Origin of the sequence: Hymenobacter sp. GOD-10R, assembly GCF_035609205.1 — a bacterium.
In the GTDB taxonomy this organism is placed as follows: domain Bacteria; phylum Bacteroidota; class Bacteroidia; order Cytophagales; family Hymenobacteraceae; genus Hymenobacter.
Genome location: NZ_CP141184.1, coordinates 1,702,501 through 1,760,171 on the forward strand (window position 1 = coordinate 1,702,501; position 57,671 = coordinate 1,760,171).

Sequence of the window (57,671 nt, forward strand, 5' to 3'; positions counted from 1 at the left end):
CTGCCAAGAAAACCTGCTAAGCGTTTACTGCTTTGTTACCCGTACCGCAAACCGACACAGGTAGTCAAGGAGAGAATCCTGAGGTGCTCGAGTGAATCACGGCCAAGGAACTCGGCAAAATGGTCCTGTAACTTCGGGAGAAGGGACGCTTCCTTGTAGCAATACAAGAAGCCGCAGTGAAAAGGCCCAAGCGACTGTTTAACAAAAACACATGACTTTGCGAACGCGCAAGCGGAAGTATAAGGTCTGACACCTGCCCGGTGCCGGAAGGTTAAGAGGGGAACTTAGTCGCAAGGCGAAGGTTTGAATCGAAGCCCCGGTAAACGGCGGCCGTAACTATAACGGTCCTAAGGTAGCGAAATTCCTTGTCGGGTAAGTTCCGACCTGCACGAATGGTGTAACGATTTGGGCGCTGTCTCAGCCGTGAGCTCGGTGAAATTGTAGTCTCGGTGAAGATGCCGAGTACCCGCCACGGGACGGAAAGACCCCGTGCACCTTTACTATAGCTTGCCATTGACGCTGGCTAACACATGTGTAGGATAGGTGGGAGACTGTGAACCGGAGGCGCCAGCTTTCGGGGAGTCAACGTTGAAATACCACCCTTGTGTTAGCCGGTGCCTAATCTGGAAACGGAAACAGTGGCTGGTGGGTAGTTTGACTGGGGTGGTCGCCTCCAAAAGAGTATCGGAGGCTTTCAAAGGTCCGCTCAGTACGCTTGGTAACCGTACGTAGAGCGCAATAGCAGAAGCGGGCTTGACTGTGAGGCCTACAAGCCGAGCAGGGTCGAAAGACGGATATAGTGATCCGGTGGTTCCGCATGGAAGGGCCATCGCTCAAAGGATAAAAGGTACGCCGGGGATAACAGGCTGATCTCCCCCAAGAGCTCATATCGACGGGGAGGTTTGGCACCTCGATGTCGGCTCGTCACGTCCTGGGGCTGGAGAAGGTCCCAAGGGTTCGGCTGTTCGCCGATTAAAGTGGCACGCGAGCTGGGTTCAGAACGTCGTGAGACAGTTCGGTCCCTATCTGTGGTGGGCGTTGGAGATTTGACAGGACCTGTCCTTAGTACGAGAGGACCGGGATGGACCAGCCGCTCGTGCACCGGTTGTGGCGCCAGCTGCAGCGCCGGGTAGCGACGCTGGGATGAGATAAGCGCTGAAAGCATCTAAGTGCGAAACTCACCTGAAGATGAGATCTCCCAATATAAGGGCCGTCAGAGACGATGACGTTGATAGGCTATAGGTGTAGAGCTAGAAATAGCACAGCCGAGTAGTACTAAGCACCCGAACGCTTCTAGACCACACCTGGTACTTTTCTTTTTTCCGGCTCGTTGCCGCATGTCAATGGTTTTAGGAGCTACTCGGAACACGAGTAGTCCCCGCCAGCAATGGTGGCTTTAGCCCGGGTGTTCACCTCTTCCCATTCCGAACAGAGTCGTTAAGCCCCGGTGCGCCTATGGTACTGCCTTCACCGGTGGGAGAGTCGGTCGCCGCCAACCTTTGCTTTTTGCCCGCGTGTGCCGCGGGTGCTTCGCTGCCTGCCCCGCGCGAAGCACCCGCGGCACATTCGTTTCTAGCCTACCCCTTACCGCTACGCTACATGTGGTAACAGAGGGCCACTTTAGGTATCTCTATCTCTGCTAGTATGTAGCTAGCATAGCTAAAGAAAAAGCTTTACTTCAATACTTATCAAAGCTGGAATAGCTTCATAGTATAAGCTTGTATCACTTAGGATAAAGTGGTGAAGGAACTTGAAAAAACATTCTCGTAGATTGTTGCTATTATTTCAAGCTTTGTTGCGTTACAAAGTTGCGTCAACAGGCCTAAGCAACGAGTATGTCCCTTACGTATCCTTGGTTTTTGTATGGGTTGCTAGCTTTAGCAATACCTATCCTCATCCACTTATTTGAGTTACGAAGACCTAAACGGGTCTTATTCAGTAATACTAGCTTTATCCAAGAAGTAAAACTGGTGACAGCTCGTCAGCAGAAGCTCAAGCATTTGCTTGTCTTGCTGGCCAGGCTTGGCTTTATTTTGTTCTTGGTTCTGATGTTTTGCCAGCCCTTTTTGCCTGCTCCTCAGAATAGCGGGAATAAGGGTACAGTGAAGGTCCTGATAGATAACTCGCCTAGCATGCAAGTGCAGGCAAGAGAAGAACAAACGGCTTTTGACCGGGCAGTTGAAGAGGCACGTGATCTTACCACTGTGTATCCTGCTTCCGCTTACTTCGACTTACTAGATAACCCGCATCATAGGATGACGGGTACAGTGTATCGCAGTGCAGTTGAACAGCTAGGTATATCAGGCCATACTACGTCTTTGCTGAAGTCGATTACGCGTTTACTTGATAAAGACAGGAAAGATCAAGCTCAAGCGTACATATTTTCTGATTTTCAAAAAAACGACTTCTCTCCACAACTCTTAACCACACTAGATACAGCACAGCAGGTATTCTTGGTGCCTGTGGCTAGCAAAGCAGTAAAAAACGTCTATGTAGATAGTGTGATGCTGGATGATGCATTTGTGCGAGCAGATGTTGACTTGCCTATTCGCATTCGTTTGCGTAATGGTGGCAGTGTTGATGCGGCCGGCTGTCAAGTGAAGGTGTTTATTGGCGAGCAACAAGCTGCAGCCTTCCGCACAACAGTAGCTGCAGGAGGCGCCACTACTACTGTGGTGCGCGCGCGCTTACGGGGCAGTGAGTTGCAGAAGTGCCGAGTAGAGGTGGACGACTTCCCAGTCACATTTGACAACACATACTATTTTACGCTACAGCCAGCCCCCAAGATCAGGATAGCTGAACTGGCTGCAAGTGGTGCAGTAGCACAGCGCCTTTACGCAAATGAACCTTTGTTCGATTATACATTGAGCAAACCGTACGGCATTGATTATCGCACGCTAGGTGCTGCTAATCTAGTATTACTGCAAGAGGTACCGCGTATTGAAGCTAGCTTACGAGAAAACCTTCGGCAAGCAGTGCAGAAAGGCGCTACTTTAGTTGTCGTGCCACCGTTGGATCTGGCAGGAAGACCATCGTATGATGCTTTCTTTCGAGATCTTGGGCTAGCATCTATACAGTGGGAATCTAACCCCACTGGCAAGCCCGTGCTGCAAGATGTAGCTGCACCAAGCTTACAGAATCCGTTCTTTCGGGATGTTTTCGCTCAGCAGAGTCGTCCAGCTGTAATGCCCAAGGCGGCTCCGGTATTACGGTGGTCCCGATCGGGCACGGATGTATTGCGGATGCGCAACGGTGAAGGATACCTAGCTGGTTTTCCGAGTGGGGAAGGAACAGTGTACTTGTTCTCAGCGCCTTTTAGCGGAGGATATTCAGACTTCACCAACCAAGCGCTATTTGTTCCGGTGATGTATCGCTTGGCTATGCAGAGCTACCACAATAATCAGCAACCAGCCTATCGGCTCAACGAACGCACTATCGCGCTTGCTGTAGACGGTAAAAAAGATGGTGCAGAGCGTGTATTCAAGCTTACAAAAGACAGTTTGACCTTTATCCCGGCTCAGCGAGAGCAAGCAGGTGAATTGAGCTTTGATGTGCCGCCTAGCATGCAAGCGCCAGGGTTCTATCAGCTTTCCCGCAATGGTCAGCCAGTGGCGACCCTAGCTTTCAACTTTGATAAGCGTGAGTCTAACTTGGCGCACTACTCTGCGCAAGAACTGCGCACACTGATTGGTCCTAATCGGCCTAATGTACGCGTGTATGATGCAAATGCTGGCGAGTCGGTCGCAGCACAATACCGGGCAGAGCGAGTAGGTACGCCCTTGTGGCGCTATTGTCTAGGTTTAGCCTTGGCGTGTCTGTTAGCTGAAGTGCTGCTACTACGCTTCGGGAGCAAGCGCCAACCAGCCTTACGGCAACCTGTAGCTGCTGCAGCTTAACTAGTGCAACAGGATAGTTGGCACAAATCATTTATCTTGCTGCCTCAGTTTTAATCGCGTGAAATCAACTAGTGCTCCTGCGCAGCCTGTGCTTAGAACCGCTTTACTATTCGGTACTGGGCTAGGTATTTTAGCTTTAATTTGGGTCGTCCTCTTGATGATGACGGGCAGCAACCCGTACGGACCGCGACGGTTGATGACGGTTCCGTTAGTTCCTATCGTCATTTTAGCGAGCCAATGGTTTGTACGCCGTTACTATCCAAGCGGGCCAGGAATCGGAAAGTCGATTTTGACAGGGTTGTTGACTGCGTTATTTGCCTCAGTTACCTCGGCAGTTACCTTGTACGGCGTTGCTCGTAGCGCCAATCCGGAATTGTTAGAACGGAATGCTGAAGAGGCTAAGCAGATTCTTCAGGGCGCACGTTCTTACTATTTAAAGCAGCCCGGAGGAGAGGAGAAATACAAGCTAGATCAGCAAAATATTGCTCGTACACCGCAGGCGTTAGCCCAAGATGAGTTCAGTAAGAAGCTGATTCTAGGATTGTTGTTTTCCATACCTGGCGGAATTTTTCTTCGGAAGTAGCCTTCATCTAATCTTTGTCTTCATCGGATTACTCGGATTCAATCATGGAAAACACTGCTACTGCTTCGGCCGCTGTCACCCCTACTTCAGTTGCCATACGCTATGGGCTTCTCACGGGGATGGTTTGGCTTATTGTTGATTTCATCTTGCGGGTAACAGAGCTCTCTTTCAAGTTTTCTGTGTACCTGAGTGCGGCAATAGTGGTTTATATCATTGGGTCAATTTTGGCGCATCGGTTCTTTAAGCAGAACAACAATGGCTTCATGACATATAAGCAGGGGCTACTGATCGTAGTCATCCTCTCCTTGATATCGGGGTTACTATCGGGCTTGTTTAACTATGTCTATGTTAATTTTATCGATCCTGATTATATCGTTAGGATGCGCACAGACATGGAGGCTTGGCTCAGTTCATTGCCAAATGTGACCGAAGCCCAAATCGACAAAAGTTTAGAAGATCTGAGCGAAGAAAAACTAAAATCTCCATTACAGATTGGGAAGGGTTTGATGAGTAGCGCCATAACAGGTTTGATTATCGGGCTACTTGTTACCGCTTTCACCAAGCATAAACGTCCTGAGTTTGAGTAAGCGTTCGTCGCAACATTTCCCCGTTGAGCTCTCGGTTGTTATTCCCCTACTCAACGAAGCCGAGTCATTACCTGAGCTGACGCGTTGGATCAATCGGGTGCTGACGCAGCATGGTCTCACCTACGAGGTAATACTGGTAGATGATGGCAGCACAGATAATTCCTGGGAGGTAATAGAGGACCTAGCCCAAACGGATACCCATTTGCGTGGCATTCGATTTAACCGGAACTACGGCAAGTCGGCGGCGCTCAATACTGCTTTCGAAGCGGCTACCGGGCGGGTTGTCTGCACCATGGATGCCGACTTGCAGGACTCGCCGGAGGAACTGCCAGAGCTATACCGCATGATTGTAGAAGACCGGTATGACCTAGTTAGCGGTTGGAAACGAAAGCGCTACGACCCATTAAGCAAAACCATTCCAACGAAGCTCTTCAACGGAGTAACGCGCTGGATATCGGGCATCAATCTGCACGACTTCAACTGTGGTCTTAAGTCGTATGACCAGCGGGTGGTGAAAGGAATAGAAGTGTACGGTGAGATGCACCGCTACATTCCGGTAATTGCCAAGTGGAATGGCTTCGGGCGCATTGGCGAAAAGGCAGTGCAACACCAAGAGCGTAAGTATGGGGTCACCAAATTTGGGCTAGAACGCTTCGTATACGGCTTCTTGGATCTGCTCTCAATTACCTTTGTGAGCCGGTTCCGCCGCCGCCCAATGCACTTCTTCGGCACTATGGGTACGGTCTCGTTCCTACTAGGCATGCTGATTACGCTGTGGCTAGTGGGGGAGAAGATCTACCTAGCTATGAACAATCTGCGCGCTCGGGATGTGACTGCGCAGCCATTGTTCTTTCTGGCGCTGGTTGCGGTTATTGTTGGTGTTCAGCTGTTTCTGGCGGGCTTCTTAGCCGAAATGACCCAACTTAACGGGCCGCGTCACAATCAGTACCTTATTCGCGACAAGCTGAATATCAGCTGACAGTTGTCATCAATCAATTTTTATTGATCTTTTGACCTAGCTATTGAAAGTAGTGGGCAATTAACGGATAACTGTTGAATGAAAAAAGTTGTCATCATTGGGCCAGCTTATCCATTGCGAGGAGGTTTAGCAACCTATAATGAACGATTAGCGCGGGCTTTCCGTGAAGCGGGTGATGAGGTGCGAATTGTTACGTTCATTCTGCAATACCCTAGCTTTTTATTTCCTGGCCAAACGCAGTTTAGTACAGAGCCTGGCCCCACTGACCTAGCTATTGACGTCAGTATCAATTCCGTGAACCCGCTGACCTGGTGGACTGTAGGAGAGAAGCTGCGTCGTGAAAAGCCTGACCTAGTGGTTTTTCGCTTTTGGCTGCCCTTTATGGGGCCAGCTTTGGGAAGCATTGCCCGCCGAATTCGGCGCAACCGGCACACGCGCATCGTTGCTATTACTGACAACGTTATTCCGCACGAAAAGCGGCCTGGCGACCGGCCTTTCACCCGCTATTTCTTGGCGGCGTGTCATGGCTTCGTGACCATGTCGCGGGCGGTACTGACGGATTTGCGTCGCTTGCGTTTCAAGCAACCAGCACGTTACCAGCCTCACCCGCTTTACGATAACTTCGGGCCGCTCAAGCCCAAAGCTGTAGCCCTGAAGGCTTTGAGACTAGATCCCGCATTTAGCTATCTACTGTTCTTTGGCTTTATTCGGGCTTATAAGGGATTAGATATTCTACTGGAAGCTTTTGCTGATGAGCGGCTTGCTAAGTTGCCGATCAAGCTCATCATTGCTGGCGAGTACTACGAAGATGCGGCGCCCTACGAAGCGCTCATCCAGAAGCATAATTTGGAAAATCGCTTAGTTCGAGCCACCGACTTTATTCCGAACGAACAAGTGGCGGACTACTTCTGCGCTGCTGATATGGTAGTGCAGCCTTACAAAAACGCGACGCAAAGCGGCGTTTCGCAGATCGCCTACCATTTCGAGCGCCCCATGCTCGTGACCGACGTTGGCGGTTTAGCGGAGCTAATCCCGGCCGGAGAAGTCGGCTATGTCACCAAGGCACAACCCAAAGCTATTGCTGACGCTTTAGTCGACTTCTACGAGAACGAACGAGAGGCAGAGTTTGCTGCCGGCGTGTGGGCCCGTAAGAAGCAGTTCTCATGGTCTGAAATGGTGGCCGCCTTAAAGGCTGTAGCAGAAGAATAAAAGCCTAGGCTCTGGCTGTGCGACGACGCTACCAGAACCTAGGCTCATTTTGTTGATTGAGTCCGTAAAGTGCTACACGCTTACGCTAGCTTGTACTGCACTAAAGACCTTACTAGCCGGTAAATCCTCCATACAGCTGGTACCTAGCTTACAGGTGCCGCGGTAGAAGCACACACACTGACGGTCGGGTTGCACGATCTGACCGCGGCCGTACAAGTCGAACTCGTAGGGGTTGAAGATGTTGTTCATCAGCACCGTCGGTTTTTGCAGGGCAATACTGATGTGCATGGCCATGGTCACCTGCGTCACGATGACGTCCATTTGGTAGAGCAGATTGATAAATTGCTCCAGCGGGAAATAACCTAGGTAGGTGGCACCCGTGGCGGCGTGCAGGCGCTGGTTGCGTTCATCTTCCGCTGCACCACCAAGCAGCACGGGCGCGTAGCCAGCTTGCTGTAGCTGGTTGATCAACAAAATCCATTTGTCGTCGGACCACAGGCGGGTTGTCCACCGGTCGCCACAGCCGGTATTCAGGCCAATGCGCGGCTTCCCAGCAGGTAGCGCATCCCAGCTGTAGCCTTTGTCTTGGTGGTTGTCGAATACGTACTCCTCGCCTCGAAACTCGTAGCCGCAGAGCTCAAATATTTCCTGCGGATATGGTTTCTGGTTCTGTAGACTCAGTTGGTCGAAAACGCCCGTCAGAAACTTGTGGTTTGCTAAGTCGTTGCCGGGCCAGGCTACGCCATATTCCGGATGCAGTCTGTAGCCAACCTTGCGCTTGGCCCGAATGGTGTCGTGCAAGGCGCAGGCTTCTTTATCCTTGTCGAGATTGAAGAGCAAGTCAAACTCACGGGTTTGCAAATGCAACGTGGAAGCTAGGTCTAGCTTCAGGATTTCGTCGGCTGACCCCGCCGGTAGGATAGCTGGCGTAAGCGTGAGCCACGTAATCTTTGCCGCCGGGTATTCTTGGCGCAAACGACGCAGCAGCGGTGTCGTACGAATGACATCACCAATGGCACCTAGCTTTATAATCAGGATACGCTCTTGTACAGGCGCATACACCGGACAGTCAGCGCACATATAGCCGTTCTCCTTATTCGGGCGGCACGGTATATCACCGCGAAAATGGCGGCAATCGGGGTGAACGAGGATGCCGTTGAGCTCAGGCATGGGCAATTCTTAGAAACAACGTTTAAGCGAGAATAGGGGAGGAGACCGACTGGTGTTTCTCTCCAACCAAGGACAAGCGAGCAGGGTGGCGTTGCCGTTACTGGCAGCGCCACTGCCTTAAATACCTAGGTAATTCAGCGGCGAAATAGCTCGTAACTCAGCTTTCACGGCTTCGCTTACATCCAGCGTTTCCACGAACTCGCGGATGGTTTCGGCCGAGATAGAGGTGCCGGTGCGCGTCAACGCTTTAAGAGCATTGTACGGATCAGGGTAGTTTTCGCGGCGCAAAATGGTCTGGATGGCTTCGGCCACTACGGGCCAGTTGGCTTCCAGGTCGCGACGTAGTGCTTCTTCGTCGAGAGCTAGCTTGTTCAAGCCACGCTGAAGCGAGGTGAGAGCAATGAGCGTGTGGCCGAGTGGCACGCCTAGGTTGCGCAATACCGTAGAGTCGGTGAGGTCGCGCTGGAGGCGAGAGATGGGGAGTTTACTAGCCAGATGCTCAAGAAGGGCATTAGCAACCCCTAGGTTACCTTCTGCGTTTTCGAAATCGATAGGGTTTACCTTGTGGGGCATGGCCGACGAGCCCACTTCACCGGCTTTAACGGTTTGCCGGAAATAGCCCATCGAGATGTACTGCCATGCATCGCGGGCTAGGTCGATGAGAATGGTGTTGAGCCGTTTTAGCCCGTCGCAAGTAGCGGCAAGGTGGTCGTAGTGCTCAATTTGGGTGGTAGGATAGCTGCGGTGCAGATGAAGCGTGTCGTTCACGAACGTATTAGCAAACGCATGCCAATCAATCTGCGGATAAGCAACGTGGTGCGCATTGAAGTTGCCCGTGGCGCCGCCAAACTTAGCCCCGAAAGGTACTTGGCCTAGCAGTTCTACCTGCGCATCGAGGCGCGCTACAAACACGGCTACTTCTTTGCCCAGGCGTGTAGGCGAGGCGGGTTGCCCGTGCGTACGGGCCAGCATAGGCACCGCTTGCCATTCCTCTGCCCGGGTGGCAAGCTGGTTGCGCACTTGGGCGTAGGCGGGCAGTAGCACTTGCAGCAATGCCCCCTTCAGGCTGAGCGGAATAGCTGTGTTGTTGACATCCTGGGAAGTAAGGCCAAAGTGAATAAATTCCAGGTACTGACCTAGGTCTAGGGCTGTGAACTGGTCACGAAGGAAATATTCCACTGCCTTCACGTCATGGTTGGTCACGCGCTCATGGGCCTTCACTGCTTCGGCTTCCGCAGCGCCAAAGTTGTGGTAAATGTTGCGCAGCGCTGGAAACAGATCCGGGCTAACACCTGCTAACTGAGGCAACGGCAATTGACAGAGCGCAATAAAGTACTCCACTTCTACCAGCACGCGGTAGCGAATCAGCGCTAGCTCCGAGAAATAAGGCGCTAACGGCGCAGTTTGGCGCTGATAACGTCCATCGAGGGGCGAAACGGCGGTGAGAGGTGTCAGGGTTGTGGGGAATGACATAGCGTAGAAAATGGCCAACGCATCAAAGGTAGCGAAAGGCGTCGCGCTTGGCGAAGCGGGTCGTAATGGTTTTCGCTACCTTTGTGCTCTGTGCGAAGTTGGGCCTGATAGTAAATTTACAGGACCCAACCGCAATTCTCTCCCCTTGCTACTACGCGTGGATTCTGCTGTTAAGAAAAAGATAGGTATAGGCTTAGGCCTTGTAGTGGTGCTACTGGGCCTGGCGTTGGCTGCATTTCTGCTCAAGCGTCAACAATTGCTGGACTATGCGCTGGCACAGGTGAAAACCAAAGTGGAGCGCAAGTACCCGGCGCAGCTTACCCTAGGGCCAGCTCGCTTCACCGACCTGAACTCGGTCCGGATTGAAGGTGTGGCGCTGGTGCCTGCTGGACGCGACACGCTGTTGCGGGCTTCTAGTATCGATGCCTCGCTGAGCGTGCGGTCATTGTTTGCGGGTCGGCCAGTGTTCAGCAACCTGCAAATTGATAACGCTCGCCTCACGGCCCGTAAGACGGCGGCCGCGGATAACTACTCTTTTCTCTACCGGAAGAAGAAAACCCAGCAAGTAGCACCACGTGATACCACGAAGGGCACCAACTACGGCCTCTTGCTGAATGAGTTGTTGGAAGCAGGCTTCGACAACATTCCGGGCGAGGCGGCCTTCAAGAACTTTCTCGTAACGTACGAAAGTCCGCGGCACCAAGCCCGGATTGTCATGCCTGGCCTCACCATTGAAGATGGCGATATTACGGGGCAACTATCGGCTACCATCGACTCGGTTTCTAACAACCTAGGTATTAGCGGGCACGTGGAAGCCGGCGATTACGAGCTAGCGGCACAAGTGTACGGCCTGAATAGCCAGCCGGTCACGTTGCCGTACTTGCAGCGCCGCCTCAACGCGCGGGTGCAGTTCGATACGTTGCGCATGAGCCTAGACGGGAAGGACTTCGACGAGGAGCAACTAACGTTGCGAGGCTCGGCTTCGGCTACTCATTTTGTGCTCAATCAGCCCAAGCTGGCAGCGCGCGACATCGTTGTACAGCACGGCGGCATCAACTTTATTACGAAGCTAGGCCAAGCATCTATGGCGCTAGAAAAAGGAACAAAGGTGCGCCTCAACCGCATTGAGTTCTACCCTACGTTCAGCATTCGCAAGCTGCCAGTACCCCAGCGGGTCATTGGGCGTAAAATAAACGGAGTCCGGAAGCGTAGTGATGCCCTCGCAGGGTTGCAAGTTTCCGCTGACATTGAATCGGCTGAGACTTCCGCGAATGACTTCTTCGCTTCCCTGCCAGAAGGCATGTTTGAAGAAGTAGAAGGCATGCAAGGTGAAGGCACGCTTACTTATAGCCTGCACACGGCGCTCGATATGAACCAGGTGGATAGCTTGAAGTTCGACTCGTCGCTACGCGGTAAGAATTTCCGCATTACCAAGTTTGGACGGGAAAACCTGAATAAGCTCAACGAAGAATTCCCGTACACCGCTTACAACGACAAAGGCGACTCCATCAAAACGTTCTTGGTGGGACCTAGCAACAAAGATTTTGTGCCGTACGATGAGGTTTCGCGCTACCTCAAGAGTGCGATTCAAACGGCTGAAGACCCGCGTTTCTTCACCCACAAAGGCTTCATGGAAAAGGCTTTTGTGAAGTCCGCTATTCAGAACCTAAAGGAGCGGCGCTTTGCCCGCGGGGGAAGTACAATCTCGATGCAGCTGGTAAAGAACGTATTCCTGACCCGGCAGAAGACTGTGGCTCGCAAAGTGGAAGAAATGCTCATGGTCTGGCTAATTGAAAACACCCGTTTGGTGAGCAAGGAGCGCATGTTTGAGGTTTACTTGAACATCATTGAGTGGGGACCGAAGATTTACGGGGTAAAGGATGCTGCCCGCTTCTACTTCGATAAGCAGCCTGCCAACCTCAACTTGTCAGAAAGCTTGTACCTAGCTAGTATCATTCCCAAGCCTAAGTTTTATCGGTATTCCTTCGATAGCTATGGCAACTTGCGGGGAAGTGCCCGCTACTTCTACCGCCTCATCGCCGACATTATGGTGGAGCGCGGCATGATTACCCAAGCCGACCGCGAAAATATGGCATTGGGCGTGGCACTGAATGGACCGGCCCGCAAGTACATCGTGACGGCCCGCGACACGACCCGAACCGCCGCGGCCGATTCTTCCCAGTTCGAGCCGCTGAACCTAATCGATTTGCTAGGTGGCAATGCTGCCCCTGATGCCGGGGTAAACAGCAACACACCCGAAACGCAGCCCGCATCCCCTCCGCCTCGACCGTAAGCCAAGGGCAGCAAGCACCTAGTTACAAGCGATATTCGATGCAATAGAAAAAGCCTCACTGATGTACTTCAGCGAGGCTTTTTCTATTTTAGTCAAATGGCTAAAATCAAACCAGCGGCGCTCCGCTGTTTGCCTAGGATTCCACTTCTTCCTTCTTCGGAAGTAGAACAGACACCAAAACCGAAACGGCTAGAATAAGCCCCACCAAACCCAGCGAAATACTCATCGGAATTTCGTAGCCGCGGGTAGCTAGGTAGTCGGTCGTGAGCAGCTTAAAACCGATAAACACCAGAATAAGGGCTAGGCCATAGTGCAGGTAATGGAACAGCTTCATCAAGCCTGCCAAAGCAAAATACATCGCCCGCAGACCGAGCAAGGCAAACACATTGGACGTGTACACGATGAACGTATCACGCGAAACGGCGAGAATAGCTGGGATAGAATCGGCGGCAAAAACTACATCGGTTGTTTCGACCATCAGCAGCACCACAAACAAAGGCGTAGCAAACAGCAACTTATCCTTGCGCACAAAAAACTTGTCGCCCTCTAGCTTGCTGGTCACAGGCATGTAGCGGCTCAGAAACTTTACGATAGGGTTATTATCCGGGTCGATTTCGGGTTCGCCCGCGCTGAGCGCCATACGCACCCCCGTGTATACCAAAAAAGCCCCGAGCACATAGAGCAAGATGTGAAACTTGGCTAGCAACGCTGCTCCCACCAAGATGAATGCCGCGCGCAAAATCAGTGCGCCAATGATTCCCCAGAAAAGGATTTTATGCTGGTACTGTTGGGGTATTTTGAAGTAGCTGAAGATGAGCAAGAAAACAAAAAGATTATCAACGCTCAGCGACTTCTCAATCAAGTAGCCGGTGAGAAATTCTAAACCAGCCTGCCTGCCCATCGTGCGATACACGAGGAAATTAAAACTCAATGACAAGGCTATCCAAAAGCAGCTCCAACCCAAGGCTTCCCGCATTCTCACTACGTGAGCTTTGCGATTGAACACAAGTAAGTCGAGCATCAGCATTCCCAGAACGAAAATGTTGAACCCGACCCAGAAGACAGGGGTGTTTTCCATACGTAGCGCGAGAAGAGACCTAGCTCTGTCTCCAATATGGAACAGAACTATAGCAGGGCTTACCGCGATTCTGGAGCCGAGGTTGCGGCGGTCACCGAAATAGCATCGGTGCTAGGATGACTGCTATCAGCAGTGGCGCGCTTGAAGCGGTGAAACCAGCTATACACCTTCATCTGCACGACGCCAAAGAAGGCTTCCTTGAAGATGCCTTTCGACATTTTAGAGGCGCCGCGGGTCCGGTCGGTAAAGATGATCGGCACTTCTTTGATGCGGAAGCCATACTTGTAGGCTAGCCATTTCATCTCAATCTGGAAGGCGTAGCCGACGAAACGAATTCGGTGCCTCAACACCGTACGTAACACGCGGGCTGTATAGCACTTGAAGCCTGCCGTTGCATCCATGATGGGCATGCCCGTGACAAAGCGCACGTACGCCGAGGCAAACCACGACATCAGCACGCGGTCCATGGGCCAGTTGACGACGTTGACACCTTGAATGTAGCGGGAGCCAATAGCTAGGTCGTAGCCGTCTACCGCGCAGGCATTGTACAGCTTCAATAAGTCATCGGGGTTGTGGGAGAAGTCAGCATCCATCTCGAACACATACTCATAGTCCCGCATCAACGCCCACCGAAAACCATGAATGTAAGCGGTGCCGAGCCCCATCTTTCCCTTCCGCTCTTCCAGAAAAAGCCGCTCTGGAAACTCTTGCATCAGGTTTCGGACAATATCGGCGGTGCCATCAGGTGAGCCATCGTCGATAACGAGCAAGTCGAAAGATTTGGGCAACGAAAAGACTTTGCGGATGATCAATTCCGCATTTTCGCGCTCGTTGTACGTCGGGATTAGAACCAGCCCACTGTTCATTGTGTCAAAGATAATAAGTGGGGGACGCTGCGAGTAATTTTTTCCGCTAGTTGCCGGGCATGGCGCACGCAGTCGGGCACTCCCACACCCGCCCGCCAGTTGGCCGTCGTGTAAATATGGTCAGCCGTAAGAGCATCGGCGGCGGCATGCGCGGCTACAATGCGGTTGTCGAACTGCGGAATGGCACGCTCCCAGTAGTAGCGAGTTTGCCAAATCGGAGCAGCGGCCTTAATGCCGTAGTAACGAACAAGCTCCGCGTGCACGGCTTGCTGCTGCTGCTCGGCCGATTGTTGGGCCTGCTCTTGATATTGACTCCCACCAACAAACGTGGTGAACAGCACTTGATCGGTAGGGCAGCGGTTCGGAAAAATCGAGCTAGTCCAGATGCTACCTGCTGCGTAAGGCTGCTCGACTTTAGGATGTAGTGCGCCAAAACCATCCAACGGGTGCGCTACATCGGCGCGGTAGTAAGTGGTGTAGATGGCCGCCATAGCTGGATAATAGACATCCGCCAAGGCACTAGCTGCTTCTGGAAATAAACGCTCAAGCAGGGGAGCTGCCGCGTAAGTAGGTAATGCTAGCACTACAGCTTCGTAAGCATGCGGTGCTGGTCCGCTGGCGAGCTGAACGTGATAAAGCCCATCGGACGAGCGCGTAAGTGCCGTGACTGTTTGCCCGCCCTGGTAATTAGTGAGCTGCGCGGCCAACGTAGCAGGCAGCTGCTGAATGCCTTTGCGAAGCGAAACAATGCGTCGGCGGCCACCAGCGCCGCCACTTTTTGCCAGGCCTCGTACCACCGAACCGTACGTGTGCTCCAACTCAGCTAGCTTCGGAAATGTTTTGTGCAGCAAGAGTTGCTCGGGGTCGCCAGCGTAGATGCCAGAGATGAATGGGTTAAGCGCATGATCTACAATTTCGGCTCCGAAGCGACGCCGGAAAAAGGCTGCCAACGTTTCATCGGGGTTAGCTGGGAGCGGGGTGCGGCTTAACTCGCGCAAAATATTAAGCTTGGCCTTTAGGCTGAAGAAACGATTAGCGAGTAACGCGGGGGGCGAGCCAGGGAGCTTTTGGTAGCGGCCCGCACGCAGTACGTAGCGGTTGGCACTTACAGCTGCTGTGTCCTCAATCTCATCAGCCAACCCTAGGTCGGTAAACAAGTCAAGTAACTCTGAGCTGAGCTGCAACGAGTTAGGACCCGTTTCAAGCAGGTAGCCATCCACTTGGACCGTGCGCAGATTTCCGCCTGGTACTGAGCCAGCCTCGAATAAATCGTAGCTAACTCCTGCTTTTTGCAGGTAATACGCCAGCGTAAGACCCGAAATGCCACCACCCAAAATAGCTACCATGATAAATAACTGCGAAAATATGATTGAGTGAGCAGAAGCAACAGCCGCATTCTGCTACGCGACAAAGGTAACTATCGCGCTAACCTCGGGCGCTTGTACTATAAGAGTAACAATCATTTTTCTGTGTAATTCACTCGCTAGGTTAATTTTTTAGTCATGTCGGCCAGCGACTATATCTTTGACCTAATGACGAACGCAAATTCTTCTGCACTGGTATCACCTCATCAGCACAGGGCAATTTTTTTAGACCGCGACGGGGTACTGAACGAGGAAATGGGGGACTATGTGTGGCGCCCCGAAGATTTTAACGTATTGCCTGGCGTACCCGAGAGCTTGGCCCGTCTGAAGGCGGCAGGCTATTATCTGATTGTCGTTACCAACCAAGCTGGTATTGCAAAAGGGCTGTATACTGCCTCTCAGATGCGCCTCTGCCACGATAAACTACAGCAGGCCTGCGGCAACCTGATTGACGCTCTTTATTTTGCCCCATCGCATCCATCTGTAAGTGAGTCGCTGTCCCGTAAGCCTGGCTCCTTGATGCTAGAAAAGGCCATTGCCCGCTTTCATCTTGACCCTAGCCAGTGCTGGATCGTAGGGGACCGGCTGCGCGACCTAGAAGCAGGTGCGCGGGTTGGAGTCAAAGGAATTCTAGTGGGTCACTCCGAAGAAAGCACGCATCAGCCTCACGCTACCAACCTAGCTGCGGCCACTAATATTATCCTGACACAAGAGAATACATACTAGCCTTCTGTCGTAAAAAGAGGGGTAGCTGGCCAATATCGAATATTGACCAGCTACCCCTCTTTTTACGGGAACTATTCTTATTACCTAGCTAGCAACGAGGTTTTCTTCGTTGATAAATAGTTTTATCTTTTTGAAGAAACCTGTTGGCGCCATATAGTCTTCCCAGATAGTACGCAATTTCTTTTGGAGTGCTCTATAATCCTCCTCGGAAATGTTGTTGTGGAAATCTGCGACAAAGTCACCGATTCTGTCAATGTCCTTCTCTTCTACCCACACGCATAAACTCTTCCAATCAATTATTTCTTCAAAAGGTAGAGTACTATCCGTGTTTAAGAAAATTGGAATTCTGCCGCAGCATAGCGTTTCAAAGAAACGAACAGAGTTATTGCCATAGCCCCGAATGCAAAGCGTATAGTCGCTTTCCATAATGTTCTCTACATATTTTTTGCGGAATTCCTCTGGGCTTTCAGCTGTAGCACCCGTATTAAGACCATCAGGACCAAAAGCAAAGTTGCTCTTAAGTCTGAAGTTATTGACAACTTTCTTCGACTTCTGCAGGCCGATAATAGCTCGCGCTCTGTAGGAATGGGCCACTTTCACGGGGAATTTCTGCATGATTCCCATATAGTTGCCAATCAGCCTCACCATGCCCAAGATTTTCTCCTTGCCCATGGTAGTATTTAGAGGAGGGGCATAGCCGCAAAAACCGACGATAGGCTTGCTACTTTTTGGACGGATTTCTAATACGCCATTACTGTATTTATCTAAAAAGTCCTCGAAGAAGTGAGGCCAAGGAAATACATTTTTTGGCTGCTTTGATTTACTAATAGCGCTATTGAAAATTATGGCGTTCTTAATTTTAATATTAAGGTCTAGGGTGTCGTGTCCAACAAAAACTAAAACCTTCTTATTGCTGCTCTCTACGTATTTAACAAACGAAGCAATATTTTTTTCGAATTCTGCTTGATTCTCAATAACATCATAAAATATCGGTAGCAAACAGGCGTCGCACTCTTCTAGGGTGGTTAGCTCTAAAAAATCTTTGCCCTCTTTTAAGAAATGATCAAACCTTCCTAAGGTTACGGAGCCGGCTTTATCTGCAAAATTTCCAATGAAAGGTATCAATAACTCAACGGGCTTTCCCTTGTCGAGAAGACTTAAATCCGTATAAAGTTTTAGTTTCATGTTTGTCTTCTATTAGAAGTTATGAGAGTTTATGCTTTGAGGGAAGTGACGCTAGCAGGAGCTATAGCAAGCATGGTTGAAGATCTCCTGACGTCATAAGAAAACATGCTGTATCGGGTTCAGGAAATAGCTCAGCGTGGCAGCACACCTTACGCATGGAGAGAGAAACACACCGAAACTGATCGTCTTCTAGAAGGAACAGTGGCCTTTGTTGTTGCCAAATCTGTATCAGCTTAGGTACAGCAGTGATTGTTGAGGAGGGCGTAATGCAGATCTTGTATTCTATTTCCCTTCTATAGAGTGGCAAAAAAACAATATAAAATCCAAATATGGACTTAATTTAGTAATAAAATAGATTTTTTCGAGAGTTTGTTATAAGAGAGTGACCTACTGAAGCTTAGGAAAGGGCTAAAAAAAGCTGATGTCATTGCGATGCTGAGTTGCTTAGCTTGCTAAGTTGCCTATCTATACTCAGACTTGGTAATGTATGCATCGGTAGGTACAGAAAGTGCAATTGCAAGTAAATGTATTTGCTACTTTAACCTGTTTATCATTTCCGATAATAGTCTAAAAATAAAAAAGCCCTCGCTAGCTAGCGGAGGCTTTTGATAAAGAAGGAGTATCGTGTATGCTATAGCTGTTTGGCAAAGTACATGGAGACCTCTTGCCTAGGACGAAGCACAATGCCAGCTCTAGTTTACTGCCGGGTGGCCGCTGGGGTAGCCGTGCTAGCTGTAATCGACGAAGAAATATGCGTAGCCGGCTTCGTGCTAGAGTACGCGGGACATTTGGTACGGCAAGAACTTAAGCCTCCGAAGCCGATCAAAACGATGAATAGGAGCTTTTTCATGTAAAAGTGCAAGAGATTGTAAAAGACGATGCTGGGTTCCTAAAACGAATGGCCAACCATATAATTGCGTAGATCGTTCCTAACACAAAGATTCTGCCTAAAATAGAAAAGCAGCTTCCCCCAACGCTAGTAGGAGAAGCCGCTACTTACACACGCACCATTGTGCGAGTATCTACATATAGTTCTATTGTTGAGCTACAGGAGTTGCTGTGCTAGCCGTAAGGTGCGCAGTGTCGGGTTGCTGGGGGCGTGCTTTGCTATAAGCTGGGCAAACGTTTTTGTTGCAGGAGCTAAGCCCCGTAACGGCTACGATAGCTACTAAGAGTATCTTTTTAAACATGAGGAGGGGTAAGGGAATGGTTGAAAATGGTTGAGCTTAAAACACAAGTATCGGGCCGACTCATGGTCGAGCCGGCCCGGCACGTGTTGCTATCCTTTAATCTTGATACCCTAGGATGCGCATCATCGATTCGCTGTCTTGCTCGTCGGCAAACACCCAATCGGTGAGGGTGCCGTCTTCGGCGCGGTCCAAGATAACGTGCTTGGGCGCTGGGATCAGGCAGTGCTTGATGCCACCGTAGCCGGAGAGGCTTTCTTGGTAGGCGCCAGTGTGGAAGAAACCAACATAAAGTTTTTGCTCATCCGTGTTCTTTCGTTCGGGCAAGAACACTTGGTAGATGTGCTTCTCGGCGTTGTAGTAGTCCTGCGAGTCGCAGGTGAGGCCGCCTAGCTGGATCTTCTTGTACGACTTCTGCCATCCGTTGATAGCCAGCATGATGAAGCGCTGGTTCAACGCCCACGTATCGGGCAGGTTCGTGATGAACGAACCATCGATCATGTACCATAGCTCCTTGTCATTCTGTAGTTTTTCGTCCAGAATCGAGTAGAGCGTCACGCCACTTTCGCCCACCGTGAAGATGCCAAACTCGGTGAAGATGTTCGGCTCTGGCACTCCTTCTTCAGCGCAGATACGCTTGATGGTGCGTAGGATCTCTTCGATCATATAGGCATAATCGTACTCCGGCTGAATGCTGGTCTGGATGGGCAGGCCGCCACCAATGTCGATAGTAGTGAGCGTTGGACACACTTTACGCAGCTCGCAGTACTTGTGCACGAAGCGGCTCAGCTCCGACCAGTAGTAGCTGGTGTCCTTGATGCCCGTGTTGATGAAGTAGTGCAGCATCGTGAGCTCGAAGCGCGGATCTTCCTTGATCTTCTGCTCATAGAGCGGAATGGCATCGGCGTAGCGCACGCCCAGGCGCGAGGTATAAAACTGGAACCTAGGTTCTTCGTCGGAGGCCAAGCGCATGCCTAAGTTGCACTTCTCCCGCACGTTTTCGTGGTAATACTCAATCTCTTCCAGGTTGTCGAGAATGGGCATGCAGTTCACGAAACCTTCGTTGATGAGCTCGGTAAGGTGGCGTTTGTAGCGCTCACGCTTGAAGCCGTTAGCGACGATATATGTTTGCTTGTTGATCTTGCCTTTGCTGTACAGCGCCCGCACGATGTTAATATCAAACCCCGACGATGTCTCGATCTGAATATCGTTTTTCAGCGCCTCTTCCAGCACAAAGCTGAAGTGCGACGACTTGGTGCAGTAGCAATACGTGTAGCTGCCTTGGTAGCCAGTTTTCTGGATGCCATCGGCAAACCACTTCTTGGCCCGCTGAATCTGGGAGCTGATTTTGGGCAAGTAGCTGAGACGCAATGGGGTGCCGTGCTTCTTGATAATATCCATCAGCGGAATATCATGGAAGCGCAGCTCGTTATTTTGTACGGTAAAGTCTTGGGTAGGAAAGTCGAACGTCTGAGAAATCAGGTCGTGATAGGTATCCATTGAAGGGAGAGTGGTCTGTTGCTTGTGGGATGAAACGCTAGAAAGCGCATGCCGAAACACCTAACAAGCCTTGGGAATTCCATCGATTACGGAAGATTAGCCAAGACGGGTAAGATGCCGAAACAAGTGTATGCTAACGTATGGATGAGTGAAACAACCTAGCCTTTGTGCGCGCTTTTGCGCACCTTTAAGGGCCGGCAAAGATAGGTAGTAGCGGACACTCCTACGGGGGTGTCCGGGACGAGAGCGGTGAGACGTGGTCCTGCTCCGACTGGTATTCGGCTGGGTCTTTGGCTGCCCGTCGTTGCCGCGCACAGTATGTTATGAAACGCATTAAGCTCATTGAAGTCCGTTCCGAGCTAGGAGCGGGCACTCGTGGGGCTAGTCTTGGAATAGACGCTCTGCGCATTGCTTGTCTGAACAAAGGTTCTGATTATTTCCGGCGCTTCAACGCCGTTGCCGTGCCCGATCTGAACCACGTGCTGTTCGACAAAAACCACTTTCCTTATGCCAAGCACATCGACTCGGTGTACACGGTGCAAAAGGGCATTGCTAATACGGTAGAACAGACCCTTCGTTTCGGCGAGTTTCCGCTGGTGCTGGCCGGCGACCACTCCAACGCCGCCGGCACTATTGCCGGCATCAAGGCCGCCTACCCGCACAAAACGCTCGGCGTGGTCTGGATCGATGCTCACGCCGACATCCACTCGCCCTACACCACGCCCTCCGGCAACATGCACGGCATGCCGTTGGCCATGGCCCTGAACGAGGATAACCGCGTGATGCAGCGCAACGAACCGGAGCCTGAAACCGAGTTCTTTTGGCGTCGCCTACAAAACCTAGGCGAGCCTGGCCCCAAGCTCACGCCCGACCACCTCGTGTACGTGATGGTACGCGACACCCAGCGCGAAGAAGACGAACTGATCGAGAGGCTAGGTATTAAAAATTATGTGCTCGATGAGTTCCGGGCGAAAGGACCTAGGTTGGTCGCCCGCGAAATCTACGAGCGGCTACGCTTCTGCGACCTGGTTTACGTGTCCTTCGATGTGGATTCACTGGATTCGCGCTTCAGCAAAGGCACCGGCACACCTGTGGAAGCCGGTCTGAACGTGCAGGAAGCTATCAGCCTATGTCACTACTTGCTGGAAAATGAACGGGTCGTGTGCTTCGAGATGGTAGAAATAAACCCAACGCTTGACTCCGAAAACACAATGGCCAAGAATGCTTTCGATATTCTGGAAGCGGCCACTGAAGCCATTCAGGAGCGGCTACGGCTGGAAGAAGCTACCTCGCGCGGACCTAGGGGGGAGGTGGCGAATGGGTGAGAAGGAGAGATGTGTAAGTTTTGGATAAGTCAGCGCTCATGCTAAGCAAGGCACAAACAATTACGATAAGCAAGCGTCTTATGCACATACCACAACCAACACCACCTCCCTCATGAAATACAATCTGTTAGGTAACACTGGCCTGAAAGTCTCAGAGCTGTGCCTAGGTACTATGACCTTCGGCGGAAAAGGCTGGGCAAAAGCCATCGGTTCGCTCGGACAAGAGCAAGTAGACGAGATAATGAAGCGCTCCATCGATGCGGGTATTAACTTCATCGACACGGCCAACGTGTATTCGGAAGGCTTATCGGAGGAACTGACTGGCCAATCCTTCCGCAACCTAGGTATCGACCGCCACGACCTCGTGCTGGCCACCAAGGTGCGTGGCAAAATGGGAGAGGGACCGAACCAAGTTGGCTTGACGCGCAAGCACATCATGGATCAGGCCGAAGCTAGCCTCAAGCGCCTGAACACCGACTACATCGACCTCTACCAGATTCACTCCTACGACCCACTCACGCCGCTGGAAGAAACCCTGCGTGCGCTAGACGACTTGGTGCGCAGCGGCAAAGTGCGCTACATCGGGGCCAGTAACCTAGCCGCGTGGCAGCTGATGAAAGCGCTGTCGTACTCGACCTACAACCACGTAGAAAAGTTTGTGTCGTTGCAAGCTTACTACACCATCGCCGGCCGCGACTTAGAACGTGAACTGGTGCCGTTGCTGCAAGATCAGAAAGTGGGCTTGATGGTGTGGAGCCCGCTGGCGGGTGGCTTCCTGAGTGGCAAATACACGCGCGAAAACCAAGGAGAAGAAGGCTCACGTCGTACCGGCTTCGACTTCCCACCCGTTGATAAGGAAAAAGCCTACGACATCATCGACGTGTTGCAGCCAATGGCCGAAGCAAAAGGTGTCACGGTCGCGCAAATAGCACTGGCCTGGCTGCTCCATCAGCCGGTAGTGACTAGCGTGATTATCGGGGCAAAGCGCATGGATCAACTTGAAGACAATCTGAAGGCCATCGATGTACAGCTTACCCCTGAGGATTTGCAAAAGCTAGATGACGTTAGCAAGTCGGCGCCGGAGTATCCGGGCTGGATGCTGGAGTTCACGCAAGGTGACCGTCAGGTGTAAGGCCCTGGTGCTAACCCACAAAAAAGGCTCCTCATGCTGAGGAGCCTTTTTTGTGTCTGCTTGGTGTGTTTAGAGTGCGTGCACGTCCGAATCACTGCTAATACCGGCGTCTGTATCATCGTAGCCGCCCGTGCCCGCGTCGGAGGCTTGTGGATCAGAGAGAACGTCTTCTGTGGTATCCTCTTCAGTTGGCGTGACCGGTGTGCTCGTAGTTTGTTCTGTTGTAGTCGCTTCTGGAGTGGTGTCCACTACCTCTTCAAGCGAGGACGGCGTGTCTACACCGTCAGGCTGACTATCCGATGCGTTTTGCGCAGATGTGTCTTTGAGGGCGGGATTAACCGGATTCTTCGGATCGGTAGGAGAGGCGAGCGACATAGGAAAAAGCATAGAAGGAAGGGGTAGGTCCTTTTACGTAGCTGAACAGCTGGTAGTTCAACCTCAGCCGTACTACCTTCCTTATTTGAGATACATTAGCCTGCCAAGCGATACGTGGTCGGGGAAAGCGAGAACTTTTCCCCTAGGTTCCCCCTAGCCTTTCTACCTTTGCAATCGAAACCGGAAGCAGCTTCTAAGTCAGCCAACTGCCCAAGCTTCGCGGTGTGGCGCTCATCTGCTGTTATCCTAGCCTCTCTTCTGTGCAACAACTCGAAAATAGCATCAAAGCAGCGCTCAGCGCCGCTATCCAGCAAGCATTCGGCGCGCAGGTGCCGGCCGAACAGCTCACCTTGCAGCCCACCCGCAAAGATTTTGCGGGCTCTTTCACCCTTGTCACGTTTCCACTGACCAAAGCGCTGGGCAAAGGCCCGGAGCAGATTGGGCAAGCCCTGGGCGAGTGGCTCGTAGCCAACGAGTCGCGTGTGAGCGGCTTCAACGTGGTGAAAGGCTTTCTGAACCTGGAAATTGCTGATAAGGAATGGGTGCGCCTCTTTACCGAGCTTAGCCAGCGCCCTAATAACGCCCCCGTGCCCACCGGCGGTCCGCAGCAAGTAGTGGTCGAATACTCTTCGCCCAATACCAACAAGCCCCTGCACCTAGGTCACCTGCGCAACAACTTTCTGGGCTACTCGGTGGCGCAGATCCTGAAAGCAACCGGCGCTACCGTCACAAAGGCAAACCTGGTGAATGACCGCGGCATCCACATCTGTAAGTCGATGCTAGCCTACCAGCAGTATGGACACAACGAAACGCCGGAGGAAGCGGGTATCAAAGGTGACCACCTGATCGGCAAGTACTACGTGCTATTTGAGAAGCACTACCGCGAGCAAGTGCGTCAACTCGAAGCAGAAGGCGTTGCCTCCGATATTGCCAAACGCCAAGCGCCCATGATGCTGGAAGCGCAAGATATGCTGCGCGCCTGGGAAGCCGCCGACGAGGACGTAGTGAGCCTATGGCGCCAAATGAACGGCTGGGTGTACGAAGGCTTCGACGAAACCTACGCTACTATTGGCGTTGATTTCGACAAGATGTACTACGAATCGGAAACCTACCTGCTAGGCAAGGAGCGGGTGGAAGAAGGCCTGCAAAAAGGCGTGTTTTTCCGCAAAGACGACGGCTCGGTGTGGGTGGATCTGAAGGAAGAAGGACTCGACGAGAAGCTGCTGCTCCGCGCCGATGGCACTAGCGTGTACATCACCCAAGACCTAGGCACAGCCGAGCTGAAGTACGAGGATTTTGGCTACGACCTGTCCGTCTACGTCATTGCCGACGAGCAGAACTACCACATGCAGGTGCTGAAGGCGGTACTCAAAAAGCTAGGTAAGCCCTACGCCGATGCCATTTATCACCTCAGCTACGGCATGGTCGATTTGCCCTCGGGCAAAATGAAGAGCCGTGAAGGGACTGTGGTTGACGCCGATGAGCTGGTACAGGAAGTAACGGATGCCGCCCGCCAGGCTACCAGCGAGCTAGGGAAGATCGAAGGCCTAACCGAACAGGAAGCGGAGAAGCTCTACCATACCCTAGGTTTGGGCGCGCTGAAATACTACTTGCTGAAAGTTGATCCCAAGAAGCGTATGCTCTTCAACCCCGAGGAATCGGTGCAGTTGCAAGGGCACACAGGACCGTTCATCCAGTATTCACATGCTCGTATTGCGGCTATTCGTCGCAAAGCGGCTGAGCTAGGTCTGAGCGAAACTCCCGACCTAGCTACCCTGACGTCGCTGCACGAAACGGAAGTGGGCATGGTACAGGAGCTAGCCCGTTACCCCAACGTAGTGGCGGAAGCGGCCACTACGATGTCGCCGGCTATTATCGCGCAGTATGCTTATGACTTGGCCAAGGCCTACAACCGCTTCTATACCGAAGTATCGGTGTTCGGCGAGACCGACGAGACTAAGCGTAATTTCCGCGTAGCGCTTTCGGCGCAAACGGGCCGCATGATCAAAGCCGCCATGCTGCTACTAGGTATTGACGTGCCCGAGCGGATGTAATAATAGACTGTCATAAAATCTCCTGTCATCCTGAGCTTGCGAAGGACCTTATCACGCGTGAACAAGTCGTTGTTGTCACAGCCGTTCTAACGTGATGAGGTCCTTCGCAAGCTCAGGATGACAGAAGACAGTAGAGCAATAGAATAAAATTCAACTAATGAAAAGCGTAGCAGTATACTGCGGTGCCAGCGTAGGCAACAACGATATCTATCGGCAGCAGGCCGATGCTATGGGCCAAGCTCTAGCCGAGCGCGGCATGACACTCGTATTTGGAGGGGGCCACGTGGGGCTAATGGGGGCTGTGGCTGACGGCGTGTTGCGCCACGGCGGCAAAGCCATTGGCGTTATTCCTGATTTTCTGGCCAATAAAGAGCTAGCCCACCTAGGTCTGACGGAACTGCACGTCGTTAAATCGATGCATGAGCGCAAGCTGATGATGGCTGACCTAGCTGAGGGCTTTGTGGCCATGCCCGGCGGCTATGGCACCTTGGAAGAGCTGTTCGAAGTGCTGACGTGGGGCCAGCTCGGCTTGCACCCGAAGCCCGTGGCCGTGCTCAACGTGAACGGCTACTACAACCACCTGCTCGCCGCCCTCGACACGATGCAGCAAGAAGGCTTGTTGCGCCAGGAGAACCGTGCCCAACTGCTCCAGGATGAAACGCCCAACGGCATCCTCGACAAAATGCTGGCGTACCGTCCGGTGACCGTCGAAAAATGGCTGTCACCACCCACTACCTAAGCAGATAACACAAACCAGGTTAGGCGGATAACTCGTACATTCAGCCTTCTGAAACATTTGGCTGCCGGTTGAGGTTAGCCCGGTATAAAACTCCCCCTCTTATGAAAGCTTCTTTCCTATTTCTGCTGGGTACGCTAGGTGCCATTAGCTTGTCCTCCAGCACCTTTGTAACGCAACCAGTTATGGCTACCACCGAGACTACGCCGCCGGCTGCCGCCAGCACTGTGTACGACTTCACCGTTAAAACCATCGATGGCAAAGACGTGAAGCTAAGCAAGTACAAAGGCAAAAAGTTGCTGATCGTGAATACGGCCTCCAAGTGCGGTTTCACGCCGCAGTATAAAGAGTTGGAAGAGCTATCAAAAAAGTACGGTGACAAGGTGACAGTACTAGGGTTTCCATCGAACAGCTTCAACCAAGAGCTAGCTTCCAACATGGAAGTGGCTTCGTTCTGCGAGAAAAACTACGGCGTGACGTTCCCGCTATTCAGCACTGTTGCTGTGAAGGGCGACGAGGCTGATCCACTATATAAGTTCTTGGCTGACAAGCAGAAGAATGGTGCTGTAGGCGATGCACCTTCCTGGAACTTCTGCAAATACCTTGTGGACGAGAAAGGCCATGTTGTGGCATTCTACCCTTCGAAAGTGAAGCCCTTGAGCGACGAGCTAGTAGCGGCCATCACGAAGTAAACCTAGGTTTTCGCAAGTCTGTTTTTGATAGAACGTCATGTCGACCAACGGGAGACATCTCGCATGCAGCGGTAACTCCACCTATTCGGATTTACTATGGCACGCAAGATGTCTCCCGTTGGTCGACATGACGTTCTGTTATTATCCATTCTGCTTTTTATGTCTACCGTAACTTCTGCTCCTAGCCCGGTAAAGGCTTGGATTTCTGCTTTCCGGCCGCGCACGTTGCCGCTGGCTCTGGCTAGCATCTTCACAGGCGGCTTTTTGGCCGCTGCCGCTGGCCGCTTCAATGGCTTGGTGCTAGGTCTTGCTGTGCTAACGACCATTCTACTCCAAATCCTGAGTAACCTCGCCAACGACTACGGCGACTCGCAAAATGGCGCTGACAGCGTGCACCGCGAAGGTCCCCAGCGTGCCGTGCAAAGTGGGGCCATCACGCCAGCCCAGATGAAGCGTGGCATGAGCCTTTTTGGGCTCATGGCGCTGCTTGCTGGTTTGGCATTGCTGTGGGTAGCGCTAGGTACGGCCGGTGCCTGGATTTTTGGTGCCTTCTTCGTGCTAGGTTTATCGGCTATTTGGGCAGCCGTCAATTACACGGCAGGCTCCAAACCCTACGGATACGCTGGATTGGGCGACGTTTCCGTGTTTATCTTCTTCGGCGTGGTAGGCGTGTGTGGTACCTATTTCCTTCAAACACGTGAACTGCCGCTAGCGGTACTGTTGCCTGCTGCAGCGTTAGGTTGCTTCGCTACGGCCGTACTGAACGTGAATAACATCCGCGACATTCGCTCCGATGAGCTAGCCGGTAAAATCACGATACCAGTGCGCCTAGGCCCGGCGCATGCACGACGCTACCATTGGCTGCTGCTGGTGCTAGGTTTTGGCTGCGCCGTGGTGTACGTGGCACTTACCTATCATTCGCCTTGGCAGTGGCTGTTTGTGCTGTCGGCGCCGCTCTTGCTACGCAATGGCTTGCAAGTGTGGCAGCGGCAAGAATCCATGCAACTCGATCCGCTGCTGAAGCAGATGGCTCTAACAACGCTGGTATTCACGGTGCTGTTTGGGTTAGGGCAGGTGATATAATGACGCGTCATATACCATACTTAATCTTTACCATCGAATGATTGATCAACTAGATCACGCTCAGAAAGCTATCAAACAGATAAAAATAACGTGCGAGCAAGCGGCTGCTCCGTTATTGCATGTTGCCCAAAAAGGAGCACAGTTGACGCATTTTTTTGATTTTGATATATCTAGCTTACGAGATTACTCTAGCGAAGACATTCGTTACTCCAAGGAGTACCAAGAAGTCTTTTCTAAACTCCTAGCAATATGGGGACCTGTTGTATATGTCTTCGAGATAGATTCCGATGTTGATCCAGCTCAAGTGTTAGCCGCTGCAAAATCGTATTCTGGTGAAAGAGCGTTACCAGCTTTCCGTAAAGGAACAAACGAAGTATCTCGGGTGCTGTACGTAGGCAAGGTGAAGCGGAATTTTTGGGGCCGCGTGATCCAACACTTGGGATTCTATAAAGTACCTGCTACACAAGGCTTACAGCTTTTTCACTGGGGGCGAGAACTGAATTTGAAGTTGAAACTAACGGTTTTTGAATTTGAACCAGACATGGTCGAATTACTACCATTATTAGAAAATGCGGTGGCGCAGGTATTGGAGCCTCTTGTTGGTAAACACAAGTAAAAACAAAAAACCCCGGCTACTCTCGTAACCGGGGCTTTTTGTTTTAGGAGATTACTCAGCGCTCGGCGCAGCTGGTGCTACACTAACGCCATCAGCCGCACCGCCTTCCGCTTGTGGCCGACGGCCATTGCGGTTGCGGCCGCCGCGCTTGCGTCGGCGCTGGCCTTCTGTTTGTTCGGTTCCTTCGGCGCGCGGCTCACGAGGAGCTTCACCTTCCGGACGCGGGGCGCGCGGTGGGCGAGGGGCACGCGGCTCCTTCGCAACAGGCACGGATCCGGCTTCGACGGGCGCTGTACCATTTTCAGGCGCAGCAGCAACGGCCGGACGCTCTTCGCGGCGCGGGCCACGACCACCGTCGCGGCGGCGCTCACCGCTGCCTTCACCACGGGGTTTGTCGCCTTCGCGCCGTGGGCCACGACCATTGCGGTCGGAGCTGCCGCCACGGCCGTCGCGGCCGCCTACTTTACCGCGCAAGCCGCTGAAGCGCTTGGGGTCAAACTCGGGGGCTGGACCTAGGCCTAGCTCCTCGGTAATGTTTTGCTTGTCGACTTCACGCTCGATCAGCTTCTCAATCTTCACCACACGGTCCTGATCTTGGTCGCTGATGAAGGTGATGGCCGTACCAGTTGTGGCGGCGCGGGCCGTGCGGCCGATACGGTGTACGTAGTCCTCAGCGGCGCGCGGAATGTCGTAGTTCACCACGTGGCTCAAGGAGTCGATATCGATGCCGCGGCTGAGCACGTCGGTGGCTACTAAGATCGGGAATTGCTTGTTTTTAAACTCGCGCATGATCTTCTCGCGCTCTTCCTGGGTGCGGTCGGAGGAGATACCCTGCGCCACGTAGCCTAGCTTATTGATGGCCCGCACGATGCCGCCCACAGCCGCTTTCTGCGACGTAAACAGCACCATGCTCTGCACGTTCTGCGTTTTGAGCAGGTGCTCCAACAAGTAGATCTTCTGGCGGTCGAAGGCCATGTAGAACTGCTGGTTGATGCCTTCCGCTGGCTTCGATACCGCCAGGCGAATTTCTTCCGGCTGGTTCAGCAGCTGCTTCGAAAACTCCTTGATTTTGTTAGGCATGGTAGCCGAAAACAATAGCGTCTGGCGCTGCTTCGGCAAGTGCCGCACAATGCTCAAGATGTCATCGGAAAAGCCCATGTCCATCATCTTGTCAGCCTCGTCGAGCACCAAGTAGTTGAGCTTGTCGAAGTTGACGTAGCCCATCTGCATGTGCGCAATCAAGCGGCCCGGCGTGGCGATAATAATATCGGCGCCGCCCGTGAGGGCACGTTTCTGCTGCTCCCAGCCTTCGCTTTTGCCACCGCCATAAATGGCAATGCTGCTCGCTTCCACGAAGTAGCCGAACCCTGTTACCTGCTCGTCAATCTGGGTAGCTAGCTCGCGCGTGGGCACCAAGATCAGCGTGCTGGTGTGGTCGTGGTTGGCATGCGAAATTTTATCGAGTAGCGGAATAAGATAAGCGGCCGTCTTGCCCGTGCCGGTTTGGGCGCAGGCAATCAAGTCTTTCCCCTCGATAATCTTTGGAATGGCCTGCTCCTGAATGGGCGTGGCCTGTAAGTAGTTCATGGCATCCACGCCGGCCAGCAGGTCGTCGTGGAGATTAAAGTCGTGAAACGTCAAGGTTCAGCGAATTACTAGTGGATAAATGGCTGACCCTGAGTTCCCGGTCAGCAAACCGCTTAATGGTAATGTAGTAAAGGTAAGTATTTTCAACGGGCACTGCCGAGTTGTCAATAACCTAGGTAGTAACAAGCAGAATACTATTTTTACTCTGTAGAGCCGCACTATTTTGCCGCTCGGCATCGAACGATCCAGCCATAGCAATTTAGGCTAAGAGCATCAGCAACGACGAGCCGCCAAGTAGTACGCCTCTACAGGAGACCAACGGAAGTAGTTGGTCCTCATCCTAAGAACGCCCAATCCCCTGGGTTTTGTTCAAGTAATGCCATTTGCCACAGAATATGTTCTTCCTGAATCGGGTACGGCACGTTGTTGCGTAGCGCCTGGTACACCGCCTCGAATAGCTGCGTGTAGTCGCCTTTCAGAGAAGGAACCTGGGTTGTCGTCTTCTCGTCGTTAGGGCCAACTACCGTCAGTGTACCCTCGCTGCCGGGCGCTTCCTGCCCGTACTCCGGGGCCACCGGCGAAACGCCCTGCTGAAGCTGCGTCTCTTGTACATCGACGCGGCCCTTCTGAAAACTGCCCGTCGTACCGTGCAGCACGAAAGCCGGCAGCGGATTGGCAATCAATAAGCCGCTGGTGACGAACACATTCAGCCCATTTGGGTATTGCAGGTGCATGGTGAAGTAGTCGTCTACCTGCGTATTAGCCCGGTAGCGCCCCGTGGTTTTGTGGCTGCGCAAAGGCTTGCCAAACAAACTAATCACCTGATCCAGCAAGTGCGGACCTAGGTCGTACACGATGCCGCTAGCAGGCACGGCTGTTTCCTTGAAAGGCTTAGGGTTTAGCGTGGTTTTGTACCGATCGTAGCGAAAATGCACTTCGATAAGCTCGCCGAGCTGCCCACTATTAATAACCTGCTGCACAGCCTGGAAGTCGCTGTCCCAGCGGCGGTTCTGGTACACAAAAACGTGCTTGCCCATCTGCCGACCTAGGTCGAACAGCGTTTGCACTTCGGTGCTCGAGGCTGCCATGGGCTTTTCGACCAACACGTGCTTGCCTGCTCGCAAGGCTTGCTGCGTTAGCTCGAAGTGCGTGTTACTGGGCGTGTTCACGATGACCAGCTCAATTTCGGGGTCGGCCAGCAGCGCTTCCACACTGTCGTAGCTGATAACGCCGGGGTAGTCTTGGGCCGCCTGCTTGTGGCGGCGCTCCACGATGGCGCAGAAGTCAAAGCCGGGGTGCGTGGCGACAAAGGGTGCATGGAAAACTTTGCCCGACATCCCGTAGGCGAGTAGGCCGGTTTTGATGGCAGTAGTCATAGACAGAAAGTGGGTGTTCGGGCGAATAGTGGAAAAAGAAACGAAAAGCTAGCTTGGCTTCCGTTAGTAGCTAGGGGCTCCTAGTTCGTTACAAAATGATGACGAATCAAGAAGGATATAAGACTCTTACGCAACATCTGCGGTTCTAAGCCTCGTAGGAACTGTTTGGGCTGCCTGATAACCAGCCCTTTTGCTTACCTAGACTTGCTTACAGAGCCCGTTGTTTTCGCTGCCCTATGGATACGATGCCCCCCGCCGCCCTGGTCCCCAATACGCCGGATACTACCACTGTCCTTATTACGCAAGCACCTGCTACGCCGGCTGTGGCCTCGCCAGAGGAAGCTAGGTCGGAGACAGCCTCACCTACCACTACGGCTAGTCCTGAGCCGGTTGATCGATTGGAGCAGATTGTGAATGGTTTAACGCAAAAAGCAACGGCCAAACAAGAGGTATACCGCAACACGCAAGCTGCATTTACATTACTCCGGCAAGTGGCACAAAAAGTTGTGAATGAGGTGAGTGGTAAGCTTAATCCGGTTGATTCCAGTGTTGTTATCGAGTATCGGCCGGTGAACGAGATGGAGTTTCATATTAAGTTCTCCGGCGACCTGCTCATGTTTGTACTACACTCCAACATCGTCACCTTTCCCGAGGAGTACGGCCCCATGACATCTGACTACGTGAAGGCAGACTTTCGGCGGCGCTTCTTTGGCCACCTAATGATTTACAACTTCATGGCCGACAGCATCAAGTACCAACGCCTACACGATACGGGCTATTTGGTGGGCCGAATGCTCATCAACATTGAAAACCACTACTTCTTGGAAGGGGTAGAACAGCTTGAGATGCCCACTCAAGACCTAGTTCACGACATTGTGACGGAAACCACGATGCGCCTCTTGGTCGAAAGTGCTATGATTGCGGCCGTCAACAACGACTTGTTGGCGCAACCTATGGAGGACATTGATAAAATTACCTTGAAGCAGAAGCTAGAAAATCAGCAGGTGTGCCACCCGACTAAAGTCGGCTTCAGCTTCGCCCGCGACCAAGCGAGCTGAAGGGAGAATGAGGGGCTCTGTACCTAGCTATTTTAAAACGAGAAAGGACTCCCGGGCATCCGGAAGTCCTTTCTCGTTTTTAGCTTAAAAACGGCAGCAGAGTGCCATTACTTGGCAGGTGCTTACCGGCGCAAGTACCCAACTTTCTCGCGCACTTTATTCAACACTTCCGAGCCATACGCTTGCGCTTTGCGGGCACCTTCTGCCAAGCGGGCATCAATCTCGGCGGGGTTGTTTATGAAGAAGTTAAACTGCTCCCGCTCGGTCTCGAAGCGGGTCATAATCAGGTCATACAACTCCTTTTTGGCGTGACCATAGCCGTAGCCACCGGCTAGGTAGCGCTGACGCATGTCTTCGGTTTGGACAGGCGTAGCTAGCAGCGAATAGAGTTTGAAGGTTGTGTCGTTGTCTGGGTTCTTGGGTTCTTCCAGCGGCGTGCTGTCCGACACGATGCTGCGGATGGTCTTCAGCAGGGCTTTCTCCTCCTGGAAGATGTCGATGATGTTGCCGTAGCTCTTGCTCATCTTCTGCCCGTCGAGGCCGGGAATGGTCATCAGCTGCTCATCCACGCGGGCTTGAGGCAGCACGAAGGTTTCACCGTAGCGGTTGTTAAATGCCGAGGCAATGTCGCGCGTGATTTCGAGGTGCTGCACTTGGTCTTTGCCCACCGGTACAATGTTGGCGTCGTAAAGCAGGATGTCAGCCGCCATGAGCACCGGGTAGGTAAACAAGCCCGCATTTACGTCCGATAGGCGGTTGCTTTTATCCTTGAAGGAGTGCGCATTGGCCAGCATCGGGTACGGCGTGAAGCAGCTCAGATACCACGTCAGCTCCGTCACCTGCGGCACGTCCGACTGCCGGTAGAACATGTTCTTCTCCGTGTCGAACCCGCAAGCTAGCCACGAGGCAGCTACCGCATAGGTATTTTGGCGCAGCGTTTCGGGGTCACGAACGGTCGTGAGCGAGTGCAGGTCGGCAATAAATAGTAGCGACTCGTTGGTGCTGCTTTTCGACAGTTCGACGGCGGGCAAAATGGCGCCAAGCAAGTTCCCTAGGTGAGGACGGCCGGTGCTTTGGATGCCAGTGAGAATGCGAGACATTTATTTTTGCTGTTAGCTAGTAGCTGTTGGCGACTACCTTTTTGGAATATTGATTTCATCTCAGGTTAGCTAATAGCCAACAGCTACTAGCTAACAGCTTGTCTATACGCTGACGTTCTTTGCCGCTTCCTGCTGCAATTCCAGCGTGTCGTCTTTGCCTAGGTACCGGTCGATGATAGCGTGAGCTAGGTACAACACAGGCGTCAGCAGAATGGCGGCGGCAAATTTATACCAGTAATTAAAGGTTGCCACACTTATTACCTGCGCCAGCGGCCAGTTTCCGAATACATAGAAGGCCACAAACAGCACCACGAAGCTGTCTACGAGTTGCGAAACCAGTGTGGAGCCCGTCGCGCGCAGCCAGATGTAGCGCCCGCCTGTGATGCGCCGTAAGCCCTGAAATACAGAAGCATCTAGCACCTGCCCAATGATGAAGGCCGTTACGGAACCTATAATGATACCTAGGCCCTGGCGAAAGATGCTCTGGTAAGCAAACTCGATGTTGAAGGGCCGCCCCTGCGGGTCCGTCTTGTTTACGTCGAGCCAGAAGGCTGCAGGTGGGAGCTTGGTAGTAGCCAGAATAACCAAGAAAGCATAGATAATAAGCCCAACCGTCAGGTAGCTCACCCGCAGTACACCGGCCCGACCAAAGTACTCGTTGATGATGTCCGTGGTGATGAACACCACCGGCCAAATAATAACCCCTGCTGTGAGGTCGCCGGGCAAGCCAAGCAGCGCCGTTACGGAGAAGATCTTAACGCCGATGATTTCGGCAAGCAGGGCATTTACCAAAAATATCCCGCTGAGCACGAGATAGAGTTGCTGTTTTTTGTGGGCGAAGGTCTTCGTTAAAGACATGAGTGCAGAAACGGGTGAGGGGAGATTCTAGGCGTTGCGTCAAAGCAAAAAGCAGGACAGGGCCTCGCTTCACCTAGCTTTGCGCATGCGTCCAGAATCTTACTCCGGCAAACTTACCGTTTTGCCTTCAGTAGCTAGCTCCACACTGTCAAATACTGCTTTGGCTTCGCGCAAGAGAGGCTCTAAGTCGCGGTAGCGCGAAGAGAAGTGTCCAATGAGCAAATGGCGCACTTCAGCTTTGCGGGCAAATAAGGCAGCCTGCCGAGCAGTGGAGTGATGCGTAGTGGCGGCCCGCTCGCGCATATCATCCAGGAAGGTAGCTTCGTGGTAGAGCAAGTCCACGCCGTGCACCAGTTCGGCATTGCTTTCCGTGTAGAGTGTATCGGAGCAGTAAGCGTAGCTGCGCGAGTGATTGGGGGCAGTGGTCACATCGGCATTACGGACCAGCACCTGGCCAGCTTCATCGTACAGATCCTCGCCATGCGTCAGCGCCGAAAGCTGGGCGGGTGTGAGGCCCGAAAGGAGGCGCTCTTTAACGAGGTGGCGACGTTTGGGCTTCTCCCTGAATAAGTAACCGCAGCAGGCAATGCGATGCCGCATGGGCAAGGTGTGCACCGTCAGATACCGGTCTTCGTACACCTGCGCGAAAGCCGTGGTATCCACTACCGTAAACTCCAGGTTGAAAGTAAGCTGCGTGTTTGACACGCGAAACTGCGTGGTTAGCACCTCGTCGAGGCCAGCGGGACCGAAGAGCTGAAGTGGCTCGGTGCGGCCGTGCAGATGCATGGTGGAAAGCAGGCCGAACAAACCGAAAAAGTGGTCGCCGTGCAGGTGCGAGATGAAGATGGAGCCGATGCGCTGATGGCGAATTTTGTATTCCATCAGTCGGCGCTGGGTGCCTTCACCGCAGTCAATCAGATACGCCTGACTGTCGACGGTAAGAATCTGCGCCGTGTGGTGGCGGTCCAGATAGGGCGTAGCCGAGGCGCTACCCAGAATTTTCAGCTCGAACTCCAAAGGTGAAGGGGTAAAGGTTAACTAGCTGATGGTTGAACGGCTAAATAGAAGAATGGTTAAAAGCTTGATTATGCGTATGTTGAATGCGAAATAAACAAGAAGCTGGCCTATTATTAGTCGGCTTCTTGTCGAGAATGCTCGCATCCATAGCTACTCAACCAGCAGCCGTTTAACCCTTCAATTATTTACTCATTGAGCACAAAAAAGCTGCTGACCGTGGGTTGTTGGCCGAATGACCCAACAACGAACAGTCAACAGCTAACAGCTCTTAAAACCTTATTCCTTGCTCGTCAGGTCACGCTCGATGGCGTGCAGAAAAATACGGTCGATGCCTTCCTCTACCGTAGGCAGAATGTGCAGTACCGATTCGAGCTTGGAAATGGTAATGAGCTTCATCACGTGGTCTTGAAGGCCGGTGAGCACCAACAAGCCGCCCGTCGAATTGCACAAACGGTTGGCGATTAGAATGGAGCTAAGACCCGAAGAGTCCGTGTACTTGACATTAGCCAGGTCCAGAATCAAATTATTAATTCCTTCGGCGTTCAACTTCACAAACTCCGATTTCAGATCAGGCGCAACCGTAGTGTCGAGCTTCTTCTCATCAATCGTGATGATGGTGTAGGTGTCCTTTTTATCAATCGAGTACTTCATGCCGGCGAAATTCGGTGGTTAAGAGAGTTGCGAAGGTAACAAAAAAAGTAATGGTGCGCAGCGGTCTGCAGACTACCTAGGTCGGAGGAGAGCGCCCCGTTCAACGTGCAGCATGACTAGCAAAACCAAAGCTAAGGGATGACCACGTACTCTGCCAATCAGCCACTTGAGGGTCAGCGGATCGGATCATCCGCATAGTAGTAATTAGGTAAGTGCCGGGTGTGGATAAACGAAACAACGCACGACCATTTTGGTTAGTACGAATTTCGATTTTTTCTACATTTTTTTCACATCTCGGCAATATACTTTTAGCAGTGAGCCTGCTACAGGCTGGCCGTCCGCTAGTACGCGCACCGTGAGCGAGGCGCCTAGCTGAAGCCTATACGGGTTTTGTTCGGGAATCAGCTCCAACGGCAAACCCGCTACTTGCTTGAACGCCTCACCGGTGGAAGGGGCCGGGCCAACCTGCACTAACGCCTTCGCGCAACGCCGATACGCCTCCAGTACAGGCTTGTCTAGCTGCGCGTTTTGCTTCCTGATTGCCAGAATATTACCTAGGTTTTCAGCGCGCAAATAGGCGTTGAAAGAGTCGGCAGCAAACGTGAGAAAAGCATTGTTGGTAGCGAGGGCCAACTGGTGAGTGCCGGGCTGCGAAAAGGTGATGGAAGCCCGGTTAGTATCATGCTGCGCAACCAACGGAAGCAGGTTGGTGGAGTCGGTAGGAGTGTACTGCACGAAGCGGGTGAGACGGCTGTTTTTGCCGCGCCACCGCATACCCGTAAAGTTGTTTCCTACCAGAATCGGCACCGATATTCGCTCGTTGAGGGACAAAAAGAAGCGTGGTGCCAGCCAGAACTCTTGGGCTATTGCCGCGGTGATACCGCTAAACAAGAAGAGCCAAGAGAACTTTAAGCCGGCACGCACGCTGTAAAAGTGACGAAAGTAGTATTAAGAAAAGATGAAGCTAGACTGGACGCAGAATCCGTATTTACCACATCAAAAATTAGTAGTTACCTCGCGCCGCTTGAGTCGCAATTTAGCTTCGTTCCAGGGCTAGCTCGTAAGCACGGTCGTAGTACTGACGTAGGTTCTTCCAGTCGAAGAGTTCCGAGGAGCTTTCCACCCGGTTGCGCTGCGCTATCCGTTCGCGGCGGCTGAGCAGTACATAATCCCAGAGCATGTTCGTCAGCTGCTCGGCCGCTTCATCGAAGGTCTTCTCCTGACGCTCCACCACAAAGATGCCTTTGTCGTCGTGGTTATCTACGTGTTGCAGCACGTAGTCGCCAAAGCCAGAGAGGTCGGAGGTGATGGCCGGTACGCCGCGGGCCACGCACTCGAGCGGGGTGTAGCCCCAGGGCTCGTAGTAGCTAGGGAAGATACCTAGGTGGCAGCCCCGCACGAATTGGCCGTATTCCATCCCGAATAGGGGTGAGGTAGGCGACACAAAATCAGGGTGATACACGATCTTCACCCGGTCGTGCTGGTGGTTGATCATGTTGGAGCGACGCAGGAAGTTCAGGATGTCGTCCTTCTGATCGTCGATCAGGTTGTGGGTGATAACGGAAGGCAGCTGCGAGGTCTTCCAGGTTTGCAGCAAGCGGCGGTAGCGGAGCTTCCAGTAGTCATCAACCATGCTGCTGAGGTCGGGCAGGCGGTGGTCGGTGCTGGAGGCGGCGGCATACACCAGCCGTTCGCCCACTTGCCGCTCGATAGCGTTGCAGGTTTCGTGTACTTCGTCGAGGATAGCGCGGCTCTGCAATACCAGCGGGTTGATGCTGGTGAACGGCCGCTTGGTGATAAAGAACATCACTACTTGCCCTTCCAGCCCGCTCTGTTGCAAACGGTAGTTCAGGCGAGCTAGGGCCTCTAGCGTTAGGTCGAAACCCTTGTTGTGGTACTCGTAGCGGCCCGAGGTGAACATGTAGATGGTCTTGTCCAGATCAAAGGAATAGCTCTGGAAGAAGTGCGCCATCACAAACTCGTGGATCTTGTCCTTGTACTGCTTGTGCAGAATCTGAAACTCGTGCAGAGCGACAAACCGCTCGATGTTCAGGCCGTTAGGCAGCACGCAGTCCGGAATTCGGTCGAGCAAGTAGATACATTCGCGCACCGTTAGCTCGCTCACCGTGGTGAACACGTGGGAGCCGTGCGCCGCCGCTCGCTCGATGCGTACAGCCGTTTCGATGTTGAAGTGTCTCGCTTGAGCCGCCCAATCGACCTGCATGAGGTGGTCGTAGAAGTTGGGGTCGTTCATGGCTAGGTAGCGGCCCAGCAGCGTGGCGTGCGTAGTAAAGACGATGTGCGCCTGCACCTGCTCCCGCCGCATATCGGGGATGGCGACGCCCGTCATCCACTCGTGAAAGTGGGCAATAACCCGTTGCGGCGGTACTACCTCATTCGTCAAGACCTGCATAAAGATCTTGACAAGGTGGCCAAAGGCTTCTACCTGGTGGAGCAGGTCATCGTTGTCGGGCGTGGGGATGCCGTGGCGCAGCCAAAGCTCGGTCTTGATTTCGCCTAGCTGCCCATAAGCCTGGAATGGGTTGATCAGCACAACGCGGGGCCGGCCCGTCACGAGCCACGTACCAATGCAGATGTCATAGCCCATTTGCCGCATCTGGCGCACTGCGCCGGCGAAAGGGTCATTGAGCAGTTGGAGCTGGTAGTCGTCGAAGGCCTCGAATTCACCCTGGGCTTGCTGCGGAAAATAAGGACCTAGCAAACAATAGCGCTCATCCCAGGCCTGCACAGTAGCGGGCACTTTGGAACGGATAACGGTGTAGATACCGCCGACCTGATTACAGACTTCCCAGGCCACTTCCACAAGTAGCGCATCAGGGGCAATGATTTCGGGGGTAGAGGCAGGTGGTTGCATACGAGAGAGTATGGGTAGGAGACGAGAGTCAGTAAGCCGTTGGACCGGCAACGTAAGAGGTTTTACGGAATTCTGCGACGTAAGCTAGCTTCAGCGTGTGCCTGTGCAACCGTTTGCGGCAAGATACAAGCTATTATGAGCTGACAACCAAGCGCTGACAACTATAACCCCCTACGGAAAAGTTATTTGTTCAGGTTGTGCAGCGGCAGTGCTAGCGAGAGTAAGCTGAAGTATGTCGTAGCATCCTTCTGCAACGCAAAACCGGCCTTGCCACCAGCCGGATAAGGCTAGCAACAAGGCCGGTTAAACGTAAAGAAGCTAGGGTTTAGCCTTCCTGCGAAATAACGAGTACGGAGTACGGCGCTAAGCCAAACGTGCCGTGCCACGGCTTGCCATCGTATTCGCCTTCTTGGGCTTCGGCGTCGAAGCTCTCGAAGTTGCCAAACTCTTGGTCATAGCCCTGCCAGTCGCTGTTGAAGCGCACGGTCCACTTGCCGGAAGCGGGCAGACCGATCGTGTAGGCTTCGCGGGTTTGATCGGCAAAGTTGGCTAGCACAATGGTGGTGTCGTTAGGGCCTCCGTCGCCATCGGCCCAGCGGGCAAAGGCAATAATTTTGTCTGCGTCATTGACGTGGAATACTTCCGTGCGCTGCCCGGTCAGACCGCGGGTGTGCCCGTCGATGTTGCGACGCAGCCGAATTAGGTCGCGGTAGAGCTGCACGAGGCCGCCCATCTGTTCGTGGCGCGACCAGTCGAGGGGCTGGTCGTCGGAGAAATGGCCGTCAGCTAGGGTCGGCTGGCCCTGGAAGATCATCGGGATGCCAGGCGCCGTGAAGACGATGGCGGCACCTAGGGTGGCGCGCTTCTTTGGATACCAGCTGGCCGCGTCGCCAGGCATGATTTCCTCCGGCACCCGCGACTTACCGTTGGCTACTTCGTCGTGCGACTCTGTATAGATGACTCGCTGGAAAGCGTCGCCGTTGTACGTCGTATTGATAATCTCAGCCACGGCCGCCATCGAGCGGTCAGTATCATTGGGCGTAACCAGCGCTTCGCGGATGATGTTCACGAAAGCAGCATCCCATTGGGTGGCAAAACCTTGGCCATCCTGATCGGTCGGACGCGTGATGTACTCGTTGCCTTGCAGGTCTTCCGCAATGGTGATTTTCCAAGGTGTCCGGGCTTGAATTTCTTCGTTCACCCAACGCATCAAGGTCCAGCCTTCGGGCAGGTCGCCGACAGGACCGTTGCTGCCGTTTACGTTGCGGATGTGCGAAATCGAGTCGCAGCGGAGGCCGTCGACGCGGTAGTCTTCGAGCCACATCAAGGCGTTGTCGCGGATGTAGTTGCGCACGGCTGGGTTGCCGTAGTCGGGGCGGTTGTGACCCCACGGGGTTTCAGCGCGCCAGTCGTTGTAGAAGTAAATGCCGCCGCCGTCGTTTTCTGCCCAGCCATCAAATTGCCAGAGGTCTAGGTCACCGGGGCCAAAGTGGTTGTACACCACATCGAGGATAATAGCAATGCCATGGCGGTGCGCTTGCTTCACCAGCTCCTTAAATGCCTTCGGGCCACCGTAAGCAGTTTCAAGGGCAAACGGATGCGAAGGATTGTAGCCCCACGACAGACTGCCAGGAAACTCCGTAGCCGGCATAATCTCAACGGCGTTAATACCTAGCCCTTGCAAGTAGGGCAGTTTCTCAATTACGTCGTAAAAAGTGCCGGGCTCGTCGGGGTTGGAGCGGTTGAAGGTGCCCACGTGCAGCTCGTAGATAACGAGTGAGTTCCAGGCGGGCATTTCGAAATGGTCGTCCTCCCAATCAAAATTGGGATCAGGCACGATGGAGTTGCCAGCCGAGTGCGTCACTTCGCGGGCATAAGGGTCATTGCGCGTGAGCTCGGTGTTATCGTTGCACAGCCAGTATTTGTACTCGGTACCGGATGGCAAATTGGGGAAATCGGCGGCCCAATAGCCATCCGCTTCGTGCATGAGACGGTTGGCTTTGTTGTTCCAGTCGTTGAACGGACCGACAACAGCAACCGCTTCGGCGTGAGGAGCCCACACCCGAAAGGTGGTGCCGTGCTGGTGAGGAATGGCGCCCATACCAGCCTGAAGCTGGGATTTGGAAGGGGCAGAAGAAGTAGAGGTAGGTGCTAGGGTTGTGGAAGCAGATGGCATGTAGAAACAAACAAAGAGCGCTGTAAACTCAACAGCTTTGTGTCTCTAACTGAATTAGCACTATTTAGGTTGTACTTGGCCAAGCTTGCGCTAGCGCAGCAGAAAGCAAGGCCGCAGCGGGAAAGAAGCAATGGAACTTGTCTGGTTGCCAAAAAATGTCGTGCTTCCTACTATGGATACTTCGTTAACTATTCAGAATAAACCGGTTACGTTGTACCACCGGCGCCATATCCGGCGCAGCCGCGGCAAAGCGTTGTCGCACCTGGTGCCGGCGGCTGTTTTGCTAATCAGTGCGCTAGGTGCTGTTGCGAGCCCCGAGCCGCTGTCGTTGGTAGTGTGGATTGAGTTTATCATCGGTGCCGCTTACCTTGTGCTAATGGTGCGTGAGCTGCGTCACTTGCAGCATCAGCACTTGCATCACGAGCAGGTAGCGTGGTTGGAAATAGCCGCTGCGGGCATTTTGGCGCTGGAAGGCTACCACATCTGGCACCGCCATCACGCGGCAGCGGAAGCCTCCGGTGAGCATCGGGTTCATATACTGCCGTGGTTGTACGGGGTTATTGCTGTATGGTACTTGCTGTTGGCTTTCGGTGTCGTGCGCATACTGGAGCGGCGACATCTACACCTGCACAACGAGGGTTTTAGTGGTCGGCTCACGCTCTTTGGTGCGCCCTTCAGCTACCGCTGGAGTGAAGTAGCGGGCGTTGAATCAACTAACGAAGCCGACGTTATTATTCACCGCTCCGACGGGCAAACGAACCACCTCTCTTTTGCCGAACTGCACGAGGGCTCGGCCCACCGCGACCGGCTCGTTGCCTACGCAGCTGATAAAGTTGGGGTAGCAGGGGAGCTAGCTTCTTAGCACTGAATAGTTACTCCTCCGCAGTTACAGCTTCCGTCCACACTGTTTTGCCGCAGCGGGTGCAAGCACTCCGGTTTTCCTTGGCCAGATTGCCACAGCTTCGGCAGGCGAAGGTGCCTGGCACTTTGCGTTGCTCCCGCACAAAATCTTGGTCCCAATCGGGTAGTATGCTCAGGCCTGGTTGGGGTTTGGGGTGCTTAAGAACGGTGAAAGATCCGTTAGCCTCCATGTACACCCTTTTCACGGTGCCTAGGTTGTCGATAGCCGATGAGCGTAGCTGCGCAAACAGGCGCTCCTGTGGCAATACCACCTCCTTCATCGTCTCTAGTTGTAGGCAACCATCTTCTACCAGAATGCCAATGTCACCTTGCGTGACTTCCTCAAATTTTTCACTCCGAAAACTCCACAGAGCAGACAGGCGTTGAATACTGATCACGACAATGGCCATGATGATTGGTGGCAGTAGCCCGCGGTCGGGAACTTGCATCGGAACACCGATAGCCGCCGCCAACGACGACATGGCGGCCAACTCATTGCGGCTCAGCTGCGAAGCCATGCGCTTGCCCATCAGTCGCATCGACACGACCAGCAGCACGAAGATGAACACAATGCGAATTACTACTTCGAACAGAAAGCTCCAAGGGGCCTCGCCCAGAAAAATACGCAGGAAATCGAACGGATGAATGTCTTCGGGTTTCATCGAAGGCTGTATTAATATAGTACAATAAGTAGAGATAGGTAGCGCAGTGCTACTTCACGGCATACGTCCAATTTTGCTGCCCGCAAGTGGGGCAAGCAGTGCGCGCCTGATCTGGGGGCACAACGGTAGCACAGTTGGTGCAAGCGCGTAAGTCATCGGCGTGCTCATCTTGGCGGTGAATAGACTCATCGCGGGAAGGCAACACGCTCAAGCCCGGTTTTGGTTGGGCGTTCGGGTAGATGCTGAAGTCGCCGTTTCCCTCCACGTACATCCGCTTGACGGCACCTAGCTGCAAGATTTCTTTCGCCCGGATCTGAGCATAAAGCTGGGCGTGCGAAATGGCCGTCTTGCGCATTTCGTCGAGCTGCAGAATGCCATCTTTCACCAGCATCGACACGTCGCCTTGCGTGGTGGTTTCCACTCTCCGGTCTTTGAAAGCAAAGTAGTTCAGCCCGCGTTGAAGCAGCAGCACGCATATCAGAATCAACACGCCCGGCAAAATGCCTCGATCGGGAGCCTGCATGGGCAGCGACACGATAGCACCTAGGGTAATAAACACCGCCATTTCGGTGATGGTAAGCTGCGCGCTCATGCGTTTGCCCAGCAACCGAATCACGACTAGCAAAATCAAGTAAACGACAATCGTACGCAGAAACACTTCGAGCATAAACTCACCCGGCACATTGCCCAGCAAAATTCGCTTCCAGTCTCCGAAGTGAATTTCTTCCTTTTTCATCGCAACCCTTTTAAGCCTGATCGTGGTAGTATCAGGGCTTTGAACGGCACTCTACCCCGGCAGAGTTACGGGGAGAGATGAAAAAATATTTATATAAGTCGAGCTTACTTAGTGCGTTAGACCAGAACGGTAACGTTCAAAAAAGGGCTATTAGCGCTGGTCTGGGGAATAAATAGTTGAAATTTGTTGTTGCTAATAGAAAGGCATCATCTAGGTAATAGTGCCTGCTTTTTGCACAACTTTTTTGCGCTTTCATTTTCTATTCTGCTTACATGCCCCGACCGAAACCTGTTCGCTACGGCCTTTACCCTTGGACGCCCGAATACGGCTTGCGTTATATCCACCCCGCCAATCGGCGCTCCTTTGAGTGGCTAGAGCCGCTGGGTAAAGTCTTCGAAAAAATTGATGAAACCGACGAATGGATTCTGCTCCGCTACGACGAGCAGCAGTTCAAAGTCAGCCCCGAGCTCTTTACTGAACTACACCAGAAGCCACCTTTCAGCTTTGGCGACTCGGTGGAGGAAAGCAACCCTGAATCTGGACGCCCCGCGCACCACGGCTTGATTTCCGATGTGTTCTGGGATGAAGGCGCCGACCGAGCTAGGTTCCAGCTCGTGGAAAAGAAGCGCAAACTAAAGCGCATTTTTGAAGCGGAAGACCTACGCTTCGCGTGAGTGACTGAGTGACTGAGTGACTGAGTGACTGAGTGACTGAGTGACTGAGTGACTGAGTGACTGAGTGACGTGTAGCCGGGCAAGGTACGAGAACAATCACTCAGCCACTCAGTGCGAAGCCACTCAGTTACTTCATAAGCGCAATGCCTACCACCACGGCCGCCGCGCCAAGCCCGAGCAGACCTAGGTAGAGCGGGAGCACAAATTTCCACCAGGCATCGAAACGTACGCCGCACGCTGCCACGATGGCCATGAGCGCGCCGTTAGTGGGCGTGATGAGCTCACACAAGCCTGCCCCGTATTGGTACGCAAGCACCGTTACCTGGCGCGGTAAGCCAATGAGGTCGGAGAGGGGCGTGAGGATGGGCATGGTGAGCACTGCCTGCCCGCTCACACTCGGCACGGGCAAGTGCACCGCCGTGTGCAACCCGATCATGCCGAGCGCCGACAGCGCCACCGGAAGTTGGGCCAGCGGCGCGGAGAGCCCATTGACAATGGTATCGACGATATGGCCCTGCTCCAGCACGATAAAAATAGCGCGGGCAAAGCCAATTAGTAGGGCGGAAAAAGCTAGGTCGCGGAAGCCGGCAATGAAGGCCTCGGCCGTGCCATTCAGCCCTAGCCCTCCTAACAGACCGGCTGCTACGCCCAGCACGAAGAAGAGCGCGCCCATTTGCTCGAAGCCCCATTCGAGCTTCAAGATACCGTAGGTGAACCCGCCAAACGTAGCCAGCAGCAACAGCAGGATCAAGCCGTGCCGCCCGACGCTGGCTGGCGAATCGTTGGGAAGTTCCTCAAAAACAGGCGCTACTTGGTAGCGTTTGGCGTAGCGCATGGTTCCCCCAATCCAGAGGAGTAAAGCCAACGCCAGCACCACCAGCCGGAAGCCGCCACCCGATAGCAGCGGCAGTTGGGCTAGCTTCTGCGCGATGCCCACTTGGAACGGGTTGATGGGGCTGAATGCGGCGCCCACGGCCGCAGAACCTAGGCTCACGGCCGCCGCCGTGAGGGTCGGATAACCAAGCCGCCGCATGAGTACCAGCAAGATGGGTACCAGCGGAATGATTTCTTCCTGCATATTCTCTAGGGCACCCATGGTGGCAAATAGCAGGGAAATGAGCGGAATAACTAATGCCTCGCGGCCCCGAAAACGCGCCACAAGCCAATCGACGCCGCGGCGCAGAGCACCGGTTTGATCCACGACGGTGAAGGCGCCACCGGTTAGAAAAACGAAGAAGATAACGTCGGCCGCACCGGCCATGCCCTGCGGAACGGCTACCAACGCGCCGAGCAAGCTCACGGGTGTGGCCGGTACGTGGTGATAAGACCCCGGGGCCACCACTTCGCGCTGGGTAGCAGGGTCGGTGTGGCGGACAAACTGCCCGGCGGGTAGCACGTAGCTCAGCAGCATAGCTAGCACGATAAACCCAACGAGTAGCACAAGCGGGTGCGGAAAGCGCATTGTTTTCATGCTAGCGAAAGTAGCGGAAACCACTGCATCACGCACCCTAGGGGTATAATTACGGAACCGAACAGTCGTACCTTTCGGTTTTCGATGCGTCTATGAATCTCGTCGATTTCAAACAGCTGCCCATGGGCCAACAGGCCAAGCTCCTGCATCAGCACGGCCACTTTCTGGCTGAGCGTGCTGAAGACAGCTGCCGCCTGCGCCTGTATGCGCTCGGCGACTTCTACGCCGAGGAGTGGCGTCTCTACGATGAGGAGCGTATCCTGTTCATTCACCTCTTCCAGCATTCGACCGGGCTGACAGCGTACCTGGAAAAGATTCGGCTGCCCGAGGTCTAACCAGAGTTCCGGTTGCCAGTTCGAAACCTAGGTGTCGATTAGTAAGCATATTTCAGGAGCTAATAGGCTTCGTATTCAGCTAGCTAGCAGGGAAGAAACTGGCATTGAATAAGCAAACGCACGAGCATTTGCTTACTTTCAATCCCTATGAAACGAGTTCTACCGCTGCTATTTGCCGTTCTCAAATTCATCTCCGGCTTCGTGCTGGCCAGCCGCGCCTACGAGCTGCAACGCGACGAATACCTCTACCTCGATGAAGGCCGGCACCTCGCCTGGGGCTACCTGGAAGTGCCGCCCCTGATTGCCGCTCAAGCCTGGGTGACCCAAGCACTCGGCGGCGACTATTTCTGGGTAAAGTTCTGGCCGTTTCTGTGGGGTGCCCTCACGGTGTATGTGGTGGGCCGGATGGCGCAAAAGCTAGGTGGTGGTTGGTTTGCCGTGACCCTGACTTGCCTGTGCTACTGCGCTTCGGGGTATGCGCGGCTCAATTTCCTGTTTCAGCCCAATTCGTTCGAGGTTTTTGGCTTCACGATCTGCTGCTACTGGCTGCTCTCGTACATTCAGGAAGAGCGGCCAAAATACCTGTATTTCATTGGTTTGGGGCTAGGCCTAAGCTTGCTCAATAAGTACACAACGTTCTTTTTCATTGCGGCGCTAGTAGCCGGGCTTCTACTCTCGCCTCAACGGAGTCTGTTAACTAATAAGCATTTCTGGTTTGCCGCTGGGCTCACGCTGCTGCTGTTCGCCCCTAGCTTGGCGTGGCAGCTGGCGCATGGCATACCGTTCTTGCACCACATGAGCGAACTACACGACACGCAGCTCGTCAATGTGTCGGCGGCCGACTTTTGGAAAGATCAGCTGGTGATGTGCTTCCCGGCGGTGTGGGTATGGGTGCCGGGCTTGCTGGCTTTGTTTGCGTACGCGCCCTTTCGACCGTACCGGAGCCTAGGTTGGGTGTACGCCGGTGGGCTGCTGCTGCTGACGGTGCTGCACGGCAAAAGCTACTATAGCCTAGGCTACTATCCGGTGCTGTTTGCCTTTGGAGCGGTGTGGTGGGAGCGGCTTTTGCAAAGCTTCCGATACGGCGCCTTCGTCCGGCCCGTGTTGGTGCTGGTGCCCTTGCTGATGATTTTGCCTATTGTGCCGTTCCTCTTCACCTTGTATCCGCCGGCTTACATGCAGGTCATTAGCGCCAAGTACGAAAGCCTAGGCCTCACGCGCTGGGAAGACGGCAAAGTTCACCCACTGCCGCAGGACTACGCTGACATGATTGGTTGGCAGGAACTGGCCGACAAAACCTACCAAGCATATCAGGCGCTGCCCGATTCTACGCGCGCTTTCACGCTAATCAAGTGTGATAATTACGGTCAGGCCAGCGCCATCAACTACTACAATCGACACCGGGTACTACCCATTGCCAACAGCTTCAATGGTAGCTACTTGTTCTGGTTTCCGGCCCGGCCAACGAAGCCGTACCGGCACCTGCTGCTGATTGGGGAAGGCAACCCGGCCGGTTTGGTCCCGCATTTTCGGGAGCTGCGCAAAGTTGGAGAAATCACCAATCCTTATGCCCGCGAAAAAGGCACGACTATTTTGCTCGGCAATGATCCTGATGCCGCCCTGATCGAGCGGGCGTACCGCGAGCACAAAGAGGCGCTGGCGGTGTGGGAAAAAGAAAAATAGGCTAGGTTAGTCCGGCCGCTCTACATCCAAGATTTGCTCTTTCTGCTTCATAATCTGCAAATCGTAGCGGGTGAGGTCGAAGGATTCGCGGTCGTAGTTTTCAGGCTTGTTCAGGTCGGCTATTTCGGAGCTGCTGCTGGTCTGGTACGTGTTGGCTTGCAGCTGCACGCTGTTGCCATCTACGGCTACCACCTTGAGCAGTGAATAATTGCCTTCCTGCGTCCGGACGTGGTACAGGTCGCCGGTGTGGGGGCGGTTGAGGTAAGCTAGACTTTCTTTGTGGGCAAGGCCGCTTGCCGTGAAAGTATTGAGGATCACGAGTGCCAGCAACAGCAAGCCGACATGGTGCCAGGAGGCGGTCGTAGCTCGTTGTAGGAACGCTAGGCCGGTAGTTAGAAGGTGCAAGACGGGGCGAGGGTGCTCCAACGTGCGTCGACAATAGAAGCACGTTGTCTCTTCGTGCGCCGCCGGTAACCAAGCCGACCAGTCTACCCACGCACGTTGCCCAAGCACCTGCACTTGGTCAGCGCCAGTGCGACATGCATGGCAGAGAGTAGTCGCCGGGGACTCCTGGGCTGAGTGAGAAGAACTGCGGCCGTGAATAATCATGAGGGGAAAAGAGCAGCTAAATGGATTGTGCTGGCTAAAATAACATTTTCACTTGTACTGTAAGCACTTCGTTATACTATTTCTTGAAATTATTACTGTGGGAATTGTGGTGATAATTGTGCGCACGAGCTTCTCACGCTATGTTTGATAGCAATAGCGCTGGGGCATAGGGCTCGCTGAGCAACTACCTAGGTCGCACGCTCAGCAGTGTATTCAGTAATAAGAACGATCAATTATAGTGGCGTAAAATGACGACACCAATTAGACTATTAGCACTTTTGGGGCTGATTATCATAGGACTACGCGGGAATGCGCAGCAAAAAACGCCCGCTGATTTTGGTTATCAACACATCGTCATCAAGTACGGGAAGGATACGGTAGACGTGCTGGTGCTGTCGAAGAAAGGGGAGGAGCGGAAGAAGAAGCCTCTATTCCTTTTTGTACAAGGTTCTCGTCCTATTCCCTTGATTAAATACAAGGGAGAAGCAACGTACGGCGTATTCCCCTTCAAACCAGATGCCTATCTGTCCGATTTTCACCTTGCCATCATTAGCAAGCCCGGTATCCCACTGGTTGCTTCGGTGCAAGAACTACAGCCGGGTTTTATGTGGCTTGACCCAAAAACCAAAACTTTTCCTGCGGCTTATTGCCAGCGCAACTACCTAGGGTATTACGTAGCGCGCAACACGGCCGTGCTGAAATACCTAGCGCAACAAAGCTGGGTAGAGTCGAAAAGCATAACTATTGCGGGGCACTCGGAAGGAAGTACGGTTGTGGCCCGGATGGCCGCCAAGCCCGGGCCCGTCGCACACGTGATTTATCTCAGTGGCAATCCCTTAGGTCGCATGATGACCATCGTGGCGCAGCAACGCACACCAGCAGATACCACCAATGACGCTACCGAAGCAGAGTTTCGCGATTGGGCAAGCGTGATAGCAACTCCCGACCAAAACGACTGTTCCACCGGCGACTCGCACAAAACCACTTACTCGTTTTCGGGTCAACCGCTAGAATATTTCCGCAAAGCGAGCATTCCGGTGTTTGTTGGGTACGGCACCCGCGACGCAGCAGCGCTCTTCAATGACTATCTCCGCTTGGAAATGATTCGGGCGCAGAAAACCAACATCACCTTTCGCGCATACCCAGGTTTGGAGCACAATTTCTTTGGCTTCAAGAACGACGCCATCAACTACGACAACTTCAACTGGGACCGGGTGGCGCAGGAGTTCTTTGCCTGGATTAAGCAGGCTAAGCAATAGCACCTAGCCTGCTTAATCCAGTCTCTAGCCGCTATTTAGCGCCTACTTTGTCCAGTACGGCTACCACGTCTTTCGTCGATACCTTCTGGCCGCTATCAGCAGCCTGGTAAATGGCTTTCAGCAGCTGCACGTCGCGCAAACCCATTTCGCCGGGCACGCGCGTAGGCTTGTTATTGAGCACGCAATCAGCGAAATCGTCCATTTGCAGGGCCTGCTGACTGATGTCGCGGCTAGGCATGTTGGGCAGTGGACCTTTGCTCGTTTCGCTGTGCAAGCCATTGTAGGCATAAGCTGGCTGTAGTTCGAGCCAGCCGTTGGCGGCTTCCATGCGCAGGCGGCCTACGTTTTCCACGTAGCTGGTGCGGCAGTCGGCCACTGAGCCGTCGGCAAACTGGAACTGCCAGTTAATGGCTTCTTCGACCTCGTTGAACTGCTGCGGACGCTGCTTCGGTGGGTACTTCGCCGTGACGGATACCGGCACTTGGCCTTTCGTATAAATTACGCCCTGCACGCAGTAGATACCCATATCCATGAGCGGTCCGCCACCCGAAAGCTTCTTCTGAATGCGCCACGGCCGATTATTACCCATCGTGAAGCCATTCTCCGCAATCAGCTTCTTCACCGGACCATACTGCTGGTTTTGCCCGATGCGCATGGCCGCTAGGTTATAAGGGTCGAAATGCAAACGGTAGCCAATGCTGAGCTTTTTGCCCGCTTTTTTGCACGCGTCGATCATGCGGCGGCAGTCCTCCACCGACGTGGCCATGGGTTTTTCACAGATAACGTGCTTGCCCGCCCGCGCGGCCCGCTCTACGTACTCGGCGTGCAAGGCATTGGGCAGCACCACGTACACAATGTCGATATCGGGGTTATCCTTGATGGAGTCGAAGTTCTCGTAGGTATAAATGTTTTTGTCGGGAATGTTGTACTGTTGCTTCCACTTCGTCGCCTTGTCCGGCGTGCCCGTCACGATGCCAGCTAGGTGGCAGAGCTTGGTTTGCTGCAAGGCCGGCGCCAACTGTCCGGAACTGTAGCCCCCTAGGCCCACCAACGCTACCCCTAGCTTTCGCCCCGACTGCAAAGCAGCTAGGCTCGCCAGGCCGTACTCGGCTTCAGGCGTAGCAACAAACGCATTGGCCAAACTTGGTAGACCAACCAAGCCAACCCCCACACCAAGGGAGAGACGGCGAAGAAAGTCGCGGCGGGAAGAAGCAGCGGATTCGGGAGTAAGTGCGGGTGTTTTCATAACCAATAAGCTAGCGTACAGCAGCATGTACCGCAGAAGCCCAGCTAGGGTTATGCTAGGAGCAGCCCTTACGCCGCCTGCCGTTGCTCCAACGCTTGCAGGAGCGAAGTAATCTGATTGGAATACGTTTCAATCTGGTCGAGGCCCGCGCGCGACTGCTCAAGCTGACCGCTCTTGTAGCGCCGCACGAGGTCTTGGCCCGTATCGAGCATCCGCTGAAGTACCCGTTCGATTTCGCGCACTTCCGGGTAGCTGCTGTATTTGGGCTTCACAATCGTGTTAAGCCATTCGCCCAGCGGGTTCTTTTGCAGCGAAAACAACGTGTCATCTACCTCACGCACGCCATATAGAATGGAGCGTAACCGGGACTTAAATAGCACCTGCTTGATCCGCGCTTGTTGGAAATCCAGGTTCGTTAAGTCCATGTGAGCAGAAAAGTTGCACGAAGGTAGGAGAGAGGCAGCAGAATCCTACGCATTAGGGGCGCCAGCGCGGTTTTCCAAGAATTTGCGGGCTTCAACCAAGCTAGTTACATCGAAGGCAAAAACCGTGATGCCGGCTTTTTGCTCTGCTTCCTTGAACAACTGATAGGTGAAGTTGAGGTAGCGCTGGTGCAGCTGTCCGTCGCCGTTCTGGTCGAGCATGATGCTCATTTCGTTTCCAATAAAAGGCTCTCCCGTTTCATAAACGTTGTTGAGCAGATCAACAAAACCTTGCTCTATTACTTCAGGCAAAGCTTCTGCTACCGGTTGGCCGATCAGGTCGCGGTGCGGGAATAGCTTTTGGTATTCTGGGTTTACAAACTCAAAGCGGTGCTCGGGACCCCGCAAAATGCAGATCATAGCGGGCGTTTGCACAAACAGGTTGTAGAACGTAGAGCGCTGCTGTTCCGCCAGTTGATAGGCTCGATAAGCTTGATCGGACAAGGCAGCTTGCTCCTCGTTGGAGGTCAGCAGCTCCTGCACCATTTGCTTTTGCTCGTGGATGTCGGTGCCACCACCAACCCACAGAGTAGGTTGGCCGTCGGCACCTAGGCGCGGTACGGCCCGCACCAAAATCCATCGGTACTGGCCATCGTGGCGGCGCAGGCGGTATTCTACTTGGTACTCGGTAGCGCTTTGCGAGGCTTCTTGCCAAGCGGCTTCTACGGTGGGCCGGTCATCGGGGTGCAAGTCGTCGAGCCAACCCCAGCCAACGGATTCCGCCAGTGTGCGGCCGGTGAAGTCGAGCCAGCGCTGGTTGAAGAAATCGGCTTCACCGCTGGGTTGCAACGTGGCAACAAGCACAGGCAACGATTGGAGAATAAAAGCGGTGCGCGCCTGCGCCTCATCCAACTCACGCTGTAGTAATTGGCGCTGCTGTTCGGCTAGGTACTGCGCCGTCACGTCTTGAGTCCGTTGCAGAATGTGCAGCAGCTGACCTTGCTCATCGAGCAAAGGATAGTGCGTGGCTTGCCAGTAGCGCTGCTCGAAGCCACCACCTTGCTCGGCGGGCCGCTCCAAATCGTAGCGGATCAGCGGCATGGTGTGCGGCTCAAGATGGCGCCGCACATGCTCGTGCGAGTCGGCAATGATGGCGCCTTCGTTTTGGTTGGTGGCGGGATACGCTTCAAAGAAGGGTTTGCCCACTACTTCCTCCCGGTTTTTCAACGAAACAGCCACGTGGCTGTCTGTATTGTCGACGATGGTGGCGTCTGCGTCGGGGGCAATAAGTAAAAAGTTTTCGGGCAAAGCCCGGAAGAGTTTCTGATAATCAACCATGGTTACGGAATAGGACCCGTATACGGGAAAAGGCGCGCAGCAAGCTAAGTAGTCCGACGGCGGCGGAAATGAACGACTAGGAAGGTGTGAATCTAATGAATTCAGGGAGTAGTAAAGCACCCGTTGCTTGTCGAGCTCGACTATATCTCATTGGGCTGGGGTTCGTAAGCAGCAACATCTGCTTATCAGGAGGCTGGGACAACGCCGATTGATGTGTCCCTGGCCTAGCTTCCCCTTTCTACATTCCTCTACCGCATGAATACGATTCCCCGCGACGAAAGCTTCGATAGTACCCTCGATGTAGTGCGTGAAGGCTTCCCTTTTATCTACAAGCGCACCAAGCGCTACCAATCCGACATCTTCCAGATTCGGCTAATGGGTCTGCCCGCCATCTGCCTGCACGGGCAGGAAGCCGCCGCGGTTTTTTACGACAATGAGCGCTTTATGCGCACGGGTGCTATTCCGAGGCGCATCCAAACGACGCTGATGGGGCTGCACGGTATTCAGACCTTAGATGGGGAGAAGCACCAGCAGCGGAAAGCGCTGTTTATGTCGGTGATGACGCCTGGCAGCTTGCACAAGCTCATGGAGTACATGGCCGCCGATTGGCGCTACTCTATTAAGCAATGGACCAGGCAGGAGCAGGTTGTCTTGTTCCCGGAAGTGCAAGAGCTGCTGTGTCGCGCCGCCTGCACCTGGGCCGGCGTGCCGCTGGCAGAAGAGGAAGTAACGCGCCGCACGCGCGACTTCCGCCGCATGGTGGATGCATTCGGGGGCGTTGGGCCGCGGCACTGGCGCGGCAAGCGGGCTAGGTCGCGGGCCGAAAAGTGGATAGAAGGCATCATCAAGCAGATTCGGAAAGAAAAGCTGCAAGTGCCTGAAGAGTCGGCGGCTTACCGCATGGCGTGGTACCGCGAACCAGATGGCAAGCTGATGGACTCGCGCATGGCAGCCATTGAGCTGATTAACATCGTTCGGCCCATCACGGCTATTGGCTGGTATATCACTTTCGCCGCTCTCGCCCTGCACGAGCACCCCGAAGCCCGTGCCCGTTTGCGCACCGGCGACGAAGAGTACCTAGAGTGGTTTATGCACGAGGTGCGCCGCTACTATCCGTTTGCGCCTTTCCTAGGTAACGTAGTTCGCAAAGACTTTGAGTGGCACGGCTACAAATTCCCAAAGGGCCGCTTGGTGTTGCTGGATGTGTACGGCACCAACCGCGACCCACGGCAGTGGCACCAGCCTGAGTCGTTTCGCCCCGAACGGTTCAGGTCGTGGAATGGCAGCGCCTATAACTTCATTCCGCAAGGTGGCGGCGACTACTTCGGTGGCCACCGTTGCGCCGGCGAGTGGCTGACCATCGAAACGGTGAAGCTAGCCATTACCTACCTCACCCGCGGCATGACCTACGATGTGCCCGCGCAAGACCTCTGCTTCCCGCTCGACCGGATGCCCACGCTGCCCAAGAGCAGCTTCATCATCGAAAATGTGCGCAGCACGAATAAAGTCGGGGCGGCACCTAGCTTGCTCGGCTGCCCCTTTCATCGGCAAATGGCGTAAGCTAGCGGAGTAGCGCCAGGTCAAAAAGGTTAGTGCTACTGGCATTCCGCAAAAACAACCGGAGGCGTTTTGGCAATGACGGTGCTGCGGCCCGGTGCGGTGTAGCGGTGCAGGTAGAAGTAGCACGTAATTGGGCGCTTGAGTCGCGGATTGCCCCAAATGGCGGCCATTGGGTAGCGGAGTGTGAGCGTGTCATTGCGGCTGGTGACCAGCGTTTCACCGGCTTTCTGGCCCGCTAGTCCCATCGAAAACGTCATGCGCGGATCAGTACCCTGAAACTTGATAGACACGGAAAAACCATGCTCCGACTGCTCCTGCTCGGTAATGTGGTAGGCGAGCCTAGCTGTAATCATTGATTCCGGCGACGGCACCGAGCAGGGCGGTTGATTAAGCGCCAGCAGCTTGATGGTGTTACCGTTAGCAGGCGCCGTTTGGGCTAGGGAGGCGTGGTAGCGTTGCACAAAGCTCACGAAGACAAAGCCAAGTAGGAGCGGGCAGGCGAAGTGTAAAGCTGGTTTCATGCGGAAAAAATAGTCGTTTCGGCGCAGCTTTTCCTAGACGGGCGTTCGGCTGCTATATTGAGGAGGTAAACCATGATTCGCCTCCTATGACGAAGCCTCCTGAATCTACCGGTCTGAAGAAAGCGCTGAAGCCGATCCACCTGTGGGCCATCGCCGTGGGTCTGGTGATTTCGGGCGAGTACTTCGGCTGGAACTATGGTTGGGAAGTTGCCGGGCCCGTCGGTTTTCTCGTCGCCACGCTCCTGATTACGGTGTTGTACGTGGCGTTCATCTTCAGCTTCACTGAGCTAACTACCGCCATTCCGCACGCGGGTGGGCCGTTTGCTTATTCGTATCGGGCCTTTGGGCCAATCGGCGGCTTCGTGGCCGGTTATGCCACGCTAGTGGAGTTCCTGTTTGCGCCGCCGGCTATTGCGTTTGCCCTAGGTAGCTACGTGCATTTTCTGTACCCTAGCTTGCCGGTGCTATACACGGCGTTAGGGTGCTACTTGCTATTTACCCTGATCAATCTGCTGGGCATTAAAGAGTCGGCAAATTTCTCTCTAGTGGTCACGTTGTTGGCAGTGGCTGAGCTGCTGCTGTATATGGGCTTAGTGGCGCCAAGTTTCAAGACCAGTACTTTCCTCGCTAATCCCATTCCGCTGAGTGCCGCTGGTGTGTTTGCCGCCCTGCCGTTTGCCATCTGGTTTTACCTAGCCATCGAGGGCGTGGCGATGGTAGCGGAAGAAGTAGAGCATCCGCGCCGCACCATCCCGAAAGGTTACGGCTACGGTATGTTCACGCTAGTGGTGCTAGCGCTCGGCGTCATGGTGCTCACCGGTGGCGTTGCTGATTGGCGTAAGCTGAGCCACATGGATTATCCGTTGCCGGAAGCGCTCGGCATCGTGCTGGGCAAAGGCAGCAGCTGGACGAAGTTTTTCGCTAGCATTGGCTTGTTTGGGCTGGTGGCTTCCTTTCACGGCACCATCATCGGCTACTCGCGACAGATCTTTGCGTTAGCTCGCAGCGGTTACCTCCCTAGCTCCCTAGCTCGGCTCAACGGCCGCCAAACGCCACATTGGGCCTTGGTGGCCGGTGGGGTAGTTGGCTGCTTAGCCTTGCTCACCGGCACCACCAATCAAGTTATCATTCTCTCCGTATTTGGGGCGGTGGTGATGTACATCATGAGCCTGCTGAGCCTGTTTGTGCTGCGCCGCAAGGAGCCGGGGCTAGCGCGACCGTACACGGCGCCGTTGTACCCGTTCTTTCCGCTTGTCGCCTTGGCCTTGTCGCTGCTGAGTCTTGGCGCAATGGTCTATTACAACCTGCTGCTGAGCGTTATCTTCTTCGTGGGCTTAGGATTGATGCTGGGCGTGTACGTGCTGTTGAAGCCTGCGCTGGTGGGGGACCTCACCCCCTAGCCCCCTCTCCAAAAGAGAGGGGGAACTAACCTTAGATCTAATTCTTGACCTTAGCTGCTAGACTAGGATACAATTAAAGTTAGTTTCCCTCTGTTTTGAAGAGAGGGCTAGGGGGTGAGGTCCCACGTAAGCTCACTAAAAACGAAACGGTTATGTCGTACCACTACACCATCCGCCAGCACACCTACGTCTTCGAGGACCTAAAAACACTCCTAGCGCGGGCCACGCCGCTGCGCTCCGGCGACGTGCTGGCCGGAGTAGCGGCAGAAACCTACGAGGAGCGCGTAGCCGCCCAACTCGCCCTAGCCGACGTGCCGCTACGCACCTTTCTCCAAGAAGCCCTCGTGCCCTACGAGCAAGACGAAGTCACCCGCCTCATCCTCGATTCGCACAATGCCGTAGCTTTTGCGCCTATCAGCCACTTCACCGTAGGGCAGCTGCGCGATTGGCTTCTCTCGGAAGCCGCCGATACGCCGACGCTGCAAAACCTAGCTCCCGGCCTCACACCCGAAATGGTAGCGGCCGTGTCCAAGCTCATGCGCAACCAGGAGTTGATTGCCGTGGCGCGCAAGTGCGAAGTCGTCACGCAATTTCGCAACACCCTAGGTCTGCGCGGACACTTGGCTACGCGCCTGCAACCCAACCACCCTACCGATGATGCCCGCGGCATTGCTGCCAGTCTCGTCGACGGCCTTCTCTACGGCAGCGGCGACGCGGTTATCGGCATCAATCCGGCCACCGATAACCCGCAAGTCGTGAGCAACTTACTGCACATGCTGGATGCCGTACGCGAGCAGTACGCCATTCCGACCCAGTCGTGCGTGCTGTGCCACGTCACGACGGCCTTGCAGCTGATCGAGCAGAAGGCGCCGGTCGATCTGACGTTCCAATCCATCGGCGGCACCGAGGCCACGAATGCCAGCTTCGGTGTGAACCTAGGTCTGTTGCAGGAAGCCTGGGAAGCCACGCTGAGCCTGAATCGCGGCACCTTGGGCCAACACGTCATGTACTTCGAAACGGGGCAGGGCAGCGCCCTTTCGGCCAACGCCCACCACGGCCTCGACCAGCAAACCTGCGAAGCCCGCGCCTACGCCGTAGCCCGACGGTTTCAGCCGTTGCTGGTCAACTCCGTTGTCGGCTTCATCGGTCCCGAATACCTCTACGACGGCAAGCAAATTACGCGGGCTGCTTTGGAAGACCACTTCTGCGGCAAGCTCCTAGGTCTGCCGATGGGCATGGACATCTGCTACACCAACCACGCCGAAGCCGACCAAGACGACATGGATAACTTGCTCACCCTGCTAGGGGTGGCCGGCTGCAACTACATCATGGGCGTGCCCGGCGCCGACGACATTATGCTGAATTATCAGTCCACGTCCTTCCACGATGCGCTGTACGTGCGTCAGGTGCTAGGTCTGCGCCCCGCGCCAGAGTTCGAGGCGTGGCTGTTGCAGCAGGGGATTTTTGATGAGCGGGGAAAATTGTTGCCAGCGCAGGCTGGGCACCGGTTATTAGAGGTAGGACGGTGAAACCTCTGTGAAACATCCTGTTTCGAGATGCTTCATGTAATTGCGATAGTTACGTGAGTATAAGTGTTGGTGATAATTTCAAGGAATTACGAATACAGAATCTGACTTTGTGAACAGCCAAGATAAAGGTGCTCTTTTTGAAGAGTATATAGAAAAGGTTTATAGGCTTCTTTTAGATTTGGAAACAAGTAAAGATGACGAGCCTATTATAATTTCTCGTAATGTGAAATTATTGAGGCATGGTTATACGGATGAGATTGATATATACTATGAGTTTACCAAAGCCAAGATTAGACATAGGGTTGCAATTGAGTGCAAGAATTATTCATCGCCAGTTGAAATCAGCAAAATAAGAGATTTTCATGGTAAAATTTATAGATCGCAAAAGATTACTGGGGTTTTCATCTCTAGCAATGGATTTCAATCTGGAGCAAAAAGCTATGCTATAGAGCATGGTATTATTTTGATGGTGACTAGCGATTTGCCAAACTTATTTAATCTTATTGGAAAACGTTTAGA

The 57,671-nt window shown here is 53.6% G+C and carries 49 protein-coding genes, 2 rRNA genes and 1 pseudogene (2 of these 52 only partly in view); 27 read left to right on the top strand and 25 right to left on the bottom strand.

The window, feature by feature from the left end:
* The 8 genes and pseudogenes from SD425_RS06985 to SD425_RS07015 all read left to right on the top strand — a co-directional run.
* Window positions 1–1,299: ribosomal RNA gene (locus SD425_RS06985) — 23S ribosomal RNA — on the top strand; it begins 1,609 nt to the left of the window's first position.
* A gap of 87 nt (window positions 1,300–1,386) precedes the next feature.
* A 5S ribosomal RNA gene (gene rrf / locus SD425_RS06990) occupies window positions 1,387–1,498 on the top strand.
* A 337-nt stretch (window positions 1,499–1,835) separates the two neighbouring features.
* Window positions 1,836–2,012, top strand: a pseudogene (locus tag SD425_RS29990) (BatA domain-containing protein); the annotation flags it as partial.
* A gap of 120 nt (window positions 2,013–2,132) precedes the next feature.
* Window positions 2,133–3,896 (top strand): hypothetical protein, encoded by a 1,764-nt coding sequence (locus SD425_RS06995; protein WP_324676819.1) that lies wholly within the window; start codon window positions 2,133–2,135, stop codon window positions 3,894–3,896.
* A gap of 58 nt (window positions 3,897–3,954) precedes the next feature.
* Complete coding sequence (locus SD425_RS07000) at window positions 3,955–4,479, top strand: DUF4199 domain-containing protein (protein ID WP_324676821.1); 525 nt, start codon at window positions 3,955–3,957, stop codon at window positions 4,477–4,479.
* A gap of 44 nt (window positions 4,480–4,523) precedes the next feature.
* Complete coding sequence (locus SD425_RS07005; protein WP_324676823.1) at window positions 4,524–5,066, top strand: DUF4199 domain-containing protein; 543 nt, start codon at window positions 4,524–4,526, stop codon at window positions 5,064–5,066.
* Window positions 5,059–6,045, top strand: coding sequence for a glycosyltransferase family 2 protein (locus tag SD425_RS07010; RefSeq protein ID WP_324676825.1), 987 nt, complete (start codon window positions 5,059–5,061; stop codon window positions 6,043–6,045). The genes SD425_RS07005 and SD425_RS07010 overlap by 8 nt, the downstream gene beginning before the upstream one ends.
* A gap of 78 nt (window positions 6,046–6,123) precedes the next feature.
* On the top strand, window positions 6,124–7,254 hold the full coding sequence (locus SD425_RS07015) for a glycosyltransferase (RefSeq protein ID WP_324676827.1): 1,131 nt from the start codon (window positions 6,124–6,126) through the stop codon (window positions 7,252–7,254).
* A 72-nt stretch (window positions 7,255–7,326) separates the two neighbouring features.
* Here the strand turns inward: SD425_RS07015 and SD425_RS07020 are convergent, their stop codons facing one another.
* A complete protein-coding gene (locus SD425_RS07020) occupies window positions 7,327–8,424 on the bottom strand; it encodes a glycosyltransferase family 9 protein (protein ID WP_324676829.1) in 1,098 nt (365 codons plus the stop codon).
* Window positions 8,425–8,541: 117 nt separating this feature from the next.
* On the bottom strand, window positions 8,542–9,897 hold the full coding sequence (purB, locus tag SD425_RS07025; protein WP_324676831.1) for an adenylosuccinate lyase: 1,356 nt from the start codon (window positions 9,895–9,897) through the stop codon (window positions 8,542–8,544).
* A 157-nt stretch (window positions 9,898–10,054) separates the two neighbouring features.
* On the opposite strand from purB, the gene SD425_RS07030 reads away from it, so the two are divergent.
* Window positions 10,055–12,190 (top strand): biosynthetic peptidoglycan transglycosylase, encoded by a 2,136-nt coding sequence (locus SD425_RS07030; protein ID WP_324676833.1) that lies wholly within the window; start codon window positions 10,055–10,057, stop codon window positions 12,188–12,190.
* A gap of 133 nt (window positions 12,191–12,323) precedes the next feature.
* On the opposite strand, the gene SD425_RS07035 is transcribed toward SD425_RS07030, so the two are convergent.
* From SD425_RS07035 to hemG, 3 genes are read right to left on the bottom strand one after another with little or no spacing between them, the layout of a single operon-like run.
* The gene (locus SD425_RS07035; protein ID WP_324676835.1) at window positions 12,324–13,268 is read right to left on the bottom strand and encodes a TerC family protein; all 945 of its coding nucleotides are present in this window, start codon (window positions 13,266–13,268) and stop codon (window positions 12,324–12,326) included.
* 59 nt (window positions 13,269–13,327) lie between these two features.
* Window positions 13,328–14,134 (bottom strand): polyprenol monophosphomannose synthase, encoded by an 807-nt coding sequence (locus tag SD425_RS07040; protein ID WP_324676837.1) that lies wholly within the window; start codon window positions 14,132–14,134, stop codon window positions 13,328–13,330.
* A complete protein-coding gene (gene hemG / locus SD425_RS07045) occupies window positions 14,131–15,480 on the bottom strand; it encodes a protoporphyrinogen oxidase (RefSeq protein ID WP_324676839.1) in 1,350 nt (449 codons plus the stop codon). The genes SD425_RS07040 and hemG overlap by 4 nt, the downstream gene beginning before the upstream one ends.
* Before the next feature lie 156 nt (window positions 15,481–15,636).
* Between hemG and SD425_RS07050 the strand changes: the two genes are divergently transcribed.
* Window positions 15,637–16,224, top strand: a complete 588-nt coding sequence (locus SD425_RS07050; protein ID WP_324676843.1) for an HAD family hydrolase — start codon at window positions 15,637–15,639, stop codon at window positions 16,222–16,224.
* 84 nt (window positions 16,225–16,308) lie between these two features.
* Here SD425_RS07050 and SD425_RS07055 read toward each other — a convergent pair whose 3' ends face one another.
* A complete protein-coding gene (locus tag SD425_RS07055; RefSeq protein ID WP_324676845.1) occupies window positions 16,309–17,409 on the bottom strand; it encodes an exostosin domain-containing protein in 1,101 nt (366 codons plus the stop codon).
* Window positions 17,410–18,695: 1,286 nt separating this feature from the next.
* The gene (locus SD425_RS07060; RefSeq protein WP_324676847.1) at window positions 18,696–20,096 is read right to left on the bottom strand and encodes an arginine decarboxylase; all 1,401 of its coding nucleotides are present in this window, start codon (window positions 20,094–20,096) and stop codon (window positions 18,696–18,698) included.
* 323 nt (window positions 20,097–20,419) lie between these two features.
* Here SD425_RS07060 and SD425_RS07065 point away from each other — a divergent pair, with 323 nt between their 5' ends.
* Window positions 20,420–21,421: an arginase gene (locus tag SD425_RS07065; RefSeq protein ID WP_324676849.1), complete on the top strand. Its 1,002-nt coding sequence runs from the start codon at window positions 20,420–20,422 to the stop codon at window positions 21,419–21,421.
* A 112-nt stretch (window positions 21,422–21,533) separates the two neighbouring features.
* On the top strand, window positions 21,534–22,553 hold the full coding sequence (locus SD425_RS07070) for an aldo/keto reductase (protein ID WP_324676851.1): 1,020 nt from the start codon (window positions 21,534–21,536) through the stop codon (window positions 22,551–22,553).
* A 69-nt stretch (window positions 22,554–22,622) separates the two neighbouring features.
* Here the strand turns inward: SD425_RS07070 and SD425_RS07075 are convergent, their stop codons facing one another.
* On the bottom strand, window positions 22,623–22,802 hold the full coding sequence (locus SD425_RS07075) for a hypothetical protein (protein WP_324676853.1): 180 nt from the start codon (window positions 22,800–22,802) through the stop codon (window positions 22,623–22,625).
* 386 nt (window positions 22,803–23,188) lie between these two features.
* On the opposite strand from SD425_RS07075, the gene argS reads away from it, so the two are divergent.
* The 5 genes from argS (at window position 23,189) to SD425_RS07100 (ending at window position 28,109) form a co-directional block, all read left to right on the top strand.
* Window positions 23,189–24,982 carry an arginine--tRNA ligase gene (gene argS, locus SD425_RS07080; RefSeq protein ID WP_324676855.1) on the top strand — a complete coding sequence of 598 codons (1,794 nt, stop codon included), beginning with the start codon at window positions 23,189–23,191 and terminating at the stop codon, window positions 24,980–24,982.
* Window positions 24,983–25,139: 157 nt separating this feature from the next.
* Window positions 25,140–25,721: a TIGR00730 family Rossman fold protein gene (locus tag SD425_RS07085; protein ID WP_324676857.1), complete on the top strand. Its 582-nt coding sequence runs from the start codon at window positions 25,140–25,142 to the stop codon at window positions 25,719–25,721.
* 101 nt (window positions 25,722–25,822) lie between these two features.
* A complete protein-coding gene (locus SD425_RS07090) occupies window positions 25,823–26,410 on the top strand; it encodes a glutathione peroxidase (protein WP_324676859.1) in 588 nt (195 codons plus the stop codon).
* A 159-nt stretch (window positions 26,411–26,569) separates the two neighbouring features.
* Window positions 26,570–27,493 (top strand): 1,4-dihydroxy-2-naphthoate polyprenyltransferase, encoded by a 924-nt coding sequence (locus tag SD425_RS07095; RefSeq protein WP_324676862.1) that lies wholly within the window; start codon window positions 26,570–26,572, stop codon window positions 27,491–27,493.
* A 37-nt stretch (window positions 27,494–27,530) separates the two neighbouring features.
* Complete coding sequence (locus SD425_RS07100) at window positions 27,531–28,109, top strand: hypothetical protein (protein WP_324676864.1); 579 nt, start codon at window positions 27,531–27,533, stop codon at window positions 28,107–28,109.
* Between the two features lie 51 nt (window positions 28,110–28,160).
* On the opposite strand, the gene SD425_RS07105 is transcribed toward SD425_RS07100, so the two are convergent.
* Together SD425_RS07105 and SD425_RS07110 are read right to left on the bottom strand one after the other, a co-directional pair.
* Complete coding sequence (locus tag SD425_RS07105) at window positions 28,161–29,696, bottom strand: DEAD/DEAH box helicase (RefSeq protein ID WP_324679502.1); 1,536 nt, start codon at window positions 29,694–29,696, stop codon at window positions 28,161–28,163.
* Window positions 29,697–30,031: 335 nt separating this feature from the next.
* Complete coding sequence (locus SD425_RS07110; protein WP_324676866.1) at window positions 30,032–31,072, bottom strand: Gfo/Idh/MocA family oxidoreductase; 1,041 nt, start codon at window positions 31,070–31,072, stop codon at window positions 30,032–30,034.
* 236 nt (window positions 31,073–31,308) lie between these two features.
* Here SD425_RS07110 and SD425_RS07115 point away from each other — a divergent pair, with 236 nt between their 5' ends.
* The gene (locus SD425_RS07115) at window positions 31,309–32,130 is read left to right on the top strand and encodes a hypothetical protein (RefSeq protein WP_324676868.1); all 822 of its coding nucleotides are present in this window, start codon (window positions 31,309–31,311) and stop codon (window positions 32,128–32,130) included.
* Between the two features lie 122 nt (window positions 32,131–32,252).
* On the opposite strand, the gene trpS is transcribed toward SD425_RS07115, so the two are convergent.
* The 7 genes from trpS to SD425_RS07150 all read right to left on the bottom strand — a co-directional run bounded on the left by trpS (window position 32,253) and on the right by SD425_RS07150 (window position 40,807).
* The gene (gene trpS, locus SD425_RS07120) at window positions 32,253–33,230 is read right to left on the bottom strand and encodes a tryptophan--tRNA ligase (protein WP_324676870.1); all 978 of its coding nucleotides are present in this window, start codon (window positions 33,228–33,230) and stop codon (window positions 32,253–32,255) included.
* A gap of 102 nt (window positions 33,231–33,332) precedes the next feature.
* On the bottom strand, window positions 33,333–34,088 hold the full coding sequence (locus SD425_RS07125; protein WP_324676872.1) for a queuosine precursor transporter: 756 nt from the start codon (window positions 34,086–34,088) through the stop codon (window positions 33,333–33,335).
* Window positions 34,089–34,187: 99 nt separating this feature from the next.
* Window positions 34,188–35,105 carry a ribonuclease Z gene (locus tag SD425_RS07130; RefSeq protein WP_324676874.1) on the bottom strand — a complete coding sequence of 306 codons (918 nt, stop codon included), beginning with the start codon at window positions 35,103–35,105 and terminating at the stop codon, window positions 34,188–34,190.
* A 276-nt stretch (window positions 35,106–35,381) separates the two neighbouring features.
* The gene (locus SD425_RS07135) at window positions 35,382–35,756 is read right to left on the bottom strand and encodes an STAS domain-containing protein (RefSeq protein WP_086593833.1); all 375 of its coding nucleotides are present in this window, start codon (window positions 35,754–35,756) and stop codon (window positions 35,382–35,384) included.
* Between the two features lie 276 nt (window positions 35,757–36,032).
* Window positions 36,033–36,680 (bottom strand): DUF4198 domain-containing protein, encoded by a 648-nt coding sequence (locus tag SD425_RS07140; RefSeq protein ID WP_324676877.1) that lies wholly within the window; start codon window positions 36,678–36,680, stop codon window positions 36,033–36,035.
* Between the two features lie 112 nt (window positions 36,681–36,792).
* Window positions 36,793–38,631, bottom strand: a complete 1,839-nt coding sequence (locus tag SD425_RS07145) for a glycosyltransferase (protein ID WP_324676879.1) — start codon at window positions 38,629–38,631, stop codon at window positions 36,793–36,795.
* Between the two features lie 325 nt (window positions 38,632–38,956).
* Window positions 38,957–40,807 (bottom strand): alpha-amylase family glycosyl hydrolase, encoded by a 1,851-nt coding sequence (locus SD425_RS07150; RefSeq protein WP_324676881.1) that lies wholly within the window; start codon window positions 40,805–40,807, stop codon window positions 38,957–38,959.
* A 172-nt stretch (window positions 40,808–40,979) separates the two neighbouring features.
* Here SD425_RS07150 and SD425_RS07155 point away from each other — a divergent pair, with 172 nt between their 5' ends.
* The gene (locus SD425_RS07155) at window positions 40,980–41,669 is read left to right on the top strand and encodes a hypothetical protein (protein ID WP_324676883.1); all 690 of its coding nucleotides are present in this window, start codon (window positions 40,980–40,982) and stop codon (window positions 41,667–41,669) included.
* A gap of 10 nt (window positions 41,670–41,679) precedes the next feature.
* On the opposite strand, the gene SD425_RS07160 is transcribed toward SD425_RS07155, so the two are convergent.
* Window positions 41,680–42,369 carry a DUF421 domain-containing protein gene (locus tag SD425_RS07160; protein ID WP_324676885.1) on the bottom strand — a complete coding sequence of 230 codons (690 nt, stop codon included), beginning with the start codon at window positions 42,367–42,369 and terminating at the stop codon, window positions 41,680–41,682.
* 49 nt (window positions 42,370–42,418) lie between these two features.
* Window positions 42,419–43,105 carry a DUF421 domain-containing protein gene (locus tag SD425_RS07165; protein ID WP_324676887.1) on the bottom strand — a complete coding sequence of 229 codons (687 nt, stop codon included), beginning with the start codon at window positions 43,103–43,105 and terminating at the stop codon, window positions 42,419–42,421.
* Between the two features lie 272 nt (window positions 43,106–43,377).
* Here SD425_RS07165 and SD425_RS07170 point away from each other — a divergent pair, with 272 nt between their 5' ends.
* Window positions 43,378–43,779 carry a DUF6960 family protein gene (locus SD425_RS07170; RefSeq protein WP_324676889.1) on the top strand — a complete coding sequence of 134 codons (402 nt, stop codon included), beginning with the start codon at window positions 43,378–43,380 and terminating at the stop codon, window positions 43,777–43,779.
* A 127-nt stretch (window positions 43,780–43,906) separates the two neighbouring features.
* Here the strand turns inward: SD425_RS07170 and SD425_RS07175 are convergent, their stop codons facing one another.
* On the bottom strand, window positions 43,907–45,250 hold the full coding sequence (locus SD425_RS07175) for a YfcC family protein (RefSeq protein WP_324676891.1): 1,344 nt from the start codon (window positions 45,248–45,250) through the stop codon (window positions 43,907–43,909).
* A gap of 92 nt (window positions 45,251–45,342) precedes the next feature.
* Here SD425_RS07175 and SD425_RS07180 point away from each other — a divergent pair, with 92 nt between their 5' ends.
* Together SD425_RS07180 and SD425_RS07185 are read left to right on the top strand one after the other, a co-directional pair.
* Window positions 45,343–45,585: a hypothetical protein gene (locus SD425_RS07180; RefSeq protein ID WP_324676893.1), complete on the top strand. Its 243-nt coding sequence runs from the start codon at window positions 45,343–45,345 to the stop codon at window positions 45,583–45,585.
* Window positions 45,586–45,732: 147 nt separating this feature from the next.
* Window positions 45,733–47,268 (top strand): glycosyltransferase family 39 protein, encoded by a 1,536-nt coding sequence (locus tag SD425_RS07185; RefSeq protein ID WP_324676895.1) that lies wholly within the window; start codon window positions 45,733–45,735, stop codon window positions 47,266–47,268.
* Window positions 47,269–47,274: 6 nt separating this feature from the next.
* Here the strand turns inward: SD425_RS07185 and SD425_RS07190 are convergent, their stop codons facing one another.
* On the bottom strand, window positions 47,275–47,877 hold the full coding sequence (locus SD425_RS07190) for a hypothetical protein (RefSeq protein ID WP_324676897.1): 603 nt from the start codon (window positions 47,875–47,877) through the stop codon (window positions 47,275–47,277).
* A gap of 278 nt (window positions 47,878–48,155) precedes the next feature.
* Between SD425_RS07190 and SD425_RS07195 the strand changes: the two genes are divergently transcribed.
* Window positions 48,156–49,136 carry an alpha/beta hydrolase gene (locus SD425_RS07195; RefSeq protein ID WP_324676899.1) on the top strand — a complete coding sequence of 327 codons (981 nt, stop codon included), beginning with the start codon at window positions 48,156–48,158 and terminating at the stop codon, window positions 49,134–49,136.
* 31 nt (window positions 49,137–49,167) lie between these two features.
* On the opposite strand, the gene SD425_RS07200 is transcribed toward SD425_RS07195, so the two are convergent.
* The 3 genes from SD425_RS07200 to SD425_RS07210 all read right to left on the bottom strand — a co-directional run bounded on the left by SD425_RS07200 (window position 49,168) and on the right by SD425_RS07210 (window position 52,142).
* Window positions 49,168–50,382, bottom strand: coding sequence for a Gfo/Idh/MocA family oxidoreductase (locus tag SD425_RS07200; protein ID WP_324676901.1), 1,215 nt, complete (start codon window positions 50,380–50,382; stop codon window positions 49,168–49,170).
* A 68-nt stretch (window positions 50,383–50,450) separates the two neighbouring features.
* Window positions 50,451–50,807, bottom strand: coding sequence for a hypothetical protein (locus SD425_RS07205; RefSeq protein WP_324676903.1), 357 nt, complete (start codon window positions 50,805–50,807; stop codon window positions 50,451–50,453).
* A gap of 45 nt (window positions 50,808–50,852) precedes the next feature.
* On the bottom strand, window positions 50,853–52,142 hold the full coding sequence (locus SD425_RS07210; RefSeq protein ID WP_324676905.1) for a PAS domain-containing protein: 1,290 nt from the start codon (window positions 52,140–52,142) through the stop codon (window positions 50,853–50,855).
* Window positions 52,143–52,397: 255 nt separating this feature from the next.
* Between SD425_RS07210 and SD425_RS07215 the strand changes: the two genes are divergently transcribed.
* On the top strand, window positions 52,398–53,702 hold the full coding sequence (locus SD425_RS07215) for a cytochrome P450 (RefSeq protein ID WP_324676907.1): 1,305 nt from the start codon (window positions 52,398–52,400) through the stop codon (window positions 53,700–53,702).
* Window positions 53,703–53,737: 35 nt separating this feature from the next.
* Here the strand turns inward: SD425_RS07215 and SD425_RS07220 are convergent, their stop codons facing one another.
* Window positions 53,738–54,223, bottom strand: coding sequence for a hypothetical protein (locus SD425_RS07220; RefSeq protein ID WP_324676909.1), 486 nt, complete (start codon window positions 54,221–54,223; stop codon window positions 53,738–53,740).
* Between the two features lie 86 nt (window positions 54,224–54,309).
* Here SD425_RS07220 and eat point away from each other — a divergent pair, with 86 nt between their 5' ends.
* The 3 genes from eat to SD425_RS07235 form a co-directional block, all read left to right on the top strand.
* On the top strand, window positions 54,310–55,623 hold the full coding sequence (gene eat, locus SD425_RS07225) for an ethanolamine permease (RefSeq protein ID WP_324676911.1): 1,314 nt from the start codon (window positions 54,310–54,312) through the stop codon (window positions 55,621–55,623).
* Between the two features lie 152 nt (window positions 55,624–55,775).
* Complete coding sequence (locus SD425_RS07230; RefSeq protein ID WP_324676913.1) at window positions 55,776–57,152, top strand: ethanolamine ammonia-lyase subunit EutB; 1,377 nt, start codon at window positions 55,776–55,778, stop codon at window positions 57,150–57,152.
* Between the two features lie 109 nt (window positions 57,153–57,261).
* Window positions 57,262–57,671, top strand: partial view of a restriction endonuclease gene (locus SD425_RS07235; RefSeq protein WP_324676915.1) — the 5' portion only. Its footprint extends 349 nt past the window's final position; 410 of the gene's 759 nt are visible here — the first part of the coding sequence; it begins with the start codon at window positions 57,262–57,264; its stop codon lies beyond the right edge, outside the window.

Bases quoted from the DNA above. Each gene is read 5' to 3' on its own strand.
- SD425_RS06995 (WP_324676819.1), top strand. From the start codon at position 2,133: ATGCAAGTGCAGGCAAGAGAAGAACAAACGGCTTTTGACCGGGCAGTT.
- SD425_RS07005 (WP_324676823.1), top strand. From the start codon at position 4,524: ATGGAAAACACTGCTACTGCTTCGGCCGCTGTCACCCCTACTTCAGTT.
- SD425_RS07015 (WP_324676827.1), top strand. From the start codon at position 6,124: ATGAAAAAAGTTGTCATCATTGGGCCAGCTTATCCATTGCGAGGAGGT.
- SD425_RS07020 (WP_324676829.1), bottom strand. From the start codon at position 8,424: ATGCCTGAGCTCAACGGCATCCTCGTTCACCCCGATTGCCGCCATTTT.
- purB (WP_324676831.1), bottom strand. From the start codon at position 9,897: ATGTCATTCCCCACAACCCTGACACCTCTCACCGCCGTTTCGCCCCTC.
- SD425_RS07035 (WP_324676835.1), bottom strand. From the start codon at position 13,268: ATGGAAAACACCCCTGTCTTCTGGGTCGGGTTCAACATTTTCGTTCTG.
- SD425_RS07040 (WP_324676837.1), bottom strand. From the start codon at position 14,134: ATGAACAGTGGGCTGGTTCTAATCCCGACGTACAACGAGCGCGAAAAT.
- hemG (WP_324676839.1), bottom strand. From the start codon at position 15,480: ATGGTAGCTATTTTGGGTGGTGGCATTTCGGGTCTTACGCTGGCGTAT.
- SD425_RS07050 (WP_324676843.1), top strand. From the start codon at position 15,637: ATGTCGGCCAGCGACTATATCTTTGACCTAATGACGAACGCAAATTCT.
- SD425_RS07055 (WP_324676845.1), bottom strand. From the start codon at position 17,409: ATGAAACTAAAACTTTATACGGATTTAAGTCTTCTCGACAAGGGAAAG.
- SD425_RS07060 (WP_324676847.1), bottom strand. From the start codon at position 20,096: ATGGATACCTATCACGACCTGATTTCTCAGACGTTCGACTTTCCTACC.
- SD425_RS07065 (WP_324676849.1), top strand. From the start codon at position 20,420: ATGAAACGCATTAAGCTCATTGAAGTCCGTTCCGAGCTAGGAGCGGGC.
- SD425_RS07070 (WP_324676851.1), top strand. From the start codon at position 21,534: ATGAAATACAATCTGTTAGGTAACACTGGCCTGAAAGTCTCAGAGCTG.
- SD425_RS07085 (WP_324676857.1), top strand. From the start codon at position 25,140: ATGAAAAGCGTAGCAGTATACTGCGGTGCCAGCGTAGGCAACAACGAT.
- SD425_RS07090 (WP_324676859.1), top strand. From the start codon at position 25,823: ATGAAAGCTTCTTTCCTATTTCTGCTGGGTACGCTAGGTGCCATTAGC.
- SD425_RS07095 (WP_324676862.1), top strand. From the start codon at position 26,570: ATGTCTACCGTAACTTCTGCTCCTAGCCCGGTAAAGGCTTGGATTTCT.
- SD425_RS07100 (WP_324676864.1), top strand. From the start codon at position 27,531: ATGATTGATCAACTAGATCACGCTCAGAAAGCTATCAAACAGATAAAA.
- SD425_RS07105 (WP_324679502.1), bottom strand. From the start codon at position 29,696: ATGAACTACTTACAGGCCACGCCCATTCAGGAGCAGGCCATTCCAAAG.
- SD425_RS07110 (WP_324676866.1), bottom strand. From the start codon at position 31,072: ATGACTACTGCCATCAAAACCGGCCTACTCGCCTACGGGATGTCGGGC.
- SD425_RS07115 (WP_324676868.1), top strand. From the start codon at position 31,309: ATGGATACGATGCCCCCCGCCGCCCTGGTCCCCAATACGCCGGATACT.
- trpS (WP_324676870.1), bottom strand. From the start codon at position 33,230: ATGTCTCGCATTCTCACTGGCATCCAAAGCACCGGCCGTCCTCACCTA.
- SD425_RS07125 (WP_324676872.1), bottom strand. From the start codon at position 34,088: ATGTCTTTAACGAAGACCTTCGCCCACAAAAAACAGCAACTCTATCTC.
- SD425_RS07135 (WP_086593833.1), bottom strand. From the start codon at position 35,756: ATGAAGTACTCGATTGATAAAAAGGACACCTACACCATCATCACGATT.
- SD425_RS07145 (WP_324676879.1), bottom strand. From the start codon at position 38,631: ATGCAACCACCTGCCTCTACCCCCGAAATCATTGCCCCTGATGCGCTA.
- SD425_RS07150 (WP_324676881.1), bottom strand. From the start codon at position 40,807: ATGCCATCTGCTTCCACAACCCTAGCACCTACCTCTACTTCTTCTGCC.
- SD425_RS07155 (WP_324676883.1), top strand. From the start codon at position 40,980: ATGGATACTTCGTTAACTATTCAGAATAAACCGGTTACGTTGTACCAC.
- SD425_RS07160 (WP_324676885.1), bottom strand. From the start codon at position 42,369: ATGAAACCCGAAGACATTCATCCGTTCGATTTCCTGCGTATTTTTCTG.
- SD425_RS07165 (WP_324676887.1), bottom strand. From the start codon at position 43,105: ATGAAAAAGGAAGAAATTCACTTCGGAGACTGGAAGCGAATTTTGCTG.
- SD425_RS07170 (WP_324676889.1), top strand. From the start codon at position 43,378: ATGCCCCGACCGAAACCTGTTCGCTACGGCCTTTACCCTTGGACGCCC.
- SD425_RS07175 (WP_324676891.1), bottom strand. From the start codon at position 45,250: ATGAAAACAATGCGCTTTCCGCACCCGCTTGTGCTACTCGTTGGGTTT.
- SD425_RS07180 (WP_324676893.1), top strand. From the start codon at position 45,343: ATGAATCTCGTCGATTTCAAACAGCTGCCCATGGGCCAACAGGCCAAG.
- SD425_RS07185 (WP_324676895.1), top strand. From the start codon at position 45,733: ATGAAACGAGTTCTACCGCTGCTATTTGCCGTTCTCAAATTCATCTCC.
- SD425_RS07190 (WP_324676897.1), bottom strand. From the start codon at position 47,877: ATGATTATTCACGGCCGCAGTTCTTCTCACTCAGCCCAGGAGTCCCCG.
- SD425_RS07200 (WP_324676901.1), bottom strand. From the start codon at position 50,382: ATGAAAACACCCGCACTTACTCCCGAATCCGCTGCTTCTTCCCGCCGC.
- SD425_RS07205 (WP_324676903.1), bottom strand. From the start codon at position 50,807: ATGGACTTAACGAACCTGGATTTCCAACAAGCGCGGATCAAGCAGGTG.
- SD425_RS07210 (WP_324676905.1), bottom strand. From the start codon at position 52,142: ATGGTTGATTATCAGAAACTCTTCCGGGCTTTGCCCGAAAACTTTTTA.
- SD425_RS07215 (WP_324676907.1), top strand. From the start codon at position 52,398: ATGAATACGATTCCCCGCGACGAAAGCTTCGATAGTACCCTCGATGTA.
- SD425_RS07220 (WP_324676909.1), bottom strand. From the start codon at position 54,223: ATGAAACCAGCTTTACACTTCGCCTGCCCGCTCCTACTTGGCTTTGTC.
- eat (WP_324676911.1), top strand. From the start codon at position 54,310: ATGACGAAGCCTCCTGAATCTACCGGTCTGAAGAAAGCGCTGAAGCCG.
- SD425_RS07230 (WP_324676913.1), top strand. From the start codon at position 55,776: ATGTCGTACCACTACACCATCCGCCAGCACACCTACGTCTTCGAGGAC.